We start from the raw sequence: 56,256 nt of genomic DNA, 5'->3' as shown, positions 1-56,256 counted from the left end.
CGGCATCGGGATCAGGTATTCCGGGCCGAAGGACAGGTTGGTGATGCCGTAGGCCGAAGCGACGATGTCGGACTGCTCGGCATGGGCCAGGTCGGCGATCGCGTGCACCACCGCGATTTCCATTTCGCGGGTGATGGTCGTCGCACCGCAGTCGAGCGCGCCGCGGAACATGTACGGGAAGCACAGGACGTTATTCACCTGGTTCGGGTAGTCCGAACGGCCGGTGGCGATGATGGCGTCGCTGCGCACGGCCTTGACGTCTTCCGGCAGGATTTCCGGGTTTGGATTGGCCAGCGCCAGGATGATCGGGTTGGCCGCCATGCTGGCAACCATCTCCTGCTTGAGCACGCCGCCGGCCGACAGGCCGAGGAAGATGTCGGCGCCGGGGATCATTTCCGACAGGGTGCGCAGCGGCGTTTCTTGCGCGAAGCGTTCCTTGTCCGGGTCCATCAGTTCGACGCGGCCTTTATAAACAACGCCGGCCAGGTCGGTCACATAGATGTTTTCGATCGGGAAGCCGAGGTCGACGATCAGGTCGAGGCAGGCCAGTGCCGCCGCGCCCGCGCCCGAGACCACGAGCTTGCAGTTCTTGATGTCCTTGCCGACGACCTTCAGGCCGTTCAGGATGGCCGCGCCGACGATGATCGCGGTGCCGTGCTGGTCGTCGTGGAAGACCGGGATCTGCATCCGCTCGCGCAATTTACGCTCGATGTAGAAGCACTCGGGCGCCTTGATGTCTTCCAGGTTGACGCCGCCAAAGGTCGGCTCGAGCGAAGCGATGATGTCGACCAGCTTGTCCGGATCGCTTTCGTTGATCTCGATGTCGAAGACGTCGATGCCGGCGAACTTCTTGAACAGCACGCCCTTGCCTTCCATGACGGGCTTGGAAGCCAGCGGGCCTATGTTGCCCAGGCCCAGCACGGCGGTACCGTTCGTGATCACGGCCACCAGGTTGCCGCGGGCAGTGTATTTGAACGATGCCCCGGGGTCCTTGACGATTTCCTCGCAAGGCGCAGCCACGCCCGGCGAATAGGCCAGTGCCAGGTCGCGCTGGTTCAGCAGGCCCTTGGTGGCCGTGACGCTGATCTTGCCCGGACGCGGAAACTGGTGGTATTCGAGGGCTGCAGTACGCAGTTGTTGGCGTAATTCTTCTTTTTTATCGGATGACGAATCCATGCTGTGCAGCCTTCCTGAACTTAGAGGGGAACCTCCAATTTTATCAGACCAACCATTGCTGCCGGCTACGTATTTTCCACCCTCTGTCGTTTCATAAGCTTAACTGATAGATGGCATCATCGAATAAGCAAGACCTATGGAAGTCGCGAGGCAGGGAAGGTGATAAAAGACGGCAGCCAACCGGGCAGCGCAGGCGCTCGCGTTAAAATCAGGGCATGCTTTCCGAATTCGACCTCATCAAACAATATTTCCGCCGCGCCCGCGCCGGCAACGCCGTGCTCGGCATTGGCGACGACTGCGCGCTGCTGGCGCCCACCCCCGGCATGCAGACCGCCATTTCGACCGACATGCTGATCGAAGGGCGGCATTTCTTCGCCGGCGCCGATCCGCGCATGCTCGGACATAAATGCCTGGCCGTGAACCTGTCGGACCTGGCGGCAATGGGTGCGCGCCCGGTCGGCTTCACGCTGGGCCTGTCGCTGCCGGGGGTCGACCCGGAGTGGCTGGAAGCGTTCTCGAACGGAATGTTCGCGCTGGCCGACCTGCACGACTGCGAGCTGGTCGGCGGCGACACCACGCGCGGGCCGCTGGCCGTCTGCATCACCGTGTTCGGCGAGGTCGCGCCCGGCCACGCGCTGCGGCGCGACGCCGCCCGCGCCGGCCACGACATCTGGATTTCAGGAACCCTGGGCGACGCACGCCTGGCGCTGGCCGGCTACTGGAAAGAGCTGGCGATCGATCGCGAACAGCACGCCCTGGCCGCTACCCGCATGCACATGCCCGAGCCGCGCGTGGCGCTGGGGCGCGCGCTGGCCGCGCTGCCGGTGGCGCACGCCGCGCTCGACATCTCGGACGGGCTGGTAGGCGACCTCGCGCACATCCTGGACGCCTCGAAGGTGGGCGCCACGCTGGGGGTCGATGCGCTGCCACCCGGCCCGGCGCTGGCGCGCCAGCCGCTGGCCCTGCGCCGCCGTTTCACGCTGGCCGGCGGCGACGATTACGAATTGTGCTTCACCGTGCCCTCCAGCCAGCGCGACGCCGTGCTCGCGGCGGCGGCCATGGCCCACACGCCCGTCACCCGCGTCGGGACCATCGATGCGCAGCCGGGCTTGCGGCTGGTCGATGCGGCGGGCAAGGCGCTGCAGATGGATGTGAAGGGGTGGGATCACTTCGGGGAAGAATAATCACCCCGCAAGGTTGATGCCGTCCACCCTACCCCGTCCTCGGCACCTTGCGGTCATCATACGGCCCATGCTCCATCCAGTAATGCCGGAACGCCAGCCGCACGTTGTCGCGCAGTTCAGCGTCAATCCAGGGCTTGGTGTAGAACTTGTAGATCGCCCCGCGGTTGATCGAGTCGAGCACGGTGTCGACTCCCGTGTAGCCGGACAGGATAATGCGCATCGTGTCCGGGTACATTTCCTTTACCTTGCTCAGGAACTCAGTGCCGCTCATGACCGGCATGCGCTGGTCGCACATCACCACCTGCACCCGGTACAGCGCCAGCAGCTCGAAGGCCTCGAGCGGGGTCGAGGCCGTCAGCACCCGGTAGTTATCTCGCCGCAGCAGCCGGTGCAGCGCGCTGAGGGTGTCGGGGTCGCCGTCCACCACTAGCAGGGTCTGGACGTTGCTGTCGTCGTCCGTCGGTTTGTTCGGGCTTTCGCGGTTCTGGCGCACCAGCTGCGCCAGCTGCGCCGCCGGCAGGGCGCGCGCAAAATGAAAACCCTGGATCTCGTCGCAGCGGTGGCGCCGCAGGTAGGCCATCTGCGCGCGCGTTTCCACCCCTTCGGCAATGACCTGCATGTGCAGGCTGTGCGCCATGCTGATGATCGCCAGCGCAATGGCCGCGTCGTCCGGGTTGGTGACGATGTCGCGCACGAACGCGATGTCGATTTTCAGCTTGTCGATCGGGAAGCGCTTCAGGTAGGCCAGGCTCGAGTAGCCGGTGCCGAAATCGTCGATCGCAATCCGGATGCCCAGCGCTTTCAGGCGCTCGAGCACGTCGATGGTGCGCTCGGCATTGGTCATCAGGGCGCTTTCGGTCAGCTCCAGCTCGAGCATGCCCGGCTCGATGCCGTGCCGCTCGATCGCGGCGCGCACCACGCCCTCGAGGTCGCCTTCGACGAACTGGCGGCTCGATACATTCACGGCGACGCGCACTTCGCGCAGCCCGTGCGCATTCCATTGCGCGATCTGGCGGCAGGCCTGGTCAATGATCCAGTCGCCGACGCGCACCACCATCCCGGTTTCTTCCAGCACCGGCACGAATTCGGCCGGGTACACCAGGCCGTGCCCGGGCCGCTCCCAGCGCAGCAGCGCCTCGACCCCGCAGACGCGGCCGGTGGAGAGCTCCAGCTTCGGCTGGTAGTGCAGCACGAACTGACCGCCCTCGAGCGCGCCGCGCAGCGCCACTTCGAGGTCGAGGCGCGCCAGCACCTGCACATTCATGCCCGCCGTGAAGAAGCGGTAGCCGTCGCGCCCGGCTTCCTTGGCGCGCACCATCGCCGTGTCGGCATATTTCACCAGCGTGCCGGGGTCGACCGCGTCGTCCGGGTAGACGGCGATGCCGATGCTCGCCGTCAGCACCGCCTGCTGGCCCCCGAGCTCGAACGGCGCCCTGAGCGCCTCGCGGATCTCGTTGGCCACGTGGGCCGGCTCGTCCTGCTGCTCGCGCGTCATGTTCAGGATCACGGCGAATTCGTCGCCGCCCAGGCGCCCGACGGCGTCGCGCATGTCCATCACGCGCACCAGGCGGTTTGAAAATTCGCGCAGCAGCTCGTCGCCCAGCAGCGGCCCGAGCGAATCGTTGACGATCTTGAAGCGGTCGAGCGTGATGAACAGCACCGCCACGCGCCAGGCCTTGTCCTGCGCCAGCTCGATCGTCTCGCGCAGGTTCTGGAAGAACAGCGTGCGGTTCGGCAGGCCGGTGAGCGCGTCGAAACTGGCCGCGTGCTTCAGGCGCCGCTCCGCCTGGCGGCGCTCGCTGATGTCGCGCGCCACCGCGATCAGCAGCTTGCTCGAGCCGGCTTCCTGCCACTGCCAGCTGATCTCGACCGGCACCTCACCCTCCCCGCCGGCGCGCAGCAGTTCGGTCTCGGTGATGTCGGCCTCGTGGGCGGCGCCCTGGGTTGCCAGGTGGCGCTGCAACTGGGCGGCCGTGGTCAGGCCGAGCGCCACCGGATCGATGCGTAGCAGGGCCTCCCGCGAAAAGCCGAGCATGCGGCAGGCGCCGTCGCTCACATCCACCAGCGCCAGGCTGGCCGCGTCGACCAGGAAGATGCCGTCGGTGGTGGCGTCCATCGCGCTCCGAAAGCGCGCCAGGGTCGCGGTGCGCTCGCGCACGGTGCGTTCCAGCTGCACCCCGTGCTCGCGCGATTCGCGGTGCATCAGGCGCATCTCCAGCAGGTTGCGGATGCGCGTCATCACCTCGACCGTGTCGAGCGGCTTGCCGATGAAGTCGCGCGCGCCCGCTTCCAGCGCCGCCAGCTTCTTGTCCGGTTCGGCCGTCACCACCAGCACCGGCAGCCAGGATTCGCTTTCCAGCGGTTTTAACGCCTCCATCACCTGGAAGCCGTCCATGCCCGGCATGTGCAGGTCGAGGATGATCAGGTCGAAGCGGTACTTCAGGTGCAGCGACGCCACCTGGCGCGGGTCGAGCGTGCTGTAGACATTCTCGTAGCCGGTGGTTTTCAGCAGGTATTCCAGCAGTTGCACGTTGACCGGCTGGTCGTCCACGACCAGCACGCGTGCGCGGCGGATGTCGGCGGGCGTGATCATGAAGCCATGCCTCCGGCCGCGCCCGGCCCGGTACGCAACGCGCTACGCAGATGGGCGAGCGTGCTGTCGATCGCTTCGTTGAAGCGGTCGATGTCGATCGGCTTGGTGAGATAGCGGAAGAAGCCGGCCTCGATGCCGCGCTCGACGTCGCTCGCCATGGCGCTCGCGGTCAGCGCGATTACGGGGATGGCGCCCGTACGCGGGTCGCGCCGCAGTTCTTTGAGTACCTCGAGACCGCTCATGCCAGGCAAATTCAGGTCCATCAGGATGATCTCCGGGCGGTGCGTGCGCGCCAGCGACAGGCCGAGCGGGCCGTCGCCGGCCGCCAGCAGGCGCAGATCAGGCCGGAAGCGCACGATTTCCTCCACCAGTTTCAAGTTTGCGGGATTGTCTTCCACATACAGCAGCAAATGCGGCTCGCCGGCGGCGCGGCGGGCTGGCGCCGGCACAGGCTGCGCGGCCGGATCGATGGTGCCCGCCAGCGGCGCGGTACTCGCCAGCTCGATCGCGAACACACTGCCCACACCCGGGCTGCTGGTGACCTCGATGGTGCCTCCCATCAGCTCCACCAGGCGCCGCGTCACCACCAGGCCGATGCCGGTGCCCTCCTGGGCGCCCGCTTCCTGGCCCAGGCGGTTGAACGGCTGGAACAGGCTGTCGACCTGGTCCGGGCGCAGGCCCATGCCCGTGTCCTGGACCGCAATGCGCAGCCGCCCCGGGTTGACCTGGGTGCAATCGAGCACAACAGCACCGGCATCGCGATTGTACTTGATGGCGTTCGATAGCAGGTTCAACAGTACCTGTTTCAGGCGGGTGCGGTCGGCCAGCAGCATGGCGCTGGCCTGCTCCGCGAACTCCGGGAACAGCACGCGCACGCCGCGCGCCGCCGCCAGCGGCTCGACCATCGTGCGGCACTCGCGCAGGATCTCGCCCAACTCGACCGGCTCCATCGACAGCGAAATCGTGCCCGACTCCACCTTCGCCAGGTCGAGGATCTCGTTGATCAGGGTGAGCAGGTGGCGCCCGGATTTGAGGATATGGCTGGCGAATTCCTTCTTCTGGGCCTCGGTCGTGGGCAGCGACTCGGAGGTGAGGATCTGGGCAAAGCCCAGGATCGCGTTCAAGGGCGTGCGCAGCTCATGGCTCATCGACGACAGGAAGGCCGACTTGGCCTGGTTGGCGTTCCTCGCCTCGTCGATCGCGTTGGCCAGTTCGGCGTTGGCCAGCGCCAGCTGCAGCGTGCGTTCGTCGACCCGCTCTTCGAGCTGCTCGTTCAGGCGCATGATTTCCTGCTGGGCACGGGCGCGCTCGTTCGCTTCGCGCGCGATTTCCGCGTTCGAGCCTTCCAGTTCGCGCGTGCGCTGCTCGATCTCGACGAGCATCGCATTGAACGAATCGGCCAGCTCCGCCGCCTCGTCGTTGCCGATGCGCGGCGCCCGGCGCGAATAGTCGCGGGTGGCGACGACCTCGCGCGCGATGCCGGTCACGGCCACGATCGGCGTGGTGATGACGCGCCCGATGCGGTGCATCAGGAGCCAGGCCACCGCCAGCGCCAGCAGCGTCACGCCCAGCGCGATCCCGAGATAATCGAGCGTGCGCGCCAGCAGCCGGTTCTCGGCGCGCAGCCAGACCGTGCCGATGGTGTCGCCGTTCTCCACGATCGGCCGGAACAGCACCAGATGATCACCTTCAATGCGCGCCTCCGAGCCTCCCGGCCGTGACGGGAGCGTGGTCGGGGCGCCGCTCGCCACATACGAGGCGAACAGGCGCCCGTTCTCGTCGAAAATGGCGGCCGAGCGCACCATCGGCCGGGTGCGCAGCAGCGCCAGGTTTTCGCCGGCGAGGCGGGCGTCGTCGAAGGCCAGCGCGGCCGATGTCATGTGCCCGACCAGCTCGGCCTGGGTCGACAGGTCGGTCACCAGCGAGCGCTGGTAGCTGCGCAGGTCATAGACAATGATCAGGCCGACCGAGACCAGCACCGCGGCCAGCGTCGTGGCCATGACGACGGCGACGAGCTTCTTGCGGATCGACGGCAATGCAATCACGAGCGCACCGCCTTTTCCCGGCTGCGCGTGGAAGGATCAGGCGCCATGGATACCATTGGAAAAAAGAAACGCGGCAGGACATGCCGCGATGCAGGATAGCAGCCCGGATTATCGCGATGTCGCACAACAAATACCCATGGAACATTTTCCTTTGCCGGACTCGGCTGTCACTCTACCCGCACATGTCGTATTTGGGTAGCGCCGGCCGAGTTTCCCTGCAAGTTTGCCATACCGATCCCGGCCACGGCGCGCTAGAATGGTTGGTGCGCGGCCACCGTTGCCGCTGCCGCCGGCCGGCTGCCGGCGCCCGGTGCCCCATGACTGAGTTCATTAGCTGAAGGAGCTGCACGTGACGAACGACCTGATCGATCTTGCAACGAAAGTGGGGGCGGCGCTGCAGGCCAAGCGCCTGGTGCTGGCCACGGCCGAATCGTGCACCGGCGGCGGCGTGTCGCAGGCCGTGACCGAAATCGCCGGCTCGACCGGCTGGTTCGAGTGCGGCTTCGTGACGTACTCGAATTCCTCCAAGACCGAAATGCTCGACGTGCCGGCCGCGCTGATCGCGCAGTTCGGCTCGGTGAGCGAGGAAGTGGCCGGTGCCATGGCCGAGGGCGCGCTTTCCAACAGCACCGCCGACGCCGCCGTCTCGACCACCGGCATCGCCGGCCCGACCGGCGCGGTGCCGGGCAAGCCAGTCGGCACGGTGTGCTTCGGCTGGGCGCGCGGCGACAGCACCCATACCGAGCGCCTGGTGTTCCAGGGCGACCGCCAGTCCGTGCGCGAGCAGACGGTGGCGCATGCGCTGCGCGGCCTGCTGCGTTTCATTGAATAGTGCGGCGCCGGCCGGCCCCGCCGCCTTCCCTCGCCTGCTGCGCCGGCGCGCTGCTGGTGGCCGCCTTGCTGGCCGCCTGCATTTCGCCTACCACTGCGCCCGCACTGGCGCCCCCTGCTTCGCCTGATCCCCGCCAGCCGGTCCAGGTCGTCTATGCCGCCGGCGACATCGCGCGCTGCCGCCATCCGGACCCGCGCTGGTCGGGCGCGTTTGATACCGCCGCCGTGGTGGCGGCCGGCCTGGCTGCCGACCCGAACGCGGTCGTCCTGACGCTGGGCGACCACACCTACCCCATTGGTACGGCCGCCGAGTTCGCCAACTGCTATGGGCCGACCTGGGGCCGCTTCAAGGACCGCACCTGGCCCTCGCCCGGCAACCACGAGTACTACACGAAGGGCGCGCTGCCCTATTTTGCCTACTTCGGCGAGCGCGCCGGGCGGGGCTATTACAGCCTGCGCCTCGGTGGGTGGCGCATCATTTCTCTCGACAGCAACCTGGCGCCGGCACCGCACGCGGTCCAGCTGGCCTGGCTGAAGGAGGAGCTGGCGGCCGCCGCCGCAGCCGATGCCGGGTCGGAAACCAAGCCCTGCACGCTGGCGTTCTGGCACCATCCGCTGTACAGCTCGGGCGGGCACGGCAGCATGCCGAAGATGAAGGACGCCTGGGCGCTGCTGCACGCGGCCGGCGCCGAACTGGTATTGTCCGGCCACGACCACGACTACGAACGCTTCGCGCCGCAGGACGCGCAGGGCCGCCGTGATCCCGCCGGCATGCGCCAGTTCGTGGTCGGCACCGGCGGCGCCTACGCCACGCCGTTCCTGCGCATCAGGGCGCACAGCGAAGCGCGCGATGCCAGCCGCAACGCCGTGCTGCGCCTGCGCCTGTACGCGGGCGGCTACGACTGGGAATTGCTGGAAGCGACCCCACCTACCCTGCCGAACGCCTCGCCGCCCGACCGCGGCAGCGGGCGTTGCCACTGAACCGCATCTCGTCACTATTCTTACCATCTTCGCCAGGAGCATCACATGAAAACCCGTCCGCTGGTCGCCGCATCGCTGCTGATGGCGGCCCTGAATGGGGCCGGCGCACAGACCGGCGGCACCGCCACGTCGGGCGCAGCGGCCACTACTAGTAACAACGTGCCCGGCATCCCGGCCATCGCCTTCGACAAGTACACGCTCCCCAATGGCCTGCAGGTGATCCTGGTCGAAGACAAGCGCCTGCCGCTGGTGGCCGTCAACGTCTGGTACCACGTCGGCCCGGCCAACGAAGTGCCCGGCCTGACGGGCTTCGCGCACCTGTTCGAACACATGATGTTCGCCGGCAGCAAGCACCTGCCGCGCGGCCTCGCCGACCGCCTGCTGGAAGGTGCCGGCGCCAGCGACAGCAACGGCAGTACCGACTACGACCGCACCAACTACTACGACACGGTGCCCTCGAACCAGCTCGAGCTGGCCCTGTGGGTGCATGCCGACCGCATGGGCTACCTGCTCGACGTGCTGGACCAGAAGTCGCTGACCAACCAGCAGGACGTGGTGCGCAACGAACGCCGCGAGAGCGTCGAGAACGAGCCCTACGGGATCGTCGAGGAAGCGCTGAACCACGCGCTGTTCCCGAACGACCATCCCTACCGCGCCTCGGTCATCGGCTCGCACACCGACATCCAGAACGCGAAACTGGCCGACGTGCGCGATTTCTTCACCCGCTACTACGGCCCGAACAACGCCAGCATCGTGATTGCCGGCGACATCGACAAGGTCAGGACGCGGGCGCTGGTCACCAAATACTTCGGCAGCCTGAAGCGCGGCCCGGCCGTGGCGCGCCCGAAAGTGGCGACGCCGCCGATCACGGTCGAAAAGCGCCTGGTGGTGCCGGACCGGGTCGAACTGCCGCGCGTGTACATGGGCTGGCTCACGCCGCCCGCCTACAAGGAAGGTGATGCGGAGCTGGCCGTGGCCGCCCAGATCCTGGCCGGTGGCAAGTCGAGCCGGCTGTACAAGTCGCTCGTCTACGGCAGCCAGATCGCACAGGACGTGGACGCCAACCAGGACTCGCGCGCCCTGACCTCGACCTTTACCATCGAGGTGACGGCGCGCACCGGCCACACCCCGGCCGAGCTGGAAGCGGCGATCGACGCCGAGCTGGCCGCGCTGCGCGACACCGGCCCGTCCGACGCGGAGGTCGAGCGCGCGCGCAACCAGATCGAAACGGCCATCCTGAGCTCGCTGGAAAAGCTGGGCGGCGATGGCCTGGCCGACCAGCTGAACCACTACAACCAGTACACGGGCGACCCCGGCTACCTGGCCCAGGACGTGGCGCGCCTGCGCCAGATCACCGCCCGCGACGTGCAGCGCGCGGCGCGCACCTGGCTGCAGGAGCGCTCGCGGGTGCTGGTCGCCGGCGTTCCCGGCATCCCGGAACTGCCGCCCGATCCACCGGCCCCAAAACCCCCGAAAGCGCGCAGCGGCAAGGGCGCGGGCGGCATCAACGAAGCCGAGGCCTGGCGCGCGGAGATGCCGAAAGCCGGGCCGGCGCCGAACATGAACCTGCCGCGCGGCGAATCCTTCAGGCTGGCCAACGGCCTGACCGTGATCCACCACTACAATCCGGCGCTGCCGCTGGTGGCGGCCGAGCTGGTGATCAGGAGCGGGTCCGATGCCAACCCGGATGCCCTGCCGGGCCTGGCCGGCTTCACCGCGCAGATGCTGACCGAGGGCACGGCCACCCGCAGCGCCCCGCGCATTGCCGACGAAGTCGCGCAACTGGGCGCGTTCCTGGACGCCGGCAGCAGCACCGACGCCTCGAGCGTGTCCCTGCTGGCGCTGCGTGCAAACTTCGGCGCCGCGCTCGACGTGCTGGCCGACGTGGTGCGCAACCCGGCCTTCCCGACCGCCGAAGTCGAGCGCCAGCGCGCCAGCCGCCTGGGCGACCTGATCCAGCAGCGCGACGAGCCGGAAATCGTCGCGGCGCTGGCCGCCAACGCCTCCCTGTACGGCTCGCGCCACCCCTACGGCTTCGGCCAGCTTGGCACCGAGCCCGCGATCCGCGCCGTGACGCGCGAGGATCTGTTGACGTTCTGGCGCCGCCATTACGTGCCGGGCAATGCGGCGCTGGTGGTCTCGGGCGACATCTCGCGTTCGGACCTGAAAGCCCTGGCCGAAGCGCGCTTCCTGGGCTGGAAGGGTGAAGAAGCGCCCCGGATCGTGCCGGGCGACCCTGCCCCGACCCGTGCCCGCGTGGTGCTGGTCGACCAGCCTGGCTCCGGCCAGACGGCCTTGCGCCTGACGGTCCTCGGCGCCGAGCGCAAGACGGTGCTGTATCCGGCGCTGGAAGTGATGAACGCGGCCTTTGGCGGCCTGTTCACCAGCCGCATCAACCAGAACCTGCGCGAGGACAAGGGCTATACCTACGGTGTGTATTCGGGCTTTCGCTACGACCGCACGCCGGGCCCGTTCGTCATCGCCGGCAGCGTGCGCGCCAACGTCACCGGCGCCTCGGTGTCCGAACTGCTGCGCGAAGCACAGGCCATGGTCGACAAGCCGCTGGACGGGGCCGAACTGGCGGGCGCGCGCAACGCCGAGCTGCTGTCGCTGCCGAACCGTTTCGAGACCAACAGCGACATTGGCGCCAGCCTGGCCGAAACCTTCGTGTTCGACCTGCCGCTCGACTACTACAGCGCCCTGCCCGCGCGCCTGGCGGCCGTCACCGCCGCCGACGTGCAGGCCGCCGCCAAACGCTATCTCGATCCGGCCCGGCTGGTCGTGGTGGCGGTCGGCGAGCGCAAGCGCATCCTGCCGCAGCTGGAAAAGCTGAAACTCGGGCCGGTCGAAGTGCGCGATACGGAAGGACAACTGCGGGAAGGCCAAGCCCGGCCGTGAGACATCCTTTCCTGAACGATCATGGGCAGCCGGTCACCATTCATTTGCCCAGCCTGCCCACCTGCCTGACGACCTGGAGCGATCCCACCCGGATTGCCACCGTGGTGCCTGGCGGCGCGCTGCCGGAGGAGCTGGGCGGCATCCCGTTCAGGCCGTGGACAGGAAGCCTGGCGGCGCCGACCAGTCCGGTCGCCGAGCCGCCCTACGTCCTGCCCGCCGGGATGGCGGCCGCGGCCGGCGTGGTGACCGTCGAGGAAGACGGGCGGGTCTGGCTGGTGTCGCCGACGAACGGGTTCGGCGGCTATGAGGCCACCTTCCCGAAAGGCCGCGTCGATCCCGGCACCAGCCTCCAGCACACGGCGATCCGCGAGGCATTCGAGGAATCGGGCCTGGCTGTCGACCTCACCGCCTGGCTGCTCGACATGCGCCGCACCCAGACCTTTACCCGCTACTACCTGGCGCGCCGGATCGGCGGCAGCCCGGCGGCCATGGGCTGGGAAACCCAGGCGGTGCACCTGGTGCCGCTTGCACGATTGGGCGCCGTGGCGGCGCATCCGAACGATGCCGTGATCATCCAGGCACTCGAACACATGAAAGGGACGCCGTGACTGACGCGATGACTGACCCCGTGACTCCCCTGACCGATGCCGGCGTCGTCGACGCCTGGTCGAAAAACAGCGACCCGTGGATCGCGGCGGTGCGCGGCCGCGAGATCGCCAGCCGGGCGCTGGTGACCGATGCCGCCATCCTCGAAACGGTGCGTGCGCGCGCTCCCCGTACCGGCGTGGACCTCGGCTGCGGCGAAGGCTGGCTGGTGCGCGCCCTGGCAGGCGTCGAGATGGTGGGCGTGGACGCCATCCCCGGCCTGGTCGACGCGGCGCGGGGCGCCGGCGGTGGCGAATTCCGGGTGATGTCGTATGAGCAGATCGCGGCGGGCGAGTTGCAGGGCGCGTTCGACATCGCCATCTGCAATTTTTCGCTGATCGGAAACGAAGCGGTGAGCGGCCTGTTCAAGGCGGCCCCGATTTACCTGCGCCCGGGCGGCGCCCTGGTCGTGCAGACAGTCCACCCTTTCGCCTCCTGTGGCGACGCGCCCTATGCCGACGGCTGGCGCGAGGGAAGCTGGGCCGGTTTCAACAGCGATTTCGCCGACGCCCCGCCCTGGTATTTCCGCACGATGGCGGGCTGGATGGCGCTGTTCACCGAGAACGGCTTGCGCCTCGCCGAGGTGCGCGAACCGGTCCCTCCCGACACCGGCAAGCCGGTATCGCTGATCCTCGTGGGCGAGCTGCCGGGCTGAACGCCGCCCGGAAATGAAAAAGCCCGCCATGCGGCGGGCTTCGAGGCAGCGATCAAGCTACGCGGCGGGAATCAACCCAGCGGGTTGATGGTAAAGGCCGGCATCGCACCCTTGTCACGCGCGCACTCGAGGAACTTGTCCGACGTGATCAGCGCTTCGTTGATCGTCACGTCCATGTCGAGGTAACGGTAGGTACCGAGACGGCCGACGAAGGTGACGTTGGTTTCCTGCTGCGCGAGGTTGATGTAACGCTCGAGCTGCTCCTTGTCGCGCGCCATGCGGATCGGGTAGTACGGAATGTCCTTCTCTTCGCACTGGCGGCTGTACTCCGCGTACATGATCGACTTCTCGTGCTGTTCCCACGGCGAGAAGTGCTTGTGCTCAGTGATGCGGGTGTACGGCTGGGCGTTGTCGCAGTAGTTGATGACCGCGTTGCCCTGGTAGTCGCCGGTTTCGCGGAAGGTTTCGAAGTCGAGCGTGCGGTACGGCAGGCGGCCTTCGGCATGGTTGAACCAGGCGTCGATCGGGCCGCTGTAGAAGACGTGGTCGTAGTCCGCTTTCAGGGCCGGGTCGAAACGGGTGTTCAGGTGCACGGTCACGCCAGGCTGGTCGATGATCTTCTGCACCAGCGCCGTGTAGCCTTCGGCCGGCATGCCCTGGTATTTGTGGCTGAAATAATTGTCGTCGTAGTTGAAGCGCACCGGCAGGCGCTTCAGGATGCTGGCCGGCAGTTCGCTCGGCTGCAGGCCCCACTGCTTGACGGTATAGGTCTTGAAGAAGGCTTCGTAGAGGTCGCGCCCGACAAAGCGGAGGGCCTGCTCTTCAAAGGTTTGCGGATTTTCAATCGACTTGTCGCCCAGCGTCGTCAGGAATTCTTCCGCTTCTTTCGGACGGAAGGTCTTGTTGAAGAACTGGTTAATCGTCAGCAAGTTAATTGGCAGCGTAAAGACTTTGCCATTGGTAATTGCTTTGACGCGATTCACGTAAGGTTTGAATTCGCTGTAGCGATTCACGAATTCCCATGCGCGTTCATTATCCGTGTGGAAAATGTGCGGGCCATATACGTGCAGCATGACGCCAGTTTCGGCATCGCGTTCGGAATGGCAATTACCGGCAACGTGCGGGCGCGACTCGAACACTTCGACGGTATATCCCGCTTTGGCCAGCTGGTTGGCAATCACAGCTCCCGAAAATCCCGCGCCAACAATGGCAATATTCTTTGTCATTTATCTATCCTAACTATGTTTAGTTGTCCCTTGGGTTCATAGTCGAACCGCCCCAGGCTGCATTCCGTATAACGAACAGACGTTTATCTCTGCCAGCAATTCCTAGTAACAACTAGAGCTGACTTGGAGAAATTTTCTTGATCTAATTCAACGTTTTATTCCCTGATGGGGGATGTCAACTGTTTGCATTTATTAATACAACGATAATTATAATCGTCACTCACGTTTACCCCCCGTTCGATAGACAAGCGGTTGGCGAGGCCGGTTTTGGCGCCTTTTGGCTTGCCGGAGCCGGCCGTTTCCACTAACATGTGAACATCCATTCACATGTTGATGATGACCAAACCCGACGAACTCGATCACGCCGTCGCCCAGGTGGCGGACCTGTTCCACCTGCTGGGCGAACCGACCCGGCTGCGCATCGTGCTGGCCTGCCTGGCCCAGCCCACCGCCGTGGGCGACATCGCCGCCGCGCTGCTGCTTTCGAGCTCGCTCGTCAGCCACCACCTGCGCCTGCTGCGCGCGGCGCGCATCGTCAAGGCCGAGCGCCAGGGCAAGCAGGTGTTCTACTCGGCCGCCGACGCCCACATCAGCACCCTGCTCGCCAACATGTTCGAGCATGTCGCGGAAACCCCCAACGGAATCGACGCATGAGCCACGACCACCATCACCACCACCACCACCATCACCACCACCACCACGATCACGGCCACCATCACGGGCACGGCCACCATCACCACCACCCGGTGCGCGGCCATGGCCGCGCATTCGCGCTGGCAATCGGCGTCAACGCGGCGTTCGTCGCCATCGAGTTCTTTTACGGTTTCGTCGCCAACTCGACGGCGCTGATGGCCGATGCCGGCCACAACCTGTCGGATGTGCTGGGGCTGGTGCTGGCCTGGGGCGCGGCGGTGCTGGGCAAAACCGCACCGAGTGCGCGCTACACCTACGGTCTGCGCAGCTCGTCGATCCTGGCGGCGCTCGCCAACGCCCTGCTGCTGCTGCTGGCCTGCGGCGCAATCGGCTGGGAGGCGGTGCAGCGCTTCGCCGCGCCGCCGGCGGTCGAGGGGATCACGGTGTCGGTCGTGGCCGCGATCGGCGTGGCGGTGAACGGCTTCTCGGCCTGGCTGTTCCTGGCCGGAAGCAAGGGCGACATCAACATCCGCGGCGCCTACCTGCACATGGCGGCCGATGCCGCGATTTCGCTCGGCGTGGTGGTGTCGGGCCTGGTCATCATGGGCACCGGCTGGACCTGGCTCGACCCGGCCGTGAGCCTGGCGATCGTGCTGGTGATCGTCGTCGGCACCTGGTCGCTGCTGCGCGAATCGGTGGGGCTGGTCATGGCGGCGGTGCCAAGCAGCGTCGATGCCGCCGAAATCCACGGCTTCCTGGCCGGGCGTCCCGGCGTGGCCGAGGTGCACGACATGCACATCTGGGCCATGAGCACCACGGAAACGGCGCTCACCGCCCACCTGGTCATGCCCGGCGGCTACCCTGGCGACCGGGCCATCGACGAGATCGTGGTGCAGTTGCGCAAGGACTTTGCGATTCACCACTGCACCTTGCAGGTGGAAGAAGGGACGACCACGCACGGGTGCGCGCTGGGGATGCAGCACGCATAAGGCACTGTTCACCGCGCACCTTTTTATGCGCATTCCTTTACTTCATTGTTAGCATCGGTACGACAGCGTGGAGTCAGGACTCCACGCTGTACAGGACCGGGGGCGCAGTCCCCGGCCGGCTATTTACCCCGCCAGGTTGGCGTACAGCGGCGTACTCAAATACCGCTCCCCGAACGACGGAATGATCGTCACGATCAATTTGCCCGCATTTTCCGGCCGCCGCGCCACCTGCAGCGCGGCCCACAGTGCCGCGCCTGAAGAGATGCCGACCAGCAGCCCCTCCTCGCGGGCGGCCGCGCGCGCCGTCTCGAAGGCGTTCTCGTTGCTGACCGTGATGATTTCGTCGTAGATGGCGGTATTCAGCACGGTCGGCACGAAGCCGGCGCCAATGCCCTGGATCGGGTGCAGCCCCTTGGTGCCTTTCGACAGCATCGGCGAGGCTTCGGGTTCGACCGCAATCGCCTGGAAGCCGGGTTTGCGCTCCTTCAGCACTTCGCCCACGCCGGTAATGGTGCCGCCGGTGCCGACGCCGGCCACGACGATATCGACCTTGCCGTCGGTGTCGGCCCAGATTTCCTCGGCCGTGGTGCGGCGGTGGACTTCCGGGTTGGCGGGATTGTTGAATTGCTGCGGCATGAAGGCGCGCGGGTCGCTGGCGACGATTTCCTCGGCGCGGCGGATCGCTCCCAGCATGCCTTCCGGCCCCGGCGTGAGCACCAGTTCGGCTCCATAGGCGCGCAGCAGCATGCGCCGCTCGTTGCTCATGGTTTCCGGCATGACCAGCTTGCAGCGGTAGCCGCGCGCCGCGCAGACCATGGCCAGCGCAATGCCGGTGTTGCCGCTGGTCGGCTCGACGATGACGGTGTCGGGGCCGATCTTGCCGGCCGCCTCGGCCGCCTCGATCATGGCCAGTCCGATGCGGTCCTTGACGCTGTGGGCGGGATTGTGGAACTCGAGCTTGGCGAGGATCTCGGCCCTCGCGCCATCGCTTCCCAGCTTGCGGATCCTGACCAGTGGTGTGTTGCCGATCAGTTCAGTGACATCGTTTGCAATTCGCATCGTATCCCCCGCGTTGGTAACAAATTGGACTTACTGGACTTACTTCACGCCCATCAGCTCGACATCGAAGATCAGGTCGGTATCCGGCGGAATCGAGCCACCCGGTGCACCGCGCTTGCCGTAGGCGAGCTGGCTCGGGATGATCAGGGTGCGCTTGCCGCCCACCTTCATGCCGGCGATGCCCTGGTCCCAGCCCTTGATGACGCTGCCCGCGCCGAGGCGGAATTCGAGCGGCGTGCGGCCGGCGTCGAGCGAGGAATCGAACTTGCGCCCGCGCCCGTTTTTCGAGAACGGCTTGTGGAACCAGCCTGTGTAGTTGACCTGAACCTGGCTGCCGGTCGTGGCTTCCTTGCCCTTGCCGACGACACGGTCGACGATCTCGAGCTGGGGACCGGTCGGCACCGGTGCCGCCGGAGGAACGGGCTGGGCTGCAGCGGCAGCCGCTGCTGCAGCAGCTCCGGCACCGGCGGCGTCAGGGCTGCTTGGTGCGGCTTGGCCGGCGGCTTGTTGCGAGGCGGCGGCTGCCGGGTCGGCGGCGCTTTGCACGCCCTGCTGGCGCGTCGCGGCCGCGGCCTGGTCGGCGGCGCTGGCTGGCGTGGAAGTAGTAGCGGGCTGGGGCGCGTTGGCCGGGGTGACGGGGGGCTGCGCGCCCGGCTGGGCGTTGGCGGCGGCGGCTGCCAGCAGCAAGGCGACAAAGGTGGTGCGACGCATCATGAGGGCTCTTTCAATGACAGGATTTCAATGAAACCTATGATAACAAGGCTGCCCCTGGAAAGGTAGCCTAAGCGGCAGAGCTCACTTCCAGGTCACCTGCCACTGGCGCCGCCTCGGCCATCTTGCGCAGCAGGTGGCCGGCCGCGATCATGCCGAAGCTGGCCGTCACCACCATGCTCGACCCGAAGCCCGCGCAGTTCAGGCCGGTGACGCTGGAACCGATCTCGCAAGCGTCTTCCGCTTCCGGATAGCGCAGCGGTTCCATCGAGAACACGGCGTCAATATGGTATTTCTGTTTCTCGCCGCGCGAGAAGCCATATTCCGCGCGCAGCAGCTTGCGCACCTTTTTCAGCAGCGGCTCCTGCTCGGTACGGGCCAGGTCGCGCACTTCGATTTTCGTCGGATCGACCTGGCCGCCGGCGCCGCCGATGACAATCAGGGGCAAGGCATGGTCGCGGCAATACGCGATCAGGGCGGCCTTGGCCTTGACGCTGTCGATTGCGTCGACCACGTAGTCAAACCGCGCCGCGCCAGGCCCCTTACCGTCAATCATCTGCGCCAGGTTGTCCGGATCGATGAAATCCTCGACCAGGGTGACCTGGCAAAACGGATTGATCTGCGCGATCCGGTCGCGCAGCGCCTCGATCTTCGGCTGGCCGATGGTGGAACTCAGGGCCTGGATCTGGCGGTTGATGTTCGACTCGGCCACGTTGTCGAGGTCGATCAGGGTCAGGTGGCCGACCGCGCTGCGCGCCAGCGCCTCGACGATCCACGAGCCGACGCCGCCGACGCCGATCACGCAAACGTGCGCCGCACGGAAGCGTTCCAAGGCACGCTCGCCGTAGAGGCGGGCGATGCCGCCGAAGCGGCGCTGGAAGTCGACTTCGTCGTCCGCTGCGGGAGCGAAAATGTGGGGTTCGATCGTATTCATCCGCCCATTTTACCGGACCCATCTTTCGCAACTGCCCTAAAATAGCTCTTAGTCAATCAAAAAACTTCCCTCTGTCAAAAATACGCCAATGAACGATTTCCTTCCCGACACCGCGCCCGGTTTCGACCAGCCGATCGCCGTGCTCAAGCATTGCCATGGCCGCATCCGCAAGCAGTTGGCAACGCTCGAACGGCTGCTGTCGCACCTGCCCGAGCATGGCGCCGACGAACAGGCGCGCCAGGCGGCCGGCGCCGTGCTGAAGTATTTCGAGAAGGCCGCGCACCTGCACCACGAGGACGAGGAACAGGACCTGATCCCGATGCTGCGCGCAGTGGCCCAGGGCGACGACGCCGCCACCCTGCAGGCGCTGGTGCCGGTGATCCTGCAAGACCACAAGGACATGGACGCGCTCTGGCAAGACCTGCACGAGCAACTCGCCGGCATTGCCGACGGCAGCGCCAGCGTCCTGTCGGCATCGAGCGTGCAGCGCTTCACGCAGCGCTATACCTCGCACATGGACCGCGAGGAAAGCATGGTGGCGCCGATGGCGCTGCGCCTGTTTTCAAGCGCGCAGATGCGCCAGCTCGGCGAAGCGATGGCGCGCCGCCGCGGCATCGGCGACGGCAATGGCGGCACCCCGGCCACGCCGGTGGGCGATGCCGTTGCCGGCCTGCGCAAGGATTACGGCCAGGCCAACCTGGACGAGGACGACGTGCTGGACGACCCGATGCTGCAGTTCACGCGCTGGTTCGAGCAGGCCTTGAAGGCCCAGGTGAACGAGCCGAACGCGATGAATGTCGCCACGGTGGGCCTGGACGGCCGGCCCAGTTCGCGCATCGTGCTGGTCAAGCAATTCGACGAGCGCGGCTTCACCTGGTACACCAACTATGACAGCCGCAAAGGCGAGGAACTGCGCGCCCATCCACACGCAGCGCTGCTATTCTTTTGGAGCGAGCTTGAACGCCAGGTTCGCATCGAAGGCCGGGTCGAAACGACCTCGGCTGAAGAAAGCGACAAGTATTTCCACAGCAGGCCGTTGAAGAGCCGCCTGTCGGCGATCGCCTCCCAGCAGAGCGCGCCGATCGCAAACCGCGCGGCCCTGGAGCAGAATTACGAAGCGGTCGAGGCGGAAGCCGGGGATTCGCCGGCACGTCCAGCGAATTGGGGTGGCTTCCGGTTGGTGCCCGAGCGCATCGAGTTCTGGCAGGGGCGGCGCTCGCGCTTCCATGACCGCATCGTCTACACGCGGCAGGAAGACGGCAGCTGGACACGGCACCGATTGCAACCGTAGCGTAGCCCGGCAGTTCGGCCGGCTCGCCCATAGCCGGAGGTGCAGCATGCGTACCGTGTTCACCGAAATGACACTCAACGCCTGGAGCACAGGCGTACGCGGCAAGGTGTCCCTGCCCTTGCGCGTGGAACTGTGGGACGGGCAGTACTTCGACCTGTCATCCGAACCGCCGCGCGTCACGATCCGCGTGCCGAAGCCCTCCAGCCTGCGCTACCTGCTCTCCCCTTCGCTGTACAACCTGGGGCGCGCCTATGTCGAGGGCGGGCTCGAGATCCGGGGGCGGGCCGCCGACATGATCCGCATCGGCAGCGAACTGTCGGCCTCGAGCGGCAAGCCGGCGCGCCGTCCGAATCCGCTGTGGCAGCTGTCGTTCCACACGCGCGAACGCGACGCCGAGGCGATCCGCTACCACTACGACGTCTCCAACGATTTCTACGCGGCCTGGCTCGATCCGAACATGGTCTATTCGTGCGCCTATTTCGAGGACGGCAGCGAGGACCTGGCGACCGCGCAGATCAAGAAAATCGACCACATCCTGCGCAAGATCGACCTGCGGCCAGGCCAGACCCTGCTCGACATTGGCTGCGGCTGGGGCGCGCTGGCCATCCGCGCGGCGCAGGCTTTCGGCGCCCGCTGTGTCGGCATCACGCTGTCGGAAAACCAGGCGCGCCTGGCACGCGAGCGCATTGCGCAGGCGGGCCTGGCCGGACAGGTCGACATCCACCTCCAGGATTACCGCGACATCGAGGGCAAGTTCGACCGCATCACCAGTGTCGGCATGTTCGAGCACGTCGGCACCCAGCACCTGGCGGCCTATTTCGAGAAGATATCGGGCCTGCTGGCGCCCGGCGGCCTCGTCATGAACCACGGCATCACGACGACCGATGTCGCCGAGCGCGCCACGCCCTATGGCGGCGGCGCCTTCATCAACCAGTACGTGTTCCCGCATGGCGAGCTGGCGCACCTGTCGGCGGTGATCAAGGCGATGCAGCAGGGTGGGCTGGAGGTGCGCGATGTCGAAAACCTGCGGCGCCACTATGCACGCACCTGCGCGATGTGGACCGAGAATTTCGAGAGCCGGGCCGAGGAAATCAGCCGATTGACGGACGCGAAGCGCTTCCGCATCTGGCACGTCTACCTGGCCGGCTGCGCGTATGCCTTCGCGCATGACTGGATCAGCCTGTACCAGGTCGTGTGCGGCAAGGCCGGGGAAGATCCGGGGCAGATACCGTGGTCACGGAAGTACATGTACCACTGACCGGGGTTTCGCGGGGTGGACGGGTCCCGTCCACCCTGCTTCCTACTTCCTCCAGTGCTGGAAGGTCTTGCGAAACTTCGCCACCTTCGGCGCCACCACGAACGCGCAATACCCCTGCATCGGGTGCTGCGCATAGTAATTCTGGTGATACTCCTCGGCCTTGTACCAGGTTTCCGCCGGTACCAGCTGGGTCACGAGCGGCGCGTCCCACACCGAGGCCATCTCGGCCATCACCTGGCGCGCGGTCGCTTCCTGCTGCGCATCCTGGTAAAAGATGACGGAGCGGTACTGCGGCCCGACGTCGTTGCCCTGGCGGTCCTGGGTCGTCGGATCGTGGATGGTAAAGAAGATCTCCAGGATGTCGCGGTAGCTGATGACTGCCGGGTCGAATTCCAGGCGCACCACCTCCGCGTGGCCGGTGCCGGCGCCGCACACTTGCTCGTAGGTGGGGTTGACGACGTGCCCGCCCATGTAGCCCGATTCGACGCTTGTCACGCCGCGCACTTCCAAATAGACGGCCTCGACGCACCAGAAACATCCGCCACCGAGGATCGCCACTTCCCGTTGCCCTTGCTCGCTCATTGCATCCCCCGCACTGTTTTTGATGACCTTATGCTAGCGCAAAGCGCTTTCTTATGCAGGCTCAATAAGCAGGTGAAATGAGCACGTGGCGGCGTGTGCAAGTCGGCAATGGCATAATGCACCGATGAACACACGCTCTCCCCGCGCCACGGTGCGCGGCTTCGATTCGACGCATTTCCGCCAGGCGCTGTCGCAGTTCGCGACCGGCGTTACCGTCATCACGACGCGCTTGCCCGACGGCAGCTTTCGCGGCCTGACCGCCAGTTCCTTCAATTCCGTCTCGCTCGATCCGCCCCTGGTGCTGTGGAGCCTGGGCGCGCGTGCCAACAGCATGCCGATTTTCAGCGGCAATTCGCATTACGTCATCAATGTGCTCGCCGCCGGCCAGGAAGAGCTGGCGCTGCGCTTTTCGCGGCGCTCGGACGACGACCCTTTCGACGGCGTCGACTACGAACTGTCGCGCACCGGCCTGCCGATCCTGAAAGGGGTCACCGCCTGGTTCGAATGCCACAACCGCAGCCGCTATCCGGAAGGCGACCATGTGATTTTCGTGGGCGAAGTCGAGGACTGCGCCGTGCAGCCGCAGCCGGGCTTGCTTTTTCATGGCGGGCGCTTCGGTACCACGAAGAGCACCTGACAGAATCCCCATAGCGGCGTTGCATCGTCTCGCCGTACTAACGTACTGTCTTCGACGATGTCGCCTCCCCTTCGGGATTGCCCTGAGGCTTCTGCCAGGCGCTCTAATGAGCGTGTCGCGAAAAATGAAAATGGCTGTCGCAGTTTGAAAAGATGGCCGGGCATGCCTTTTCTATAATGGGCGGCGCACGCCCCCCTAAACAGAACCGACAGAGACCAGGACGATCCATGAACCACTCCGATTCGCCACGCAAGGCCGCCTTCCACTGGGACGATCCGCTGTTGCTGAACAGCCAGCTGAGCGACGAAGAGCGCATGGTGCGCGACGCCTCGGCCGCCTACTGCCAGGATAAATTGCAGCCGCGCATCCTCGAGGCCTTCCGCCACGAGCGCATGGACAACTCGATCTTCCGCGAAATGGGCGAACTTGGCCTGCTGGGCCCGACCATTCCCGAGCAGTACGGCGGCCCCGGCCTGAATTACGTGGCCTACGGCCTGATCGCGCGCGAAGTCGAGCGTGTCGACTCCGGCTACCGCTCGATGATGAGCGTGCAGTCCTCGCTGGTCATGGTGCCGATCTACGAGTTCGGCAACGAGGAAACCAAACAGAAATACCTGCCGAAGCTGGCCACCGGCGAATGGATCGGCTGCTTCGGCCTGACCGAACCGAACCACGGCTCGGACCCGGGCTCGATGGTCACCCGCGCGCGCAAGGTCGAGGGCGGCTACGAACTCACCGGCTCGAAGATGTGGATCACCAATTCGCCGGTGGCCGACGTGTTCGTGGTCTGGGCTAAGGACGACGAGGGCGCGATCCGCGGCTTCGTGCTGGAAAAGGACTGGAAAGGGCTGTCGGCACCGGCGATCCACGGCAAGTTCGGCCTGCGCGCCTCGGTCACCGGCGAAATCGTCATGGACAGCGTGTTCTGCCCGGAAGAAAACGCCTTCCCGGACGTGCGCGGCCTGAAGGGCCCGTTCACCTGCCTGAATTCGGCGCGCTACGGCATCGCCTGGGGCGCCATGGGCGCGGCCGAAGCCTGCTGGCACACCGCGCGCCAGTACACGCTCGACCGCCACCAGTTCGGCAAGCCGCTCGCCGCCAATCAGCTGGTGCAGAAAAAACTGGCCGACATGCAGACCGAGATCACGCTCGGCCTCCAGGGCTGCCTGCGCCTGGGCCGCATGAAGGACGAAGGCACGGCCGCCGTCGAAATCACCTCGATGATGAAGCGTAACTCCTGCGGCAAGGCGCTCGACGTAGCCCGCACCGCGCGCGACATGCTCGGCGGTAACGGCATTTCGGACGAGTTCGGCATCATCCGCCACATGGTCAACCTCGAGGTGGTCAACACCTATGAAGGCACGCACGACATCCACGCCCTGATCCTCGGCCGCGCCCAGACCGGCATCGCTGCGTTCTGACGCATTCCAGCGGCGAGTAGCCGATGTCAGCGCCCACTGACCGCGCGAGCGGCAGTGGGCGTTCTTGTCTCAACATATTCAGGGTGCGTATCTTTCTAGTAACGAATGAAATAAAGTTGTACATATATAACGAACTGGAATAAATTTCGCGTTACCATGTGTCTTAGATCAAGCATTGCCCTGCTGATGTTCCACCTACTTCAAGCGCGCGGAACATGCACTCATCTGACCACCAGGTATCGACGAACTTGCGGTCCCGCGACGCTTCCACGTTGTCGCTCGACCTATTGCTGAGCAACCTGCCCGGGGTCGTCTACCGCTGCCAGAACGACGACCACTGGACCATGGTGTTCCTCAGCGCCGGCATCGAGAAGCTGACGGGCTATCCGGTCTCCGTCTTCACCGGCGAGCACGCGATGTCGTACGCGAGCCTGATCCACCCCGACGATCGGGCGCAAGTGTACGCCGACACGGAAGCCGCGGTCCGCGAACGCCGCCCTTTCCAGCTCAGTTACCGCATTACCACGGCCGCCGGCAAATTGCGCTGGACCTGGGAGCAAGGCGCGGCCGTTCACGACGAACACGGCAATGTGATTGCGCTGGAAGGCTTCATTGCCGACATCACGTTGCTGCGCCGCGCCGACCAGCTGGTGCTGGAACAGGCTTCCCTGCTGGACAAGGCGCGCGACGCCATCTTCGTGATCGACATGGCCTCGCGCATCACCTACTGGAACGCGGGCGCCAGGCGCCTCTATGGCTGGGAAGCGCACGAGGCCGTGGGAAAGCGCATGCAGGAGCTGCTGTGCGACGACCACGCGGCCTACAGCGAAGCCTGGCTGCATGCGGTCACCGAGGGCGAATGGGCCGGCGAACTGCAGCAGCACCGGCGCGACGGCACCCTGATCCAGGCCGACACGCGCTGGACCCTGGTGCCGGCCGATCCCGCCTCGGGCGTGGTGCAGAAGATCCTGGTGATCAGCACCGACATCAGCGAACGCAAGCACAATGAGGCGCGCATCCACCGGCTCGCCTATTTCGACGCCCTGACCGAACTGCCGAACCGCGCCAGCCTGCTCGACCACCTGCGCCGCGCCCTGATCGGCAGCGCGCGCTCGCACAAGTTCGGGGCCCTGATGTTCCTCGACCTCGACAACTTCAAGACGCTCAACGACACCCATGGCCATGCGGCCGGCGACATGCTGCTGCAGGCCGTCGCGCGCCGGCTCGAGCACAGCGTGCGCGAGACCGACCTGGTGGCGCGCCTCGGCGGCGACGAGTTCGTGATCCTGGTGCAGCCCGAGGAGGACACGCTCGACGCCGCGGCCTACCAGGCAGAAACCGTGGCCGCCAAGGTGGTGTCCACGATGCGCGCGCCGTTCCAGCTGGCCGACTTCGCGTATTCGGTGTCGACCAGCATTGGCGTGACCATGATCAGCGGCGCGGTCGACACGGTGGAGTCGGCGCTGAAGCAGGCCGATACCGCGATGTACCAGGCCAAGGCGGCCGGCCGCAACACCTTCCGCTTCTTCGATCCGGAGATGCAGGCCAAGTGGACGGCGCGCTCGGAACTCGAGAGCGGCCTGCGGCGCGCGCTGCGCAACCACGAGTTCATCCTGAACTACCAGCCCCAGCTTGACGGCGACAGCCGCGTGATCGGCGCCGAGGCGCTCCTGCGCTGGCGCCTGCCGAACGGCGACGTGCTGTACCCGACCGAATTCATCAAGGCCGCCGAAGAAACCAACCTGATCGTCGATATCGGGCGCTGGGTACTGGGCACGGCCTGCGTCGAACTGGCGAAGTGGCAGGGCAACCCGGTCACGCGCCACCTGTCGCTCTCGGTCAACGTCAGCGCGCGCCAGTTCGTCGAACCCGATTTCGTGGCGATGACGCAGGAAATCCTGGCCGCCACCGGCGTCGATCCGCACTTCCTGAAGTTCGAGCTGACGGAAACGCTGGTGGTGACCGACTTCACGCACACGGTGGCGACGATGGAAACGCTGCGCCGCCTCGGCATCACCTTCTCGCTCGACGATTTCGGCACCGGCTACTCGTCGCTGGCCTACCTGCGCAAACTCCCGCTGGACCAGCTCAAGATCGATTACTCCTTCATGCGCGACGTGCTCACCGACCGCAACGACGCCTCGATCGTGCGCTCCATCATTGCGCTCGGCGGCAGCCTCGGGCTGCAGGTGATCGCCGAAGGAGTGGAAACGCAGGGCCAGCGCGAATGGCTGTCCCAGGAAGGCTGCTTCGTCTACCAGGGCTTCCTGTACGAGCGCGCGCTGAGCGGCGAGCATTTCGCGGCCTACGCGTCCTGCCTGCACTGACAACCGCTCCCGATAGACGAAAAAAAACCGGCAGGGCCTGGTGCCCTGCCGGTTTTTTGCGCCGTACCGGCCGCTTTTAGAACTTGTAGCCGACCGCGAGCACCACTGCCACCGGGTCCAGCTTCATGTGCTGGGTCTGGCCGGTCGAGAAGTGCACGACGGTACGCAGTTTGCTCTTGTTGACCGTGACGTCGGCAAACCAGCGCTCGCTGAAGTTCACCGCGACGCCGACCTGGCCGGTGTAGGTGAACTTGTTGTCGATCTCGAAGGTCACCGGCTCGCCGCCTGGATTGAGCAGGGCTGTCATCTTGCCCGAACCGCGCGCCTTCATGAAGTAGGCATAGGTCGCGCCGATGCCGACGAACGGACGGAAGGTCGCGGTCGGCTTGAAGAAGCGGTACTGCGCGAACAGCGTCGGCGGCAGCGCCTGGACCGTGCCCAGCTCGCCGGTGCCCGCAATCGAACCGGCACCGATGATCTTGTGCTTGTACGGCGTGCCGAGCGCGGCTTCGAGCGAGATGTTGTCGGTCAGGCCGTAGGCGAAGATCAGCACCGGCTGGATGTCGCTTTCGACGTCGGCCTTGGTATTCGGCAGGGCCGGCGCCGAGATGTTGCCGCTCTCGACTTTCGGGGTCAGCTCGTTGAAACCGAATTTCGCGGTCCACTGGCCGGCCGACTGGGCCGACGCGCCCGCGGCGCATGCCAGGGCACTGGCTGCGACCAGCATGTTCACGACGCTATTGAAACGAACTTTCATTATTTCTCCTGGTTCTTATTAGGCCGCAGCCCACCTGCCCTGCAGGGGGCGCTGGCATCGACTATTTTTACAGCCAGCCCTTGACTGCCATGTCTTTCAAAACATAGCGGGCGACCAGCCAGTTTTCATAAGGCGTCGGGTGGACATCATCGGCAAACATGTAATGGCTTACGTCCGGGCCGGACAGCGTCTTGCTGGTGCAGGTCAGCGAGGATTCGCTGGTGCAGGCCGGCACCGTCGTATTGGTCAGGCCATAGATGGCAGGATTGCTCACCTGGTCGCGGCTGACCGAGAACAGGTCGACGTACATGATGCGCGGGTCTTCGCCCAAGTTGGTCTTCAGTTGGGAGTTGAAGGTGTCAACCATGGTCTTGATCAGGTTCTGGATTTCCGGGCTTTGCTTCTTGCCTGACGGCGTATTGGCGACGTCGGGCAGGTTGTTCACGATCACGTAGTTCGCGCCCTTGGCGACCAGTTGGGTCTTGACGATGCCGGCCAGTTCCGCACCGGCCTTGCCCATTGCAGCAACCATGAGCGGGCCCTGCTGGGCGGCGTAGTCGGCACCGGCCTTGGCGCCGGCCGCTTGCGCGTCGGTGCCGGCCTTGGCAGCGGCGGTCTGGGCTGCCGTCGGCGATGCGCCGAGGTTGATGGCCGCCATCACGGCCGCGCCGGCGATGGCGTTCTGATTGCCTCCGGCCAATGCTGCATTCTGGACCGCCAGGCCGATGGTCTGCTGGGCGGTGGGCTGGTTGGCGGGCGCCACCAGTGGGACCAGACCGCCGATCAGCAGGGTTGGGAACGCGGTCTGGCCAGCACGGGTGCCGGCAGCGGTGGCGTTGGCGCTCAGCTGGCCCAGCTGCACGAGGACGTCGTTACCGCCGGCCATGATCGTGACCAGTTCGGTGCCGCTGAACTTGCCGCCGGTCTTGGTCAGGTGGTTCTGCACTTGGGTCACGACCGGCAGGGTCATTTGTACCGGGTATCCGGCGCCGACCGGATCGGTGACGCGGGCGCCGCCTTGCGCGTAGTTGAAGCAGTTCGCGCGGTTGACGATCGGGACATTGAAGTCCAGCGCCGGGTTGGCGTTATCGGCGCCCTGCAGGCCGGTCTGGGCGGCGCATGGTGCCGGCAGCTTGAGCTCGGCGGCCAGCACTTCGGTCCAGTTCAGGCCGGTGTAGGCGGCATTTGCCGAGGTATTGTTGCCATTGATGGTGAACTTGCCGCCACCGGCTGCCGCGATGGCGCCGACCGCATAGGTGCCGATGTCCGACAGGCTGTCGCCGAAGGTCACCTGCTGGTTGAACTTGACGGCGTGGGTCTGGTCACCACCACTGCTGCCGGTGCCGCCGCAGGCGGTCAGCACGGCCGCGGTCAACAGCGCGAGCGCAAATTTGGTTTGACGCATTGTGTCTCCTGATGGGAATTGGGTATTGTTATGTGAAACGAACGCCCGTGCTATTCGTATCTCAAACTAATATGCCAGTGTTCTTTCCGCTTGTATATTGAATTGATTTTTGTGCGTTAAACACATACAACAGGGCGTGCGGCAAGACTGGCGAGTCGGGGGATTATAGCAAGTATTGCCTTACGGAATGACTCAAAAGGTCACGGTGAGGGGCGTTACAGGGGCTGGGGGCGCTGTTGTGATGCGCCGTTGCGACAGGGGCGCTAACGGGTACGGGAAATGTTGTCGAGACGCTTATCACGGTGCAAGCGTCAGAGAAAGAGAAAGGGCGCCCAGATGCAGCGCCCCCTGAAAGCAGACCGGATACAATTCCGAAGCCCGCACCCCGGCAATCCCTCTATCTAGGCGTCGCGATTGAGCAGGCCGTGCACGATCCCGGTCGAGCCGTGGGCAGCGCGGCGCAGACGGTCGTTGACGCCGAGCCAGGCGCCGTCTTGCGGCGGCGCCTCGACCAGGATCAGGTCGGCGCCCCGGGCGTCCATTGCCCGCAGCGCCGCGTACAGCGCGTGGGCGAAGCCTTCCGGACTGGCCGGCAGGCGCTCGGCCGCGTCAAGCGTCCATAAGTCGGAATAATGAATCAGGGCCACCTTGCGCCCGGCTTCCGCCATGCGCTCCAGGGTGTGGACCAGCGTTGCCGTGTCCTGCATCGCCACCGGCGTATGCGGCGCGTAGTGCGATTCGAGCGTGCCGGAAGCGCGCGGCGCAGCCACGTCCGGTGCGGCCGGGACCTGGTCGATCACTGCCGCAATCGCCTCCGCGCTGACGTGTCCGGGGCGCAGCAGCACGGGGCCGTGCGTGCCAAGGCGCGACAGGTCGACGATGGTCGACTCGATGCCCACCTGCGAGGCGCCGCCGTCGAGCACCAGCGCGACCGTGCCGTCGGCGCCGAACTCATCGCGCACGTGCTGGGCCGTTGTCGGGCTGACGTGGCCGAACTTGTTGGCCGAGGGCGCCGCCACCCCGCCCTGCCCGCCCTTGAATGCCCTCAATAATGCAATCGCCACCGGGTGCGAGGGGCAGCGCAGGCCGACCGTGTCCTGGCCGCCGCTTACCGCATCCGGAATGTTCGGCGCGCGTTTCAAAATCATCGTCAGCGGACCCGGCCAGAACGCTTCGGCCAGCGCATGCGCTTCCGGCGGGATCTCGCAGGCCCAGTGGGCGATATCGGCTTCCGGCGCCAGGTGGACGATCACCGGATGGTCTTGCGGTCGCCCCTTGGCGGCATAGATCGCGCTGACCGCTGCCGGGTTCTCGGCATCGGCCCCGAGCCCGTAGACGGTCTCGGTCGGAAAGGCGACCAGCTGGCCGCTTTCCAATGCACGGGCGGCCGCGGCCAGCGTCGCGGCGTCGATCACTGCAACACTGCTCACGGCGCGATTCCCAGGACGGCGCAGGCGGCGTGCAACTGTCCCTGCGCCTCGGCCAGGGTCGGCGCCACGAAGGTGACGTGGCCCATCTTGCGGCCGCGGCGCGGATCGTCCTTGCCGTACAGGTGCAAAAATGCGCCCGGCAGCGCCAGCACCCGGTCCCAGGCCGGCTCGCGCAGCGTCGCATCGTCACCCGCGCCATCGAACCAGGCGTCACCGAGGATATTGAGCATGACCGCCGGTGAATGCTGACGACAATCGCCCAGCGGCAGCCGCGCCATCGCCCGCACCTGCTGCGCGAACTGGCTCGTCACGCAGGCATCGATGGTGTAGTGGCCGCTGTTGTGCGGACGCGGCGCCATTTCGTTGACGACCAGCGAACCGTCTTCCAGCACGAAAAATTCGATGCACAGCACGCCGACATAGCCGAGCTGGGCCACGATGGCGCGTGCCGCATCCTGCGCCTGCTGCGCGCATTGTTGCGACACGTTCGGGCCCGGCACGGTAGTCGTGAACAGGATGCCGTCGCGGTGCACGTTCTCGGCGATCGGGTACACGACCGATGCGCCATCCGCGCCGCGCGCGGTCAGCACCGACACCTCATAGGCCAGCGGCAGCATTTTTTCCAGCAGGCAGGTCACGCCTCCCATGGCCTCGAAGGCCGCGCGCACGTCTTCGCGGCTCCTGACGCGGACCTGGCCCTTGCCGTCGTAGCCCATGCGCACGGTTTTCAGGATGCCCGGCAGCAGTTCGTCACCAATGGCGTCGATGTCGTCAAACGAGGCAATCACCTTGTGCGGCGCCGGCATCACGCCGGACTGCGGGGCGCACTCGACAAAGAAGCGCTTTTCCAGGATGCGATCCTGGGCAATGGCGACGCAGGCACCCGCCGGCGCCACGAAACTGCCTTGCGCCAGCAAATTCATGCTGTCAGCCGGCACGTTTTCGAATTCGGTGGTCACGGCGCTGCACAGCGCGGCCAGTTGGCCGAGGGCGATGTTGTCGCTGTAACCGGCGTTGACCAGGCGCTGGGCGACCTGGCCTGCCGGGCAATCGGCGGCCGGCTCGAGCACGGCGACCTTGTAGCCCATCGCCTGCGCGGCCTGGGCGAACATGCGGCCGAGCTGGCCGCCGCCCATCACGCCGAGCCAGGTCGGCGGGTTGGCGGTCGGGAGAAAAGCGCTGTTATTTGCGTTACTCGTGTGGCTCATAAAACTCTCAGCACCTTCAGACAGGCAGGATCATCGCCTTGGCGGCGGCGGTCTGGTCCAGGCGGAACTGCTCGAGTTGCGCGGCCAGGGCGTCGTCATTGGCGGCGAGCATTGCCACGGCGGTGAGCGCGGCATTCGCAGCGCCCGCTTCGCCGATGGCAAAGGTCGACACCGGCACGCCTTTCGGCATCTGGACGATCGACAGCAGCGAGTCCTCGCCGCGCAGGTATTTCGAAGGTACCGGCACGCCCAGCACCGGGACGATGGTTTTTGCCGCGATCATGCCCGGCAGGTGGGCGGCGCCACCGGCGCCGGCGATGATCGCACGCAGGCCGCGCGCGCGTGCGCTTTCCGCATAGGTGAACATGTCGTCGGGCATGCGGTGCGCCGAGATCACCTGCGCCTCGAAGGGCACGCCGAACTGCTCGAGCACCACGCAGGCGTGCTGCATTACTTCCCAGTCCGACGAGGAACCCATCACCACGCCGACCAGCGGTTTCGCTTCGTTGGTCATCGTCACGCCTTCAGCTTTTCGCCGGTCAGGCGTTCGATGGCTTCAAAGTACTTGGCCTGGGTTTTGGTGATGACATCCGCCGGCAGGCGCGGCGCCGGCGCGGTCTTGTTCCAGTCGGAGAGCGTCTCCAGGTAGTCGCGCACGAACTGCTTATCAAAACTAGGCGGCGACATGCCCGGCGCATACGAGTCCGCCGGCCAGAAGCGCGAGGAGTCGGCGGTCAGCACTTCGTCCATCAGGTGCAGCACGCCATTGTCGTCCAGGCCGAATTCGAACTTGGTGTCGGCGATGATGATGCCGCGCGTTGCCGCGTATTCGGCAGCGGCGGTGTACAGGGCGATCGAGATGTCGCGCATCTTCGCGGCCAGCTCGGCACCGATGCGGCTTTCCATGTCGGCAAACGAGATGTTCTCGTCGTGCTCGCCGATGTCGGCTTTCGCGGCAGGGGTGAAGATCGGCTGCGGCAGCTTGTCGGCCTGGCGCAGGCCGGCCGGCAGCTCGATCCCGCAGATGGATCCGCTTTGCTGATAATCCTTCCAGCCGGAACCGATGATGTAGCCGCGCACGACGGCCTCGACCATGATGGGCTTCAGGCGCTTGGCGACGACGGCACGGCCGCGCACCTGTTCGGCTTCCTCGGGCGCCACTACGCTTGCAGGCAGAACGCCGGTCAGGTGGTTTGGCACGATGTGGCCGAGCTTCTCGAACCAGAAGTCGCTCATCTGGTTCAGTACCATGCCTTTGCCGGGAATCGGCTCGTTCATGACGACGTCAAAGGCCGACAGGCGGTCGGTGGTGACGATCAGGATCTTGTCGTCGCCGACGGCGTAGTTGTCGCGCACTTTGCCGCGGCCAAGCAGTGGCAGGGACTGGATCGTGGATTGGTAGAGGCTGTTCATGGAAGGGGTATCAGAATAATGAACTCGGCGGAACAAGTCCGCCTTCAGCGAAATCGGCGGATCAGGTCCGCCGATAAGAAAACCGGGCTGCCGCAGCAGCCCGTTCGACACGTCTATTTTACTTCACGACTTGCGCCAGCTCGCCGGCCTTGTAACGCTCGGCCATTTTTTCCAGCGGGATCGGCTTGATCTTGCCGGCTTGGCCTTCGCAGCCGAACGCCACGTAGCGCGCCTTGCAGATCTCGGTTGCCGCTTCGCGCGCAGGCTTGTTGTAGTCGCGCGGATCGAACTTGCCCGGGTTCTGGAACAGGTACTTGCGGATCGCGGCCGTCATCGCCAGGCGGATGTCGGTATCGATGTTGATCTTGCGGACACCGTGCTTGATGCCTTCCTGGATCTCTTCGACCGGGACACCGTAGGTTTCCTTCATGTCGCCGCCGAATTCGCGGATGATCGCCAGCAGCTCCTGCGGCACCGACGACGAGCCGTGCATCACCAGGTGGGTGTTCGGGATGCGCGCGTGGATTTCCTTGATGCGGTCGATCGCCAGGATGTCGCCGGTCGGCTTGCGGCTGAATTTGTAGGCGCCGTGCGAGGTGCCGATGGCGATGGCCAGGGCGTCGCACTGGGTCTTGGCGACGAAGTCGGCGGCCTGGGCCACGTCGGTCAGCAACTGCTCGCGGGTCATGGTGCCGTCGGCGCCGTGGCCGTCTTCCTTGTCGCCCTTCATCGTCTCGAGCGAGCCGAGCACGCCCAGTTCGGCTTCGACGGTCACGCCGATCGAGTGCGCGAATTTCACGACTTCACGCGACACTTCGACGTTGTATTCGTAGGAAGCGACCGACTTGCCGTCCGCTTCCAGCGAACCGTCCATCATCACCGAGGTGAAGCCCGAACGGATCGCGGCCATGCAGACCGCCGGCGACTGGCCGTGGTCCTGGTGCATGACGACCGGGATGTGCGGGTAGGCTTCGACGGCGGCGTCGATCAGGTGGCGCAGGAAGGCTTCGCCGGCGTACTTGCGCGCGCCAGCCGAGGCCTGCATGATCACCGGGCTGTTGGTGGCGTCGGCTGCGGCCATGATGGCCTGCACCTGCTCCAGGTTGTTGACGTTGAACGCCGGCAGGCCGTAGCCGTTTTCAGCAGCATGGTCCAGCAGTTGACGCAGTGATACGAGTGCCATGGTAGTACTCCAAACAATAAAAAAAACTGTTCAAGAGCTTCGACAACGCGAAGCCGCCTTTATTCTTTATAAGTCTCGCCCACACGCACGATCTTGAGCGCATTGGTACCGCCGGCCTCGCCCATCGGCGAACCCCAGGTCACGACGATGGTGTCGCCCGGATTGACCATACCTTCCTTGATCAGCAGCTCTTCCGCCTTGCGCAGCACCGCGTGGCTGCCGCCTTCCTGCAGCAGGTGGAATGCTCGCACGTTCCGGTACAGCGAGGCTTTGCGCTGCGTCGTTTGTGACGGGGTGAGGGCGAAAATCGGGGTGTCGATGTTATGGCGACTCATCCACAGCGCGGTCGACCCCGATTCGGTCAGGGCAACGATCGCCTTCACGTCCAAGTGACGCGCGGTGAACAGGGTGGCGTAGGCGATCGACTGGTCGATGCGGGTGAATTCCACGTTCAGGAAGTCGGCATCCTGCTTGTTGTATTCGGATTGTTCCGCTTCCAGGCAGATCGCGGCCATCATCTCGACGGTTTCGATCGGGTACTTGCCCGATGCGGTCTCGGCCGAGGTCATGACGGCGTCGGTGCCGTCCAGCACGGCGTTGGCGACGTCCGACACTTCAGCGCGGGTCGGCACGGCGTTGACGATCATCGATTCCATCATCTGGGTCGCGGTGATCGCCAGCTTGTTCGATGCGCGCGCCATGCGGATCATGCGCTTTTGCAGCGCCGGCACCGCCGCGTTGCCCACTTCCACGGCCAAGTCGCCACGGGCGACCATGATGCCGTCGGAGGCGTCGAGGATTTCCTGCAGCACCGGAATGGCTTCGGCGCGCTCGATCTTGGCGATCATCATCGGCTTGTGGCCGTAAGGTTCACCGGCGATATTGGCCAGCTGGCGCGCCATTTCCATGTCGGTCGCGCTCTTCGGGAAGGAAATCGCCAGGTAATCAGCCTGAAAGCTCATCGCCGTCTTGATGTCTTCCATGTCCTTGGCGGTGAGCGCGGGCGCGGTCAGGCCGCCGCCCTGGCGGTTGATGCCCTTGTTGTTCGACAGCTCGCCGCCGACTTTGACCGTGGTGCAGATTTCGTGGCCGACGACCTTGTCGACAATCAGCACGATCAGGCCGTCGTTGAGCAGCAGCTTGTCGCCCGGCTTGACGTCGCGCGGCAGCGCCTTGTAGTCGAGGCCGACGCGTTCCTGGTTGCCCAGCTCGCCGTTTTCGCCCCACCTAGCGTCGAGGACGAAGCGGTCGCCATTGTTCAGGAAGATCTTGCCGTCTTCAAACTTGCCAACACGAATCTTCGGACCCTGCATGTCGGCCATGATCGCCACTTCGGTGCCGCATTCGGCGGCGGCGCGGCGCACCAGCGTCGCGCGGTCGATGTGATCCTGGGCCTTGCCGTGCGAGAAATTCAAGCGCACGACGTCGACGCCGGCCCGGATCATTTTCACGAGGATGTCGAAGTCGGTCGATGCAGGGCCGATGGTGGCAACGATCTTGGTGGCGTTGTACAGGGGACGCATGTATGGGATCCTTGGTTCTGAAAAGAGAAGCGCAGCCTCGGGGCTGCGCTGGAAATCAGTTGGCGTTAGGACTTGGCGCTACGCTGGAGCAGGATGTCGACTGCCGGCAGGGTTTTGCCTTCGAGGAACTCGAGGAAGGCGCCGCCGCCGGTCGAGATGTAGCCGATCTTCTCGCCGATGTTGTACTTTGCAATCGCGGCCAGGGTGTCGCCGCCGCCGGCGATCGAGAAGCCTTTCGAGTCGGCAATCGCCAGCGCGAGGGTCTTCGTGCCTTCGGCAAACTGGTCGAATTCGAATACGCCGACCGGGCCGTTCCAGACGATGGTGCCGGCCTTGGCCACCTGCCCGGCCAGCATGGCGGCCGTCTTTGGACCGATGTCGAGGATCATGTCGTCGTCGCTGACATCCGCCACGTCCTTGACGGTGGCTGCTGCCGTTGGCGAGAACTCTTTCGCGCAGACGACGTCCACGGGAATCGGCACCGAGGCGCCGCGCGCGCTCATCATGTCGATGATCTGTTTCGCTTCAGCGACCAGGTCGTTCTCGACCAGCGACTTGCCGATGTTCAGACCGATGGCCTTCATGAAGGTGTTGGCGATGCCGCCGCCGACGATCAGGTTGTCCACTTTACCGGCCAGGCTTTGCAGGATCGACAGCTTGCTCGACACTTTCGAGCCGGCGACGATGGCCAGCAGCGGGCGCGCCGGCTGGCCGAGCGCCTTGCCCAGCGCGTCGAGTTCGGCGGCCAGCAGCGGGCCAGCGCAGGCGACGGGGGCGAATTTGGCGATGCCGTGGGTGGTCGCTTCGGCGCGGTGGGCGGTGCCGAAGGCGTCGTTCACGTAGACGTCGCAGAGTTTGGCCATCTTCTGGGCCAAGTCATCCGCGTTCTTCTTTTCACCCTTGTTGACACGGCAGTTTTCGAGCAGCACGACCTGGCCCGGCGCAACATCGACACCATCCGTCCAGCCCTGCTTCAGTTCGACCGGCTGGCCGAGCAGTTCGGACAGGCGCGCGGCGACCGGCGCCAGCGTGTCTTCCGGCTTGAACTCGCCCTCGGTCGGACGGCCCAGGTGCGAAGTCACCATGACGGCAGCGCCGGCTTTCAACGCAGCTTCAATAGCGGGGATGGAAGCGCGAATGCGCGTGTCTTCCGTGATGTTGCCGGCGTCGTCCTGCGGCACATTCAGGTCGGCGCGGATGAAGACGCGCTTGTTTTTCAGCGCATCGCGGTCGATCAGGTCTTGCAAGCGGGTGAAACTGAGAACGGCGTCCATGTCGGGCTCAAGGGTGAGATAGTGAAAAAACGATATTCTACATTAGCACCCTTGTTATCAAGCACCAAAGACGTGCATGATTCGCAACAGTGTGAATACGAGCATCCCGAACACGATGGTCTGCAGCATGTTCCGGCGCCACAGATAGAAGCCGACCGAGGCGATGCCCGCCAACAGCTTCGGGTTGCTCAGCGCCAAGTGCACCTGGCCGCCGGTGTCTAACAGCAAGTCAGGGCCGATGATCGCCGCCAGCGCGCAGGGCGGCGCATAGCGCAGCATGTCCTGGATGCGCGGCGGAATCGTCACCCGGTGCCCGACCAGCCAGAAGCCGCTGCGGGTCAGCACGGTCGAGAGCGCCAATACGACGATGGTCGCCCAGATTTCCCAATCAGACATGACGCGCCTTTCGCTTTTCAATGAGGCCTTCGACCGCCATCGCGCTCAGCATGCCGGCGAACACCGCCGCCAGCAGGCCCAGTTTGTAGGGAAGACCGTTGGCCAGCACGGCGACTGCCCCGGCGACCAGCACGCCGCACAGGGCCGCGTGGTTGGCAATCAGCGGCACCGTAATGCAAAGGATCGCCAGCGTGCCGGCAAAGCCCAGGCCCCACTCGGCAGGCACCGCGCTGCCGAGGAAGATGCCGGTCAGCGAACCGGCTTGCCAGGCAGCCCAGTTCGGCAGCACCAGCCCCTTCAGGTAGGAGAGCTTGCCCGGCACCGGCGCGGCCGTGGGAAAACGCTGCAGGAAGATGGCCACCGTCATGTCGCCGGAAATATAGCCATATAACAGGCGCTGGCGCCACGGCAGGTGCGCGAAATGCGGCGCCAGCAGGGCCGAGAAAATAACGAAGCGCAAATTCACCACCAGGCCGGTCGCGAAGATGACCCAGACCGGCGCATGCGCCAGGATCAGCGGCAGCGACGCCAGCTGCGCCGAACCCGCGAACACGAGCAGGGTCATACCGCAGGCCTGGAAGGCCGTCAGCCCGCTCTTGACCATGGCGACACCGACCACCAGGCCCCAGGCGGCAATGCCGAACAGGGTCGGCAATCCGGTGCGCAAGCCTTCGCGCCAGAGTGCGGGGTCGTGTTCTTCGGTCAGCGTGGCGGCTTGTGCAGGTTCAGGCGCGTTCATGTGGCCTTCCTGCAACAGCGTGGGAAATGAAATGGGGGAATGAGAGGTGAGCGATAAGACATGAAACGCGGGTGCATGGGGCCGTGAAGCTTCACCAACCGTCTATGGTCAATCCACCATTCTACCGATCATTCCGAACCACCGCCTGAATCCGTTAAAATCCTGTCTTTGCCTAACTTAGCCCGACGGAGAATTGCGATGAACGTAAAGACAATGCCAGTGGTGGAACTGGAAGCCAAGGATCTGCCGGCCCACTGCCCGAACCCGGCCATGACGCTGTGGTCGTCGCACCCGCGCGTATTCCTGGATTTCGACCATGAAGGCACGGCCAAGTGCCCGTACTGCGGCACCCACTACCGCCTGGCCCCGGGCGTAGCCTTCAAGCACCATTAATACGAGCACCACAGGCCTGCCCTGCCGCCTGCCATGACTTATTGCGCGCCCAAGTGGCTGCCCGGCGGCCACCTGCAGACGATCTACCCCGCGACGCTCGTCGATAAACCGGCGGTGGCGTACCGGCGCGAGCGCTGGGACGTGCACGATCCGCTGCTGGGGGACGATTTCGTCGATGTCGATTTCGTCGACGGCGCGCCGGGCCAACCCCTGGTGGTGCTGTTCCACGGGCTGGAAGGCTCCTCGAACAGCCATTACGCACGCTCCCTGATGGCCGCGCTCGCCGCACGCGGCTGGTCCGGTGCGGTGCCGCATTTCCGCGGCTGCTCGGGCGAGCCGAACCGCACGGCACGCTTCTACCATTCGGGCGACGCCGCCGAGATCGACTGGATCATGGCGCGCCTGCGCGAGCGCGCCTCCGGCCCCTTGTATGCGGCCGGCGTCTCGCTCGGCGGCAATGCGCTGCTGCGCTGGCTGGGCGAGTCCGGCCACGCCGCCGGTTTTGTCACGGCAGCAGCCGCCATCTCCGCCCCGCTCGACCTGGCGCGCGGCGGCGAAGCCCTGGGTTCGGGCCTGAACATGCTGTATACCCGCATGTTCCTGCAAAGCCTGAAGCCTAAATGCCTGGCCAAGCTGGAGCAATTCCCCGGCCTGTTCGATCGAAGCGCGCTCCTTGCAGCGCGCGACCTCTATGCGTTCGACAACGTCGTCACCGCCCCGCTGCACGGCTACCGCGACACCGACGACTACTGGCACCGCGCCAGCGCCCGCCACGTCCTGATGGACATCACCGTGCCGACGCTGGTGCTCAACGCCCGTAACGACCCGTTCCTGCCGGGCGTCCACCTGCCCTCGGCCGCATCGGCGGCTGTCACGCTCGAATACCCCGACGAGGGCGGGCACGTCGGCTTCCCGGCCGCGCCCTTCCCGGGCCGGCTCGACTGGCTGCCGGGGCGCATCCTCTCCTTCTTCGACGGCGCCGCCCCTGTGTGCCGCGCGCCGAACGCGCTGGAACTGTGCGAGGCTAGCATCCATGGATGACATCGTAAAACAGGCAATGGCCAAATGGCCAAACGTACCGCATTGCTACGGCTGGCTGGCGCTGGACGCGCGCGGCGGCTGGCGCATGCGCGACGAAGCGGCGCAAGCGGCAGACACTCTCGGAGACCGGCTGGCGAATGCCACCCTGGTCGGCTTCATCAACCGCAATTACCAGCACGACGAGCAGGGGCGCTGGTTTTTCCAGAACGGCCCGCAGCGCGTGTTCGTGAACCTGGAAAGCACGCCCTTCATCGCGCGCACCGACCCGAAGCAGGGCCTGGTGCTGCAGACGGGCGCGGCGCTGGAAACGATCGAACGCCTTTATCTCCTTGAGGCCGGTGAGGCGATCGTGCAGGCAGGCGAGGTCATCGCCCAGGTCGACGACCGCGACGTGGCGCAATTATTCGAGGGTTTGGAACTCGATGGCAAGCCGGCGCGTGACGAAGCGCTGCTGGCCTGGCTGGGCGGCGGCGATGGCAACAATGGCACGCTGACCCTGCGCTGGCGCGGCGCCACCATCCCGGTCGAGCGCATCGCCCGCGATGCATTGCCCGGGCGCTTCGGCTTCGTGCGTACGCCTGCAGGGCCTGTTGGCGCCTGATCGGCGCCGCCTCACCTGATTACGCTGCACCGTGGGTCCAGTGGGCCATCGCGTCGCACGCCGCGGCGTTGATCGTCGCGCGCACGAGTTCGGGTTCCGAAAACTGCGGGAAGTGTCCGCTCCTGTTTGCCACTACCTGTTTACCGAACGGGGACAACCCGACCAGCTGCCGCTGGTGGCGAGCGCGCGCCTCTGATTGCGGTTTCGGCGTCGCCCATTGCATCGCGTAGCGTGCGCCGCTGACAACATGCAGGGGAATCGCAGGGAATGATGGGGCCGCCTCGAGCTGCGACAGCGTTGTTTCCACATGCTCGGTTTCGGCCCAGGGGTGGGGCGGCGCCAAGCGGGTGCCAAGTGTCTTCAGCCAGCGCTGCAGCGCACCTTCGTACTGCGGCAGGATACGAACGTCCTCAGGCGTGGTGGCCTCGATCATGACGGCGGCGGCAACCTCGCCCGGATACAGCCGGGCAAACAAATTCACCACCAGCCCACCCAGCGAATGCCCGACCAGCACATAGGGCTGCGGCACCCCGATGCTGGCCAGGGCTGCGCGCAGGGTCTCGACCATGTGGCCGGCGGTTTGCGGTGCCGTCGGCTTACCCGATCCGCCGATGCCGGCCCGGTTATAGGCAAAGATGCAGCGCTCCTCGGCAAGTTCGCCGAATACCTTGTACCAGCCTTCCACCGGCCCGCCGGCGCCGTTCACCAGCACCACGCCTGGCCCGCCGCGGCCGGCCAGGATGTATTCGACCGTCTGGCCGGCTGCCTCTACCCTTTGCTTGATCGGCAACAGGACGGGGCGCATGGGTGCTCACTTACCCTTCTCTTCCTCTTTTTCCTGTTTCTGCCGGGCCTTGAGCTCGCGTTCGCGCGCGTCGATCACCGACTGCTCGTAGAACGAGACGTCTTTCGCCTTACGCGCAAAATTGAGCTGGTCGACGGCTGCCGGCAACGCGCCGGCCAGCACATAGGACTCGGCTAGCGCCATGTGCTGCAGCGCGACCTTGCCCTGGCTTGAATAGGCTTTGGCCAGCAGGTCGTAGAGCTTCGGATCTTCGCGGTAGAGCTGCACCTGGTCGCGCAGGTAAAGGGTGGCGTCCTCGAACTTGCCGGCATTGATCATCGCATTGGCGTACTGGCGCGCCAGCGCGCGCGACAGCGGATACTGGTTCGTCGCGCTTGCCGCATCCTTCAGCGCCTGTTGCGCCACCTCCTTCGGTTGCCCTGCCGCCAGCTTGATCTCGAGGTCGAGCACGGCGAACATGGCGCCGCCGTCGCTGGGAGGCGCGGCCGAGAACACGCCCGGCTTCGGTTGCAGGGTGGCGCGCGCCTTGTCGAACCAGGTGCGGGCCGAGGCCAGGTTGCCTTCCTTCAGCGCCAGGAAGGCCAGGCCGTACTGGGCCGCGGACTGCTGCTGGCGGTGCTGCTGGGCCAGTTGGGTCTCGAACGCGGTGCGCGTATCGCGGCGCGCCGTCGTGCCCAAATCCTGCAAGACGCGGGCGCGCGCCTTGGCCAGGTGGAATTCGATCGAGTCCGGGCGTTGCCGGTAAGGCGTTTCGCGGATGCGCGACTGGATGTCGACGATCCGCTCGCTCGTCAGCGGGTGGCTGCTGAGGAAGGCGGGAATTTCGCCGTACACCTTGTTCGCGCTTTGCAGGCGCTTGAAGAAGGCCACCATGCCCGAGGTATCGTAACCACCGGCACTCATGATCTGGAAGCCGACCCGGTCGGCCTCGCGCTCGGCATCGCGGCTGAAATTGAGCTGGCGCTGTACCGCCAGGCCCTGCCCGCCCATCAGCACGCCCATTGCCGCATCCGGGCTGGCCTTGGCGGCGAGCGCGGCGAGGATCAGCGCGGCCAGCGGCAACAGCACGTCCTGGCGTTGCTGGCCGAGCATGCGCGCGATGTGGCGCTGGGAAACGTGGCCGATCTCGTGCGAGACGACGGAGGCCAGTTCCGACTCGGTCTGCGCAGCAAGCAGCAGTCCCGAATGGATGCCGATGAAGCCGCCCGGCAGCGCAAACGCGTTGATGGCGCCGTCGCGCACCGGGAAGAAATGGAAGTCCGCATTCATTTCGCCGCGCGCACCGGGCACGGCATCGACCAGGGCGCCGCCGAAATTGTTCAGGTATTCGGAGATCGCATCGTCGTCGAGGTAATCGCGCTCGCGGCGGATCTCGCGCATGATCTCCTCGCCCAGCTTGCGCTCGACGATCGGCGACAGATCCTCGCTCGCCGCGTCGCCCAGCGTGGGCAGGCGCATCGAATTCGGAACATTATTCAGCTGCTGGGCGTGCGCGAGCGCAGGGCCAAAACCGGTCGCGGCCGACATGGCAAGGACGGCCAGCGAACGGCGCCAGCGGGCTCGCATGTACAGGCCCAGAGGCATAGGCGCGGGATGGGTCATCGATTTCACAATGCTATGATAACCCCATCCGCGCGCCCTTTGCCGCACCCCGAAACACTTTCTTACCCAAGCATACCAACACGATAATGACGAGTCCTTCTTCAGAAGCCGGCGCCGGCCCGCTGACCCATTTCGACGCCACCGGCCATGCCCACATGGTCGATGTCGGCGCCAAGAACGAGACGCACCGCGTCGCGGTCGCCGCCGGCACCATCCGCATGAAGCCGGAAACGCTGGCCTTAATTCAGTCAGGCAACGCCAAGAAGGGCGACGTGCTCGGCATCGCCCGCATCGCCGCGATCATGGGGGCGAAACGCACCAGCGACCTGGTGCCGCTGTGCCATCCGCTGGCGATTACCCGGGTGGCGGTCGATTTCGAGGTCGATGCGGCGGCGAACAGCGTGCACTGCCGGGCGCAGGTGGAGTTGTACGGCAAGACCGGCGTGGAAATGGAAGCGCTGACGGCGGTGCAGGTGGGCTTGCTGACGATTTATGACATGTGCAAGGCGGTCGATCGGGGGATGGTGATGACGAACGTGCGGGTACTCGAGAAGCACGGGGGCAAGAGCGGGGATTGGACGGCGGCGGTGTAAGCCGTTGATTCCATGGAGCCAGTCACACTTGGTAACCATAGATGGTTGATAAATAGTTTCCTTGAGTCCATACTTTCAGCCACGACGTCAATATCGCCGTCGCAAACGATCGTAGCAACTATGGATTCTTTATATGCGACTCTTTGTTTCGACTTTGGCAGTTCTGGCGTCGTTAACCGCTTGCGGCGGTGGGGATGATGAAGATGCCACTAGTAGCAAAGTTTTTAAATCAATGGGCACGCTGCAGTGTGGCGGTGGTGGCGTGTCGCTGGCGGCCCTGCAAGCGCAGCTGGCAGCGGCCAACGTCCAGGTGCGCTCTGCCGCGTGCGGCACGAACGGCATGGCCACCCCGACGGTATGCGGTGCTCCTGATGGCAGGATCGGCATCTTCGAGATTTCGCCCGCCGAGGCCGGGGCAGCTGCTGCGGCAGGCTTCCTGCCCTTGAGTACGATGCCGGCGGCCAAGACGATTCCTTGCGTCTGAAGTGCGGGTGCCGGAAAAGCACCGGGGCAGGAGCGGGGATGGGACGGCTGAGGCGTAAGCACAAGGCCCAGCCCCAAGGGCGTGGACTGGGCCCTGGCTCCTTCATTTCGCCGGCTGCAAGCCTCCCATCCATGCCTTCGTAAACGCTTCGCCCACCATTCCCATCGCCTTCTGGTTCGCATCCAGCAAACGCCCCATCGATTGCTGCTGCACGGAGATCGCGTTCTTTGCCAATGCATCGGCACAGGCCTGCGATGCGGACACGAATGCGCGCAACGTATGCTCCTGGATGATGCGCGACGAGCTCAGCACCCATTGCTGGGTGCTGGCCTGCGCGGCGTCCCGGTACAAGCCGGAGACTTTCGACCAGGTATCCAGAAACGGGACCGGTGTTACGGTAGGAAATGCCGCGTTCGGGTGGGCGTTCATCGTCAACATGTCGTTCTCCTGGTGAGTGACCGGAATCGGTGGGACGCTGCATTGTGCAGCGCAACATCGAGTCTACTCCTGAGTTGAGCGAACTGTCATCTGTGCCGCTAAAGAGGCGGCCTGATCCAAACCAGCACCCTGACTCCACGCCTGTATCGCAGTGTGCCATTACTGCAATACCCATTGTTCAATTTTGGCACACCGTCATTCCTCCTTTTGCAAGGCATCAACGCTTTCACAAGCCGCTGGCATATGGATGGCATAGATATTGCCTAATCTCTTCTCGACTGTACCGATCGCCAGCTTCGCAGTCGAGCCGTTGACTGGCGCAATCGAAACGGCCAATTATCTATTCTTGAGGAGATCAATCATGACCTGGAGCAAACCGGAATTTATCGACTGGCGTTTTGGATTTGAAATCACGCTTTATATTGCGAATCGCTAGCACAGCGTTGAAGCCGGCGACGGTGCCGCCAGGTTGGTGCCGTCACCGGCTCATTGGACCAGTCTATGAACATCATCGTATTGGGCTCGGCAGCGGGCGGCGGCTTCCCCCAGTGGAACTGCAACTGCCACAATTGTGCCGGGCTGCGCAGTGGCGGCGTCCGCGCAACGGCGCGCTTGCAGTCATCGATCGCGGTCTCGTCCAACGGGAACGACTGGGTGCTTGTCAACGCCTCGCCAGACATCCTTGCGCAAATCCGTGCCACGCCGGTGCTGCAGCCAGGTCGCGCCAGGCGGGATTCCGGTATCGCCGCCGTGATGCTGATGGATGCACAGATCGACCACGTCACCGGCTTGCTGATGCTGCGCGAGGGGAAACCGTTGCCCCTCTACTGTACGGCGCCGGTCTGGAACGAACTCAACAGCGGGCTGCCGCTGGTGCCGGTACTGTCCAATTACTGCGGCGTACGCTGGCATGAACTGCCAGTTGGAAGCGACACGACACGAGTCGACCGCATGCCGTCGATCGAGGTGCCGGGCATCGAGGGCATCCGCTTCAGGCCGCTGGCGCTCAGCAGCAAAGCGCCGCCGTATTCGGTCCACCGTGAGCGTCCGGAAATCGGGGACAACATCGGCCTGTTGATCGAGGATACGGCGAGCGGCAAGTCGGTGTTTTATGCACCGGGCCTGGGCGCCATCGACCCACCGGTGGGGGCCGCCATGCGGGCGGCGGACTGCGTGCTGGTCGACGGCACCTTCTGGAGTGCGGACGAAATGATCGCGCTCGGACTCTCCAAAAAGAGCGCGGCTGACATGGGGCATCTGCCGCAATCGGGCGAGACCGGCATGATTGCCGTTCTCGACAGCATCGGTGAGCGGCGCAAAGTGCTCATTCATATCAACAACACGAATCCGATCCTGGACGAGGACTCCGAACAACGCGCCATCCTGGCGCGCCACGGCATCGAAGTCGCCTTCGACGGCATGGAGATCCGGCTATGACCCTTGCCGCGCCCTGGACCCGCGACGAGTTCGAAGCGCAATTGCGCGCACGCGGCGCCGGTTACCACATCAACCACCCGTTCAACGTAAAAATGAACGACGGCCTGCTGCGCGATGACCAGATCCGCGGCTGGGTCGCCAACCGGTTTTACTACCAGGTCAACATTCCCCAAAAAGACGGCGCCATCATTGCCAATTGTCCGGACCGCGACACACGCCGCAAGTGGGTGCGCCGCATCCTCGACCATGACGGCTGGGACGATAACGAAGGCGGCATCGAAGCCTGGGTGCGGCTGGGGGAGGCGGTCGGCCTCGAGCGCGATGCGCTCTGGTCGCACCGCCATGTGGTCCCGGGTGTGCGCTTCGCCGTCGATGCCTACGTCAACTTCGCCCGCCATGCCCCCTGGCAGGAAGCCGTCTGCTCGTCGCTGACCGAAATGTTCGCCCCGAAGATCCACAAGGACCGGCTGGCCAACTGGCCGACCCACTACGGCTGGATCGATCCCGAGGGCATGCAGTATTTCCGCAGCCGCATCTCGCTGGCCGAACGCGACGTCGAACACGGCCTGCAAGTCACGCTCGACCATTTCACTAACCGTGCCCAGCAGGAGCGCGCGCTCGATATCCTGCAACTGAAGCTCGACATCCTGTGGGCGATGCTCGACGCCATCGAAAAAGCCTACCCCTAACCGCCAGGTGCCCAATGAACCCAGTTCCCGACAAACCCGCCCTGTCGCGCCTCTTCCGGATGCAATGGGAAGAAGCGCAAGGCAACTACGTGCTCCTGTATCCGGAGGGAATGGTCAAGCTGAACCAGAGCGCAGCCGAAATCCTGAAACGCTGCGATGGCCGGCATACGGCGCCGTCCATCGTCGGCGAACTCGAACAGGCGTTCAACTGCAGCGGCCTGCGTGACGACGTCGACGATTTTTTGCGCGCCGCCAGCGAACGCGGCTGGATTACCTGAGCCCGCATCCATGAACGATTCGACACCCGATCCGGCCCTGCTCCGCCCTCCGATACCCGCTCCGCTCTGGCTCCTGGCCGAGCTGACCTATCGCTGTCCGCTGCATTGCCCGTTCTGCTACAACCCCGTCGACTACGTAAAGGAGCGGGCTGAACTGACTACCCGGCAATGGTTCGGCGTGATGCGCCAGGCGCGCCAGCTCGGCGCGGCCCAGCTCGGTTTCTCGGGCGGCGAGCCGCTGCTGCGGGACGATCTCGAGCAGCTGGTCGGCGAAGCGCGCCGGCTGGGGTTCTATACCAACCTGATCACTTCCGGGATCGGCCTGACCGAGGCACGCCTGGGCCGCATGAAGGAAGGGGGGCTGGACCATATCCAGCTGTCGTTCCAGGACTCCACCCGGGAGATGAACGATTTTTTGTCAAGCACGAAAACCTTCGACCTCAAAATGCGTACTGCCAGGCTGATCAAGCAATACGAGTATCCGATGGTGCTGAACGTCGTGCTGCATCGCTTCAACCTCGACCATGTAGGCCGGATCATCGAGATGGCGCTCGAGATGGGTGTCGAGTACCTGGAACTGGCCAATACCCAGTATTACGGCTGGGGCCTGGTCAACCGCGAACAGTTGATGCCGACGCGCGAACAGCTGCTACAGGCCGAGGCGGTAGTCAACGAAATGCGCTCCCGGATCGGGAACAGGATGCGCATCCTGTTCGTCGTGCCCGACTATTTTGAGCAGCGGCCCAAGGCCTGCATGAACGGCTGGGCTTCGGTATTTCTTGGCATCGCGCCGGACGGCACTGCCCTGCCCTGCCATGCCGCCCGCTCCTTGCCGGGGATCACCTTCCCCAACGTGCGCGATGTCAGCGTGAAGGACATCTGGTATGCCAGCGGCGCGTTCAACCGCTACCGTGGCAATGCGTGGATGAAGGCGCCGTGCAGCGGCTGCCCCGAGAAAGACAAAGATTTCGGCGGTTGCCGCTGCCAGGCCTACGCGATGACGGGAGACGCCGAGAACGCCGACCCTGTATGTGCGAAGTCGCCGCAGCATGGCGACGTGCACGCCATCGTGATGCATGCGCAACGCACGCAGAAGGAGCAGCCGCTCCGGACGATCCTGTTCCGTACCGACGCCAATTCGCGCAAGATTGTGTAGAGCGGCAACGGGGCTGTGCAAGACCTGGCCTGTGGATCAGCCGCGGAATGCCTGCGCCCGCAACACCAGCAGCCATTCGCGCCCATCGGGCTTGCCTATCCACGCCCCTTCGTCCAGCTGCGCCGGCAACTGCGCCTCCATCGTTCGCCCCGTGCGCGGATCGAACCACAGTCCCTGATAAGGTCCTCCGGTGAGCAGGCGCGCCAGCTTGACCCCCTCTCCCGCCAGCGAATACACCAGCACGGTCGTTTGCCGCGCATCGGCCAGCACCCAGTTGCGCTCGCCCTCTATCGTCCACCCATCCTGCGGCACCATATCGGCCAGCACACCTGCCAGGTGCTGCTGCACGAAAGCGTCGAGCGGCGTGCGGTCGACCACCCTGCCCTGGCCGTGCCCGGCGGTCGGGTTGCGCATCAGGACCTGGGCTGCGCCCGCCATCAGGCTGGGGATCTGGCCGGTGCCGGCATGCCAGGCCACGATCGCCTTGTCGGGATGGCGCGCACGGTATTCGCGCACCTGGCGGTACACCAGTTCGGGCGTGCTGGGGTCGCCGAATTCGCGCGGATGGAGTTCGCGGAAGGCGCGGTTCTGGCCGCCGCGCGGCGCCCACAGGCTGCCGTCCGGTAGGTAATGCCAGTAGCGCATGTCGACCACGGCCACCTGGCGCGCCAGCGCGGGGTCGGCCAGGATGGCGTCGGTCACGTCCTTGGCTGTCGCGAGCACCAGTTTCACGGGGCGCCCGTGGCGGCGCTCCCACTCGCCCACGGTCTGCTGGAAGAACTGCTGGAAGGCGAGCGGGCCGGAATACTGGAAGGCCAGGCCGAAGATGATGTTGTCGCTCCCTGCCAATTGGTCCAGCACGTGGAAGATGTAGGCGCGGTGCAGCGCGCGCAGCTTCGGGTTGGCGACGTCGTAGAACTGCTCGGCCACGTGGATGCGATCCCCCGGCTCGAGGGGCATCGGCTCGGGCAGGCCGGTATCGTTGATGTTGTTGGCGGGGCGCCAGGGGAAGTCGGCCCAGTGCGAGGCCGTCTCGACCAGGTTGTGGTTGTTGTAGAGGTGGTGGTACAGCACGATGCCGTGTTGATCGGCCAACTGCGCAAAAGCCCGGGTGCGCTCGAAGTACCAGGGGTTGTAGCGCGTCAGGTCGTAGCGGCTCAGGCCATCCTGCGCTTTGCCCTTGCCGCTGCGCGCCCACGGCAGTTCGTAGAAGGCGGCCCAGACGTTGGCATCAGGCCGGGTCAGGATCGTGTGGTCGTCGCGGCGGCGGTCGTACCAGATGGCCGGGCCGCTCTGGTAGAACGGCGTGCCCTGGCTGGCGGCCCGCGCTGCCAGTTCAGGCAGGTCTTCGGTGAGGCCGGGGCCGTTGCGCCCCGGGACAAAGCGGGTAATGCTCATGCCGGCGTCGAGGGCGTTGGCAGGCGAGGCCTGGCCCAGCCACCATGCGTCGTTGACGGCGCCGCCCCACAAGGCCTTGTCCTTGACGACGAAACGGCCGTTGCGGATAGCGAGGGAAGCCCCTTGCGGGCTGGGCGCCCCCCGGCCGGCGTCGTTCGAGACCGCGCCGTCGAACACCCTGGCATCCCCGTCCGCCCGGGGAAACCGTATCTCCGGCTGCAGCACAGCCTCGGCGCCGGCCGCGCCGATACGCTGCGCCAGCTGGGTCGCATACAGGGGCAGCGCCCTGTGCACGATCTGGTTCGGCGCACCCTCCGGGCCGGACACCACGACCTCGAGCGCGCGCGAATTCCAGATGATGGAATTGGCCGCGGTCCAGCCTCCGGCCTGGGCGCGCTGGCCGTCATAGGCCAGGCGCAGCGCGGCGCCCTCGACCCGGACATCCTCGTACAGCACGCCCGAGGCCCAGCTCTCGAAGGCGCCGCTGGCGCCCAATGCACGGGTCGCGCGGCAATCGCGAAACACGTTCGGCCCGGCGGCCAGCAAGCCGATGGCGAAGTCATTCATCCCCGAATCGGCGCTGCAGTACTGCACCAGCACCTGCTGGCCTTCGACCAGGAAGCTCATGCGCCGGTAACCGCCCGCCTCGCCTGCCGGGGCTTCATTGCGGACGTGTTCGACGGTGATGCGGCGCGCGCGCGGTCCCACCCGCACCAGCGAAGATACCAGGTGCCGGCCAGTGACCTTGCGTACCCAGCTGTCCTCCACATAATCAAGATGGACGCCGTCCCAGGCGTGCTCCTCGTCGCGGGGGTTGCTCCCGTCGTATTCGCTGCGAATCGCCAGGTTCTCGATCCCGATCTGCGTGAGCGGCACATCGGCCGTCACTTTCGCCAGCGTGGCGCCGCCGTAGCGTTGTTCAATCGCGGTGGTGATCGGCGCATCCAGGGTCACACGCTTGCCGGCAGCGTCGATGCTGGCGATGCGCCGGTCCCAGACCAGGTCGCGCGAGCCGGCCGGCCAGTGGTAGCGCAGCGCCGCGAAGGTCCCCGGCAAGGCGTCCATGCCCAGAGCGCGGATCCAGTCACGGGTGCTGGGGCGGGTCAGCACCACGCGGTCGCCCGGCTGCAGATCGCCGATGTCGGACAGCGCGAGCGTGTGCGCGCCGGCCGGCACGATCTGGTCCGTGACCTGGATCAGGCCGGCGGTCAGGGCGGCGCGCCCGCGTCCTGCCTCGATGAGCGCGCGCCGGCTGCGTCCGGTCGCGACCAGCGTCGTCTGCCCGGCACTGCTGCCGCGCAGCACGATACCATCGGCATCGATGCGCAACTGCCCTGCAATCCTGAATTGTCCGGGCGCGAGTTGGACCACGCCGCGCACGCCGTTCGCCTGGCGCGGCAGCCGGGCAACTTCGGCCAGCGCGGCCTGGAGCAGCCTGGTGTCATCCGCGCCGCTCGGCCGCACCAGCAGGGCCGGGCCCTGGATGACGGGAATGGCAGCGCCGGCGGCATAACCCGCATACGAAAAATCGATCGGCACCAGGGCGGCAGAAGCCGGCGCTGCCATACCGGATGGCGCGGCAAAGCAGGCCACGACGGTGGCAAAAATGAAGGCAAGGCGGGGCGGCGTCACGCGGCGATCCTTTGACGAGCAGGCTTCTGGAAGCGAACGGACCATCCTAGCGGACGCGTTTTGGAGGAGCAATCACCCGGCTGAGAATGATCACGTGGCTGAGCGGTTCAGGGGCCGCCAGGTGAATACAGGAGCTGGCTGGAGGGAATCTGTTGACACCTCTACAATACGAGCTGAACAGCCGAGGCAACAGGCAGGCTGTTCGATCCTTCCACGCATGCTCGGCCCAAGGGAATTCAACGATGAAAATCGGCGTCGCGGTCATTGTTGGTTGCCTGATACAGGTCCCGGGCTACGCATGCGAGCTTGGCCAGGACCAGTCCTGCAAGGACGCGGCAACGCCCTTCGCTGGACGACATCCTGTCCACGCCCTTTCCATCAGGGAGCTGTTGCGCCCCGCCACAGATCGCCGCCTGCTCACGGCCGAGATCCCGGATCAACGCGCCCGGCTGGCAGGCGGTCCCGTGTACGAGTCGACGTTTGCACGCGCCATCGCCCGCGCAGCGAAAAGAAGTGCGGCCGAGCTTGCTATAGAAGCTGCTACCAAGATCATCGTCATGTGCCAGAAGGAGCGCAACCCTGCCCTGACGACGCCGTTTTTTCGAAGCGACAGCCAGCAGGCGCACTGCTTCCGGTATTAGAGAGCCCTGGCGGCAGCCTGGAACACTGTGGACCAGGTATCCCCCGACCCTGCTCCTCCGGTGACTTTATTTGCGAGAACGGCGGCGCGCGGTGGCGCCAAGCATTGCGAGGCCGAGGCCGAACATCGCCAAGGTCTGCGGTTCAGGCACTTCGGCACTCGGCTCGGCAGTTGTCAGCACGAGGTTGTCGAGGTTGAGTATCCGGTCAGCGTTATTCGCCATGACGGAAAAGCGATGAATTGGTGTCAGGCTCGTCAGCGACAATTGCCCGGCCAGGGGAGCCCAGCCAGCATTCGGGTTCAGAAGCACATCTTGGGCAAGGATATTTCCGTTGACATCATATGCCGTCAGGAAGGCGTCCCAAAACGACCTGCTGTCGATCCGGATGCCCAGGACCGGTACCGAGAAAACGCCAATTGGGTAGGTCGAACTGATGAAATGGTTACTGGCGGCGCCACCCATGAAGTTATCCTGCAACAAAGTTCCTTGCGTGAATGTCACGCCCAGCGATGCATATTGGTCGCGCAGCGGTTGCAGAAAGGTATTTGGAGCCGACACGTCATCTGCGGTTCCCAGTATTCCATCGGGGCCCGGGAAGCTTTCGAAATTCATCGTGATCACTGCGGCGGAGGCGGGAGCGCTCAATGCCGACGCCGAGACGGCGGCGAGGACGCAGTGGCGAAGGAAGCGACGCATATTGTCTCTTTCGTTGAAGTTATTGAACAAAATATATCCTAACAGTGCGCATTGAATTAGCAACCAAAAATTGTACCGAGCTGCTCATCCACGCAGCCTGGTGCTCCGATGGCATCCACCACGCACCATGATATTGTTGTGGCAACTCAACAGTATGGACCTGGCGGCAACGCCGCGGGCACAACCATGAGAATCAAGGATGGCATCGGCTTCCTGTGCATCGCCGCCGGCATCGCGCTCGGGGTCACCGGAGTACGAGAGCGCAATTTCCTGTGGTTCGGCGGCGGTATCGGGCTGGTGTCGCTCGGCATCGCCCTCGTCCGGTACAGCAGGCGCGAGGACAGCATCGATGCCGCCGATACGCTCATCGAGAGCATCGACGATTGATCCCGATCCGGCAGCGAGTCGGCCTGCCCACCGGTGTTCTTCAGCGTCCTGCATGTTAAATTGCTGGCTTGCCGCGGCACCACCGCGCATGAACACACACTCCGAGACACGATTGAAGAGGATTCGATGAAATTACGCTTCGCTTTATTGGTGACGGCCCTGGCCGCTGCCAATGCCGCCGTTGCCACCCCTGCCGCTCCGCGTGGCTTGACGGTGGAAGACCTGGTCAACCTGGAACGCGTCGGCAGCCCGGCGGTGTCGCCGGACGCGAGCCGCGTCGTCTACACGGTGCGCACTACCAATATGGACAAGAACCGCGGCCACACCAGCCTGTGGATCGCCGGCCTCGACGGCAAAACCGCACCGAAGGCGCTGACCACGCACGACAGCAGCAGCACCGACCCCGAATGGGCGCCTGCCGGCGACGCCGTGTATTTCCTGTCCTCCCGCTCGGGCAGCTCGCAGGTATGGCGCCAGAGCGCCGCCGGTGGCGAGCCGGTGCAGGTGACGAACCTGCCGCTCGACGTCGACAACTTCCGCGTTTCGCCCAGCGGCGACCGGATTGCGCTCAGCATGGCGGTGTTCCGCGACTGCGCCGACCTGGCCTGCACCAAGGATCGCCTCGATGCGCAAGCGAAGAACAAGGCAAGCGGGCGCGTTTATGACCGCCTGTTCGTGCGCCACTGGGATACCTGGGCGGACGGGCGCAACGCGGTGCTGTTCTCGGCGCCGCTGGATGCGAACGGGCGCGTGAGCAGCGCACCTGTTTCCCTGTCCGGTTCGCTCGACGGCGACGTGCCCTCGAAACCCTTCGGCGACCGCGAGGAATACCGCTTCAGCCCGGATGGCAAGACGATCGTGTTCTCGGCGCGCATCGCCGGCAAGACCGAAGCCTGGTCGACCAACTTCGACCTGTACAGCGTGCCCGCTCCCGGTGGCGCCGCGCCACGCAACCTGACTGCGGATAACCCGGCCTGGGATGCCAAAGGCGTGTTCTCGCCGGACGGGCGCACGCTGGCCTACCTGGCGATGACCCGCCCCGGCTTCGAGGCCGACCGCTTCCACATCGTGCTGATGGATGTGGCAAGCGGCAAGAAACGCCGCCTGGCCGAGAGCTGGGACCGCTCTGTCGGTGCCCTGCAGTGGAGCGCGGACGGCAAGACGCTCGTCGTCGACGCGGAAGACGTCGGCCAGCATCGCCTGTTCGCGATCGACGTGGTCAGCGGCAAGGTCAGCGCGCTGACCGACAAGGGAACGATCGCCGCCTTCGACATGCGCCGCGACACCATCGCCTTCACCCACGCGACGCTGGCCTCGCCGGCACAGCTGCACACCATGAAGCTGCGCGGTGGCAAGCCTCAGCAGCTGACCAGGAACAATGCGGACAAGCTGGCCGGCGTGCGCTTCGGCGAATTCGAGCAGTTCTCGTTTGCGGGCGCCAACGGCGACACCGTCCATGGTTACGTGATGAAGCCGTGGAACGCGACCCCAGGCGCCAAATACCCGGTTGCCTTCCTGGTGCACGGCGGCCCGCAAGGCAGCTTCGGCAACGCCTGGAGCTACCGCTGGAATCCGCAGGTGTATGCCGGCGCCGGCTACGCCACCGTGTTCATCGATTTCCACGGCTCGACCGGCTACGGCCAGAAATTCACCGATTCGATCAGCGGCGACTGGGGCGGCAAGCCGCTCGAGGACCTGCAAAAAGGCCTGGATGCGGCGGTCAAGAAATTCCCATGGCTCGACCGGGAACGCAGCTGCGCGCTCGGCGCATCGTACGGCGGCTACATGATGAACTGGATTGCAGGTAACTGGCCGGGCGCCTTCAAATGCCTAGTCAACCACGACGGCGTGTTCGACACGCGTGGCATGGCCTACTCGACCGAAGAACAGTGGTTCACCGACTGGGAAAACGGCGGCCCGTATTTCGCGGTGCCGGAAAGCCACGAGCGCTTCAACCCGGTGCACCACGTGAACAAGTGGAAGACGCCGATGCTGGTCATTCAGGGCGACCTCGACTTCCGCATCCCGACCGCGCAGGCCCTGTCCACCTTTACGGCGCTGCAACGGCGTGGCATCGACAGCAAGCTGCTGGTGTTCCCGGACGAGAACCACTGGGTGCTGAAACCGGCCAATTCCGTGCTGTGGCACCACACCGTGATCGGCTGGCTCGACCAGCACCTGAAGCGCTAAACGTTTCGATGTAACAACAAAGCCCGCGCCGAAAGCGGGCTTTTTTCGTAGTGCCGGGCGCCAATATATTTCTCTGTAGCTAACACTGGTATCATAATCATCCGGCTGGCATAATTGTCAGTTACTCCCGAATACGCCCATGCAAGTCGCCCAAGCCGCGGAACTCAAAGCGCAAGACTACGATTTCGAGACGATGAACCTGCAAGTCGGTACCCGGCTGCAGCTCATCACGCATCGCCGCATCAAGCCCGTGCAGCACTTCTCGGCCCTGATCGGGTACGTGAAGGACGAGTACATCATCCTCAAGATCCCGACGGAAAACGGGGCGCCGATCGCGCTGGCCGAAGGCGAGCGCCTGACGATCCGCGTGTTCTCGGGCGTGAAGGTGTGTTCCTTTGCCTGTACGGTCGAGCGCATCTTCGGGCGGCCCCTGATGTATGTGCACGTATCGTTTCCGAAAACAATCCAGGGCACGAGCCTGCGCACCGCAATGCGGGTCAAGGTCGACCTGCCGGCCCAGTTGTCAGGCAGCGGCACGCATGGCCGCCCCCTGCCCTGCACGATCGTGAACCTGTCGGTCAGCGGCGCCCTGGTGGTGTCGAACAGCCGGCTCCCGGCGGACGAAGAGCAGATCACGCTGCAGTTTTCACTGAAGGCGCCGCCGGATGAGCAGGAAGTGCGCATTGCCGCGCGCGCCGCGATTCGCAACGTGAATGTGTCAAAGGCGGCGGACGAGTCCGAGTTGTTCACCTACGGCATGCAGTTCATTGACCTCGATCCGGTACATTACACACTGCTGCAGAACATGACCTATGAGGCGCTGCTGGCGGACCGGCAGAAGATCGTCTAAACGTCCCGGCCTGAACGACAAAAACCCCGCTCGCGCACTGCACTTGCGGGGTTTTTTTACGTCAGCCCGCCTTGCCGGTGCAGACACCGGCCGCGCCGATCAGGTCTTGCGGGACCGTGTTCGCGCTGCAGCTCCAGGCGCCGGTGGCCACGTCGCGGGTGAGCGTGATCGTCTGGTCGCGCACGCTGGCAGGGCCGGCGACAATCCGGCAGGTCAGGCTGGCCGCGGTGGCGTTGGCGGTGGCGCCGAAGGTGCAGTGGGCGGTGCCGGTTTTCGCCAGGCCAATCTGTTCGGGTGCAGTGACGTCTATGCCGTCGTTGAGCCTGGTGTTGATACCCACCTTGCCTGCTGAGACCTCCGCCAGCGCGGCGCCGAATTTTGCCCTGGCGGCATAGTCCTGGTAGGCCGGGATGGCCACGACCGCCAGCACGCCGATGATCGCGACGACGATCATCAGTTCGATCAGGGTGAAGCCAGCTTCTGCTTCCTTCACAATCTTTTTCGATTTCATGGAGTCTCCGAATTAGTTTTTGGGAATTATCGCTCGCCGCGCGCTGACAACTCAGGCGGCTGCGGGGGCCCAGTATGGATGGGTCGATGCAGATGGTCTTGCGCTAGTCGAATCGTGCGCGGAAGGCTGTCTGGAAGCGGAAAAACGAAAACCCGCCGGAGCGGGTGTGGGGTGGCTTTTCGTGCGACAAAAACAAAAAGCCGCCCTGAGGCGGCATTCTGCTATGCGTACTGCCTGCTGCGATTAGCCGCCGTTAGATGCTGGCGTCGTCGCTACGTTGGTCTTCGTGATCACATCACGGGCTGCTGCGTTCGTCAGAGCGGCGGCAGGCGCGTTCACCCAAGCGATGGTCGAATCGTTGGCGGTCGGGTCCATGGTGAAGCTCTGGCCGTCAACGCCGCTGCCGATGCCACTAGCGAACTGGACAGTGATAGTGCCGCCCGAAACCGATGCGGCAGCCACTTCTTTGGTGGCGACGAAGACTGGGATGTTGGTTGGGGCAGCAGTGGTGGTGGTGGTGCAACCGGTTTCGACGCCGCCGGCTTCCTGGATGCACACGCCGACGGCAGTCTTGATGCCGGCGACCGAGCTCAGGGCTGCGCCGACCTTGGCGCGGATGGTGTAGTTCTGGTATTGCGGAATGGCGACAGCTGCCAGGATGGCGATGATCGCGACGACGATCATCAGTTCGATCAGGGTGAAGCCGGCTTGGGTCTTCTTAACAATTTTCATCGATTTCATGGTGTATCTCCAGGTCAGGGTGTTGGGGTTATCTGTTGCGTTGCTTGGTGCCACGAGCTATCTATTGCAAATGCCGTGCCAGCCATTTCCACCCGGAAATCATTACCATCTCTGCAATAAATACGACAAAAGATGTCATGCCAGCCTGTTCAGATGACAAATTTTGTCACCTGATGCGCAATTTCTGTTGCGCAACTTATGTTGCGACAGAATTTGTCGCGTCGAGCGGTGTCTCGTCCTAAGATAGGTTGACAGGGTTACGGCCTTTTTCGTTACCCTTTGGATGTTG

The 56,256-nt window shown here is 65.0% G+C and carries 53 protein-coding genes (1 of these 53 only partly in view); 27 read left to right on the top strand and 26 right to left on the bottom strand.

The genetic code is table 11. The features are described 5' to 3' along the window. Positions 1–1,176, bottom strand: partial view of an NADP-dependent malic enzyme gene (locus tag ACFPN5_RS14715; protein ID WP_379784502.1) — the 5' portion only. The gene continues 1,137 nt to the left of window position 1, outside the view; only the first 1,176 of its 2,313 coding nucleotides appear in the window; it begins with the start codon at positions 1,174–1,176; its stop codon lies off the left edge, out of view. 215 nt (positions 1,177–1,391) lie between these two features. On the opposite strand from ACFPN5_RS14715, the gene thiL reads away from it, so the two are divergent. After that, positions 1,392–2,360 carry a thiamine-phosphate kinase gene (gene thiL / locus ACFPN5_RS14710; RefSeq protein WP_379784501.1) on the top strand — a complete coding sequence of 323 codons (969 nt, stop codon included), beginning with the start codon at positions 1,392–1,394 and terminating at the stop codon, positions 2,358–2,360. Positions 2,361–2,388: 28 nt separating this feature from the next. Here thiL and ACFPN5_RS14705 read toward each other — a convergent pair whose 3' ends face one another. Further along, complete coding sequence (locus ACFPN5_RS14705) at positions 2,389–4,953, bottom strand: EAL domain-containing protein (protein WP_379784500.1); 2,565 nt, start codon at positions 4,951–4,953, stop codon at positions 2,389–2,391. Beyond that, positions 4,950–6,998: a sensor histidine kinase, YfiR-like protein-associated gene (locus tag ACFPN5_RS14700; protein ID WP_379784499.1), complete on the bottom strand. Its 2,049-nt coding sequence runs from the start codon at positions 6,996–6,998 to the stop codon at positions 4,950–4,952. Before ACFPN5_RS14700 ends, ACFPN5_RS14705 begins: the two co-directional genes overlap by 4 nt. Before the next feature lie 349 nt (positions 6,999–7,347). Between ACFPN5_RS14700 and ACFPN5_RS14695 the strand changes: the two genes are divergently transcribed. Genes ACFPN5_RS14695 through ACFPN5_RS14675 form a run of 5 tightly spaced genes read left to right on the top strand, consistent with a single transcriptional unit; the run spans position 7,348 to position 13,008 of the window. Next, a complete protein-coding gene (locus ACFPN5_RS14695) occupies positions 7,348–7,830 on the top strand; it encodes a CinA family protein (protein WP_379784498.1) in 483 nt (160 codons plus the stop codon). After that, positions 7,830–8,810: a metallophosphoesterase family protein gene (locus ACFPN5_RS14690; RefSeq protein WP_379784497.1), complete on the top strand. Its 981-nt coding sequence runs from the start codon at positions 7,830–7,832 to the stop codon at positions 8,808–8,810. The genes ACFPN5_RS14695 and ACFPN5_RS14690 overlap by 1 nt, the downstream gene beginning before the upstream one ends. Positions 8,811–8,855: 45 nt before the next feature. Then, entirely contained in the window at positions 8,856–11,708 is a 2,853-nt protein-coding gene (locus tag ACFPN5_RS14685) for a M16 family metallopeptidase (protein ID WP_379784496.1), read from the top strand. Continuing rightward, positions 11,705–12,316, top strand: coding sequence for an NUDIX hydrolase (locus tag ACFPN5_RS14680; protein WP_379784495.1), 612 nt, complete (start codon positions 11,705–11,707; stop codon positions 12,314–12,316). Before ACFPN5_RS14685 ends, ACFPN5_RS14680 begins: the two co-directional genes overlap by 4 nt. A gap of 20 nt (positions 12,317–12,336) precedes the next feature. After that, positions 12,337–13,008 carry a class I SAM-dependent methyltransferase gene (locus ACFPN5_RS14675; RefSeq protein WP_379784494.1) on the top strand — a complete coding sequence of 224 codons (672 nt, stop codon included), beginning with the start codon at positions 12,337–12,339 and terminating at the stop codon, positions 13,006–13,008. Positions 13,009–13,079: 71 nt separating this feature from the next. Here the strand turns inward: ACFPN5_RS14675 and glf are convergent, their stop codons facing one another. Then, the gene (gene glf / locus ACFPN5_RS14670) at positions 13,080–14,234 is read right to left on the bottom strand and encodes a UDP-galactopyranose mutase (protein WP_379784493.1); all 1,155 of its coding nucleotides are present in this window, start codon (positions 14,232–14,234) and stop codon (positions 13,080–13,082) included. Between the two features lie 333 nt (positions 14,235–14,567). Between glf and ACFPN5_RS14665 the strand changes: the two genes are divergently transcribed. Together ACFPN5_RS14665 and ACFPN5_RS14660 are read left to right on the top strand one after the other, a co-directional pair. Beyond that, entirely contained in the window at positions 14,568–14,888 is a 321-nt protein-coding gene (locus ACFPN5_RS14665) for an ArsR/SmtB family transcription factor (protein WP_379784492.1), read from the top strand. After that, positions 14,885–15,856: a cation diffusion facilitator family transporter gene (locus ACFPN5_RS14660; protein WP_379784491.1), complete on the top strand. Its 972-nt coding sequence runs from the start codon at positions 14,885–14,887 to the stop codon at positions 15,854–15,856. Before ACFPN5_RS14665 ends, ACFPN5_RS14660 begins: the two co-directional genes overlap by 4 nt. A 123-nt stretch (positions 15,857–15,979) precedes the next feature. On the opposite strand, the gene cysK is transcribed toward ACFPN5_RS14660, so the two are convergent. The 3 genes from cysK to tcdA all read right to left on the bottom strand — a co-directional run bounded on the left by cysK (position 15,980) and on the right by tcdA (position 18,560). Beyond that, a complete protein-coding gene (gene cysK, locus ACFPN5_RS14655) occupies positions 15,980–16,915 on the bottom strand; it encodes a cysteine synthase A (RefSeq protein WP_379784490.1) in 936 nt (311 codons plus the stop codon). A gap of 39 nt (positions 16,916–16,954) precedes the next feature. Beyond that, positions 16,955–17,629, bottom strand: coding sequence for an FKBP-type peptidyl-prolyl cis-trans isomerase (locus ACFPN5_RS14650; RefSeq protein ID WP_379784489.1), 675 nt, complete (start codon positions 17,627–17,629; stop codon positions 16,955–16,957). 67 nt (positions 17,630–17,696) lie between these two features. Next, a complete protein-coding gene (gene tcdA / locus ACFPN5_RS14645; protein WP_379784488.1) occupies positions 17,697–18,560 on the bottom strand; it encodes a tRNA cyclic N6-threonylcarbamoyladenosine(37) synthase TcdA in 864 nt (287 codons plus the stop codon). 88 nt (positions 18,561–18,648) lie between these two features. On the opposite strand from tcdA, the gene pdxH reads away from it, so the two are divergent. Both pdxH and ACFPN5_RS14635 read left to right on the top strand, forming a co-directional pair. Further along, the gene (gene pdxH, locus ACFPN5_RS14640) at positions 18,649–19,851 is read left to right on the top strand and encodes a pyridoxamine 5'-phosphate oxidase (RefSeq protein ID WP_379784487.1); all 1,203 of its coding nucleotides are present in this window, start codon (positions 18,649–18,651) and stop codon (positions 19,849–19,851) included. Positions 19,852–19,897: 46 nt separating this feature from the next. Then, on the top strand, positions 19,898–21,109 hold the full coding sequence (locus ACFPN5_RS14635) for a class I SAM-dependent methyltransferase (protein WP_379784486.1): 1,212 nt from the start codon (positions 19,898–19,900) through the stop codon (positions 21,107–21,109). 42 nt (positions 21,110–21,151) lie between these two features. Here the strand turns inward: ACFPN5_RS14635 and msrA are convergent, their stop codons facing one another. Continuing rightward, the gene (gene msrA / locus ACFPN5_RS14630; protein ID WP_379784485.1) at positions 21,152–21,691 is read right to left on the bottom strand and encodes a peptide-methionine (S)-S-oxide reductase MsrA; all 540 of its coding nucleotides are present in this window, start codon (positions 21,689–21,691) and stop codon (positions 21,152–21,154) included. A 124-nt stretch (positions 21,692–21,815) separates the two neighbouring features. Here msrA and ACFPN5_RS14625 point away from each other — a divergent pair, with 124 nt between their 5' ends. The 3 genes from ACFPN5_RS14625 to ACFPN5_RS14615 all read left to right on the top strand — a co-directional run bounded on the left by ACFPN5_RS14625 (position 21,816) and on the right by ACFPN5_RS14615 (position 26,076). Further along, entirely contained in the window at positions 21,816–22,328 is a 513-nt protein-coding gene (locus ACFPN5_RS14625) for a flavin reductase family protein (RefSeq protein WP_379784484.1), read from the top strand. Between the two features lie 227 nt (positions 22,329–22,555). Further along, entirely contained in the window at positions 22,556–23,749 is a 1,194-nt protein-coding gene (locus ACFPN5_RS14620; protein ID WP_379784483.1) for an acyl-CoA dehydrogenase, read from the top strand. Positions 23,750–23,964: 215 nt separating this feature from the next. Continuing rightward, a complete protein-coding gene (locus ACFPN5_RS14615; RefSeq protein ID WP_379784482.1) occupies positions 23,965–26,076 on the top strand; it encodes a putative bifunctional diguanylate cyclase/phosphodiesterase in 2,112 nt (703 codons plus the stop codon). Between the two features lie 76 nt (positions 26,077–26,152). On the opposite strand, the gene ACFPN5_RS14610 is transcribed toward ACFPN5_RS14615, so the two are convergent. The 11 genes from ACFPN5_RS14610 to ACFPN5_RS14560 form a co-directional block, all read right to left on the bottom strand. Beyond that, entirely contained in the window at positions 26,153–26,833 is a 681-nt protein-coding gene (locus tag ACFPN5_RS14610) for an OmpW/AlkL family protein (protein ID WP_379784481.1), read from the bottom strand. A 67-nt stretch (positions 26,834–26,900) separates the two neighbouring features. Continuing rightward, a complete protein-coding gene (locus ACFPN5_RS14605) occupies positions 26,901–28,238 on the bottom strand; it encodes an SGNH/GDSL hydrolase family protein (RefSeq protein ID WP_379784480.1) in 1,338 nt (445 codons plus the stop codon). A gap of 401 nt (positions 28,239–28,639) precedes the next feature. Beyond that, the gene (locus ACFPN5_RS14600) at positions 28,640–29,668 is read right to left on the bottom strand and encodes an L-threonylcarbamoyladenylate synthase (protein WP_379784479.1); all 1,029 of its coding nucleotides are present in this window, start codon (positions 29,666–29,668) and stop codon (positions 28,640–28,642) included. After that, complete coding sequence (locus ACFPN5_RS14595) at positions 29,665–30,876, bottom strand: 5-(carboxyamino)imidazole ribonucleotide synthase (RefSeq protein WP_379784478.1); 1,212 nt, start codon at positions 30,874–30,876, stop codon at positions 29,665–29,667. The genes ACFPN5_RS14600 and ACFPN5_RS14595 overlap by 4 nt, the downstream gene beginning before the upstream one ends. Before the next feature lie 16 nt (positions 30,877–30,892). Continuing rightward, complete coding sequence (gene purE / locus ACFPN5_RS14590; RefSeq protein ID WP_379784477.1) at positions 30,893–31,390, bottom strand: 5-(carboxyamino)imidazole ribonucleotide mutase; 498 nt, start codon at positions 31,388–31,390, stop codon at positions 30,893–30,895. 2 nt (positions 31,391–31,392) lie between these two features. Further along, a complete protein-coding gene (locus ACFPN5_RS14585; protein WP_379784476.1) occupies positions 31,393–32,289 on the bottom strand; it encodes a phosphoribosylaminoimidazolesuccinocarboxamide synthase in 897 nt (298 codons plus the stop codon). Positions 32,290–32,407: 118 nt separating this feature from the next. Further along, positions 32,408–33,472, bottom strand: coding sequence for a class II fructose-bisphosphate aldolase (gene fba / locus ACFPN5_RS14580; protein WP_379784475.1), 1,065 nt, complete (start codon positions 33,470–33,472; stop codon positions 32,408–32,410). A 59-nt stretch (positions 33,473–33,531) separates the two neighbouring features. Next, complete coding sequence (gene pyk, locus ACFPN5_RS14575) at positions 33,532–34,986, bottom strand: pyruvate kinase (protein ID WP_379785721.1); 1,455 nt, start codon at positions 34,984–34,986, stop codon at positions 33,532–33,534. A gap of 74 nt (positions 34,987–35,060) precedes the next feature. Continuing rightward, positions 35,061–36,269 carry a phosphoglycerate kinase gene (locus ACFPN5_RS14570; RefSeq protein WP_379784474.1) on the bottom strand — a complete coding sequence of 403 codons (1,209 nt, stop codon included), beginning with the start codon at positions 36,267–36,269 and terminating at the stop codon, positions 35,061–35,063. A gap of 57 nt (positions 36,270–36,326) precedes the next feature. Continuing rightward, positions 36,327–36,665: an AzlD domain-containing protein gene (locus tag ACFPN5_RS14565; protein WP_379784473.1), complete on the bottom strand. Its 339-nt coding sequence runs from the start codon at positions 36,663–36,665 to the stop codon at positions 36,327–36,329. Then, complete coding sequence (locus ACFPN5_RS14560) at positions 36,658–37,404, bottom strand: AzlC family ABC transporter permease (RefSeq protein WP_379784472.1); 747 nt, start codon at positions 37,402–37,404, stop codon at positions 36,658–36,660. The genes ACFPN5_RS14565 and ACFPN5_RS14560 overlap by 8 nt, the downstream gene beginning before the upstream one ends. A gap of 198 nt (positions 37,405–37,602) precedes the next feature. On the opposite strand from ACFPN5_RS14560, the gene ACFPN5_RS14555 reads away from it, so the two are divergent. Genes ACFPN5_RS14555 through ACFPN5_RS14545 form a run of 3 tightly spaced genes read left to right on the top strand, consistent with a single transcriptional unit; the run spans position 37,603 to position 39,439 of the window. Beyond that, positions 37,603–37,797 (top strand): zinc-finger domain-containing protein, encoded by a 195-nt coding sequence (locus tag ACFPN5_RS14555; RefSeq protein WP_379784471.1) that lies wholly within the window; start codon positions 37,603–37,605, stop codon positions 37,795–37,797. Positions 37,798–37,830: 33 nt separating this feature from the next. After that, on the top strand, positions 37,831–38,838 hold the full coding sequence (locus ACFPN5_RS14550) for a YheT family hydrolase (protein WP_379784469.1): 1,008 nt from the start codon (positions 37,831–37,833) through the stop codon (positions 38,836–38,838). Next, positions 38,831–39,439, top strand: coding sequence for a DUF2946 family protein (locus ACFPN5_RS14545; RefSeq protein ID WP_379784468.1), 609 nt, complete (start codon positions 38,831–38,833; stop codon positions 39,437–39,439). Before ACFPN5_RS14550 ends, ACFPN5_RS14545 begins: the two co-directional genes overlap by 8 nt. 19 nt (positions 39,440–39,458) lie before the next feature. Here the strand turns inward: ACFPN5_RS14545 and ACFPN5_RS14540 are convergent, their stop codons facing one another. Continuing rightward, the gene (locus ACFPN5_RS14540) at positions 39,459–40,244 is read right to left on the bottom strand and encodes an alpha/beta fold hydrolase (protein WP_379784467.1); all 786 of its coding nucleotides are present in this window, start codon (positions 40,242–40,244) and stop codon (positions 39,459–39,461) included. A gap of 6 nt (positions 40,245–40,250) precedes the next feature. Continuing rightward, a complete protein-coding gene (locus ACFPN5_RS14535) occupies positions 40,251–41,810 on the bottom strand; it encodes a beta-barrel assembly-enhancing protease (protein WP_379784466.1) in 1,560 nt (519 codons plus the stop codon). A 122-nt stretch (positions 41,811–41,932) separates the two neighbouring features. Between ACFPN5_RS14535 and moaC the strand changes: the two genes are divergently transcribed. Then, positions 41,933–42,439: a cyclic pyranopterin monophosphate synthase MoaC gene (gene moaC / locus ACFPN5_RS14530; protein ID WP_379784465.1), complete on the top strand. Its 507-nt coding sequence runs from the start codon at positions 41,933–41,935 to the stop codon at positions 42,437–42,439. A 232-nt stretch (positions 42,440–42,671) separates the two neighbouring features. After that, complete coding sequence (locus tag ACFPN5_RS14525) at positions 42,672–42,923, top strand: hypothetical protein (RefSeq protein ID WP_379784464.1); 252 nt, start codon at positions 42,672–42,674, stop codon at positions 42,921–42,923. Positions 42,924–43,025: 102 nt separating this feature from the next. Here ACFPN5_RS14525 and ACFPN5_RS14520 read toward each other — a convergent pair whose 3' ends face one another. Then, positions 43,026–43,361 (bottom strand): hypothetical protein, encoded by a 336-nt coding sequence (locus tag ACFPN5_RS14520; RefSeq protein ID WP_379784463.1) that lies wholly within the window; start codon positions 43,359–43,361, stop codon positions 43,026–43,028. Positions 43,362–43,722: 361 nt separating this feature from the next. Between ACFPN5_RS14520 and pqqA the strand changes: the two genes are divergently transcribed. The 5 genes from pqqA (at position 43,723) to pqqE (ending at position 46,921) form a co-directional block, all read left to right on the top strand. Further along, positions 43,723–43,797 (top strand): pyrroloquinoline quinone precursor peptide PqqA, encoded by a 75-nt coding sequence (pqqA, locus tag ACFPN5_RS14515; protein WP_379737949.1) that lies wholly within the window; start codon positions 43,723–43,725, stop codon positions 43,795–43,797. 65 nt (positions 43,798–43,862) lie between these two features. Next, positions 43,863–44,798, top strand: a complete 936-nt coding sequence (pqqB, locus tag ACFPN5_RS14510) for a pyrroloquinoline quinone biosynthesis protein PqqB (protein ID WP_379784462.1) — start codon at positions 43,863–43,865, stop codon at positions 44,796–44,798. Continuing rightward, entirely contained in the window at positions 44,795–45,487 is a 693-nt protein-coding gene (pqqC, locus tag ACFPN5_RS14505; RefSeq protein ID WP_379784461.1) for a pyrroloquinoline-quinone synthase PqqC, read from the top strand. Before pqqB ends, pqqC begins: the two co-directional genes overlap by 4 nt. Positions 45,488–45,501: 14 nt before the next feature. Then, complete coding sequence (gene pqqD, locus ACFPN5_RS14500) at positions 45,502–45,765, top strand: pyrroloquinoline quinone biosynthesis peptide chaperone PqqD (protein WP_379784460.1); 264 nt, start codon at positions 45,502–45,504, stop codon at positions 45,763–45,765. Positions 45,766–45,775: 10 nt separating this feature from the next. Then, positions 45,776–46,921: a pyrroloquinoline quinone biosynthesis protein PqqE gene (gene pqqE, locus ACFPN5_RS14495; RefSeq protein ID WP_379784459.1), complete on the top strand. Its 1,146-nt coding sequence runs from the start codon at positions 45,776–45,778 to the stop codon at positions 46,919–46,921. 36 nt (positions 46,922–46,957) lie between these two features. Here the strand turns inward: pqqE and ACFPN5_RS14490 are convergent, their stop codons facing one another. Beyond that, positions 46,958–49,951 carry a DUF6298 domain-containing protein gene (locus ACFPN5_RS14490; RefSeq protein ID WP_379784458.1) on the bottom strand — a complete coding sequence of 998 codons (2,994 nt, stop codon included), beginning with the start codon at positions 49,949–49,951 and terminating at the stop codon, positions 46,958–46,960. A gap of 242 nt (positions 49,952–50,193) precedes the next feature. Between ACFPN5_RS14490 and ACFPN5_RS14485 the strand changes: the two genes are divergently transcribed. Next, positions 50,194–50,592, top strand: a complete 399-nt coding sequence (locus ACFPN5_RS14485) for a hypothetical protein (RefSeq protein ID WP_379784457.1) — start codon at positions 50,194–50,196, stop codon at positions 50,590–50,592. 66 nt (positions 50,593–50,658) lie between these two features. Here ACFPN5_RS14485 and ACFPN5_RS14480 read toward each other — a convergent pair whose 3' ends face one another. Further along, positions 50,659–51,318 (bottom strand): PEP-CTERM sorting domain-containing protein, encoded by a 660-nt coding sequence (locus tag ACFPN5_RS14480; RefSeq protein ID WP_379784456.1) that lies wholly within the window; start codon positions 51,316–51,318, stop codon positions 50,659–50,661. 156 nt (positions 51,319–51,474) lie between these two features. Here ACFPN5_RS14480 and ACFPN5_RS14475 point away from each other — a divergent pair, with 156 nt between their 5' ends. The 3 genes from ACFPN5_RS14475 to ACFPN5_RS14465 all read left to right on the top strand — a co-directional run bounded on the left by ACFPN5_RS14475 (position 51,475) and on the right by ACFPN5_RS14465 (position 54,715). Next, positions 51,475–51,675: a hypothetical protein gene (locus tag ACFPN5_RS14475; protein WP_379784455.1), complete on the top strand. Its 201-nt coding sequence runs from the start codon at positions 51,475–51,477 to the stop codon at positions 51,673–51,675. A gap of 126 nt (positions 51,676–51,801) precedes the next feature. Next, positions 51,802–53,865, top strand: a complete 2,064-nt coding sequence (locus ACFPN5_RS14470; protein WP_379784454.1) for a S9 family peptidase — start codon at positions 51,802–51,804, stop codon at positions 53,863–53,865. A 139-nt stretch (positions 53,866–54,004) separates the two neighbouring features. Beyond that, positions 54,005–54,715 carry a flagellar brake protein gene (locus ACFPN5_RS14465; protein ID WP_379784453.1) on the top strand — a complete coding sequence of 237 codons (711 nt, stop codon included), beginning with the start codon at positions 54,005–54,007 and terminating at the stop codon, positions 54,713–54,715. Between the two features lie 61 nt (positions 54,716–54,776). Here ACFPN5_RS14465 and ACFPN5_RS14460 read toward each other — a convergent pair whose 3' ends face one another. Both ACFPN5_RS14460 and ACFPN5_RS14455 read right to left on the bottom strand, forming a co-directional pair. Then, entirely contained in the window at positions 54,777–55,226 is a 450-nt protein-coding gene (locus ACFPN5_RS14460; protein WP_379784452.1) for a pilin, read from the bottom strand. A gap of 243 nt (positions 55,227–55,469) precedes the next feature. Beyond that, complete coding sequence (locus ACFPN5_RS14455) at positions 55,470–55,967, bottom strand: pilin (protein ID WP_379784451.1); 498 nt, start codon at positions 55,965–55,967, stop codon at positions 55,470–55,472. Positions 55,968–56,256 lie beyond the last annotated feature (289 nt).

The organism is Massilia niabensis (genome assembly GCF_042655085.1).
Taxonomy (GTDB): Bacteria; Pseudomonadota; Gammaproteobacteria; order Burkholderiales; family Burkholderiaceae_D; genus Telluria; species Telluria niabensis.
This window is presented reverse-complemented; position numbering and strand designations above follow the sequence as displayed.

Bases quoted from the DNA above. Each gene is read 5' to 3' on its own strand.
- ACFPN5_RS14555 (WP_379784471.1), top strand. From the start codon at position 37,603: ATGAACGTAAAGACAATGCCAGTGGTGGAACTGGAAGCCAAGGATCTG.
- ACFPN5_RS14625 (WP_379784484.1), top strand. From the start codon at position 21,816: ATGAACACACGCTCTCCCCGCGCCACGGTGCGCGGCTTCGATTCGACG.
- ACFPN5_RS14525 (WP_379784464.1), top strand. From the start codon at position 42,672: ATGGGCACGCTGCAGTGTGGCGGTGGTGGCGTGTCGCTGGCGGCCCTG.
- ACFPN5_RS14565 (WP_379784473.1), bottom strand. From the start codon at position 36,665: ATGTCTGATTGGGAAATCTGGGCGACCATCGTCGTATTGGCGCTCTCG.
- fba (WP_379784475.1), bottom strand. From the start codon at position 33,472: ATGGCACTCGTATCACTGCGTCAACTGCTGGACCATGCTGCTGAAAAC.
- ACFPN5_RS14610 (WP_379784481.1), bottom strand. From the start codon at position 26,833: ATGAAAGTTCGTTTCAATAGCGTCGTGAACATGCTGGTCGCAGCCAGT.
- ACFPN5_RS14595 (WP_379784478.1), bottom strand. From the start codon at position 30,876: ATGAGCCACACGAGTAACGCAAATAACAGCGCTTTTCTCCCGACCGCC.
- ACFPN5_RS14635 (WP_379784486.1), top strand. From the start codon at position 19,898: ATGCGTACCGTGTTCACCGAAATGACACTCAACGCCTGGAGCACAGGC.
- cysK (WP_379784490.1), bottom strand. From the start codon at position 16,915: ATGCGAATTGCAAACGATGTCACTGAACTGATCGGCAACACACCACTG.
- ACFPN5_RS14615 (WP_379784482.1), top strand. From the start codon at position 23,965: ATGCACTCATCTGACCACCAGGTATCGACGAACTTGCGGTCCCGCGAC.
- ACFPN5_RS14605 (WP_379784480.1), bottom strand. From the start codon at position 28,238: ATGCGTCAAACCAAATTTGCGCTCGCGCTGTTGACCGCGGCCGTGCTG.
- tcdA (WP_379784488.1), bottom strand. From the start codon at position 18,560: ATGAATACGATCGAACCCCACATTTTCGCTCCCGCAGCGGACGACGAA.
- ACFPN5_RS14545 (WP_379784468.1), top strand. From the start codon at position 38,831: ATGGATGACATCGTAAAACAGGCAATGGCCAAATGGCCAAACGTACCG.
- ACFPN5_RS14520 (WP_379784463.1), bottom strand. From the start codon at position 43,361: ATGTTGACGATGAACGCCCACCCGAACGCGGCATTTCCTACCGTAACA.
- ACFPN5_RS14685 (WP_379784496.1), top strand. From the start codon at position 8,856: ATGAAAACCCGTCCGCTGGTCGCCGCATCGCTGCTGATGGCGGCCCTG.
- pqqB (WP_379784462.1), top strand. From the start codon at position 43,863: ATGAACATCATCGTATTGGGCTCGGCAGCGGGCGGCGGCTTCCCCCAG.
- ACFPN5_RS14455 (WP_379784451.1), bottom strand. From the start codon at position 55,967: ATGAAATCGATGAAAATTGTTAAGAAGACCCAAGCCGGCTTCACCCTG.
- ACFPN5_RS14540 (WP_379784467.1), bottom strand. From the start codon at position 40,244: ATGCGCCCCGTCCTGTTGCCGATCAAGCAAAGGGTAGAGGCAGCCGGC.
- ACFPN5_RS14535 (WP_379784466.1), bottom strand. From the start codon at position 41,810: ATGCGAGCCCGCTGGCGCCGTTCGCTGGCCGTCCTTGCCATGTCGGCC.
- moaC (WP_379784465.1), top strand. From the start codon at position 41,933: ATGACGAGTCCTTCTTCAGAAGCCGGCGCCGGCCCGCTGACCCATTTC.
- pqqE (WP_379784459.1), top strand. From the start codon at position 45,776: ATGAACGATTCGACACCCGATCCGGCCCTGCTCCGCCCTCCGATACCC.
- ACFPN5_RS14570 (WP_379784474.1), bottom strand. From the start codon at position 36,269: ATGGACGCCGTTCTCAGTTTCACCCGCTTGCAAGACCTGATCGACCGC.
- ACFPN5_RS14620 (WP_379784483.1), top strand. From the start codon at position 22,556: ATGAACCACTCCGATTCGCCACGCAAGGCCGCCTTCCACTGGGACGAT.
- pqqD (WP_379784460.1), top strand. From the start codon at position 45,502: ATGAACCCAGTTCCCGACAAACCCGCCCTGTCGCGCCTCTTCCGGATG.
- thiL (WP_379784501.1), top strand. From the start codon at position 1,392: ATGCTTTCCGAATTCGACCTCATCAAACAATATTTCCGCCGCGCCCGC.
- ACFPN5_RS14470 (WP_379784454.1), top strand. From the start codon at position 51,802: ATGAAATTACGCTTCGCTTTATTGGTGACGGCCCTGGCCGCTGCCAAT.
- ACFPN5_RS14585 (WP_379784476.1), bottom strand. From the start codon at position 32,289: ATGAACAGCCTCTACCAATCCACGATCCAGTCCCTGCCACTGCTTGGC.
- msrA (WP_379784485.1), bottom strand. From the start codon at position 21,691: ATGAGCGAGCAAGGGCAACGGGAAGTGGCGATCCTCGGTGGCGGATGT.
- ACFPN5_RS14475 (WP_379784455.1), top strand. From the start codon at position 51,475: ATGAGAATCAAGGATGGCATCGGCTTCCTGTGCATCGCCGCCGGCATC.
- purE (WP_379784477.1), bottom strand. From the start codon at position 31,390: ATGACCAACGAAGCGAAACCGCTGGTCGGCGTGGTGATGGGTTCCTCG.
- ACFPN5_RS14560 (WP_379784472.1), bottom strand. From the start codon at position 37,404: ATGAACGCGCCTGAACCTGCACAAGCCGCCACGCTGACCGAAGAACAC.
- ACFPN5_RS14460 (WP_379784452.1), bottom strand. From the start codon at position 55,226: ATGAAATCGAAAAAGATTGTGAAGGAAGCAGAAGCTGGCTTCACCCTG.
- ACFPN5_RS14660 (WP_379784491.1), top strand. From the start codon at position 14,885: ATGAGCCACGACCACCATCACCACCACCACCACCATCACCACCACCAC.
- ACFPN5_RS14665 (WP_379784492.1), top strand. From the start codon at position 14,568: ATGATGACCAAACCCGACGAACTCGATCACGCCGTCGCCCAGGTGGCG.
- glf (WP_379784493.1), bottom strand. From the start codon at position 14,234: ATGACAAAGAATATTGCCATTGTTGGCGCGGGATTTTCGGGAGCTGTG.
- ACFPN5_RS14705 (WP_379784500.1), bottom strand. From the start codon at position 4,953: ATGATCACGCCCGCCGACATCCGCCGCGCACGCGTGCTGGTCGTGGAC.
- ACFPN5_RS14550 (WP_379784469.1), top strand. From the start codon at position 37,831: ATGACTTATTGCGCGCCCAAGTGGCTGCCCGGCGGCCACCTGCAGACG.
- pdxH (WP_379784487.1), top strand. From the start codon at position 18,649: ATGAACGATTTCCTTCCCGACACCGCGCCCGGTTTCGACCAGCCGATC.
- pqqC (WP_379784461.1), top strand. From the start codon at position 44,795: ATGACCCTTGCCGCGCCCTGGACCCGCGACGAGTTCGAAGCGCAATTG.
- ACFPN5_RS14650 (WP_379784489.1), bottom strand. From the start codon at position 17,629: ATGATGCGTCGCACCACCTTTGTCGCCTTGCTGCTGGCAGCCGCCGCC.
- ACFPN5_RS14485 (WP_379784457.1), top strand. From the start codon at position 50,194: ATGAAAATCGGCGTCGCGGTCATTGTTGGTTGCCTGATACAGGTCCCG.
- ACFPN5_RS14465 (WP_379784453.1), top strand. From the start codon at position 54,005: ATGCAAGTCGCCCAAGCCGCGGAACTCAAAGCGCAAGACTACGATTTC.